Raw genomic sequence first — 56,219 nt, 5'->3', positions numbered from 1 at the left:
TTCTTAATCACATATATTTTGCTGCACAATAGATTTTTTCTGCCTCAGTTTCTAGCTGAGCCAGCTTTTCTTAGTCTCAACTCCAGATGTAGACCTCCTGCATCCTAATGTTTGGGGTGAGTTGCAAAATATAGCGACGGACTTCATTAGCAAATATGGTAGTTTTGTAAAGGGGATTATTTTTGACGATCGCTTGGGAATTCCCAAGGCTGCAGAGCAAGAAGTTGCCAATTTGCATCGCTCAACAATCACCGCTGACAAAGATTCCAACGATAAAAGCTGGATTAAAAGAGCATTAACTAACAATCTTGCTAATCTCAAAAAAGCACTTCCTAGTACCAGATTTAGCATTTCAGCTAATCTACTTCGTTATGCGCTGAACGATCAAAATCAAGATGTTCTCAACTGGTTGAAATCTGGGATAATTAATGGTGAATACAACTTACAGCTTTACAAAAATGGCGGTCAGTACAATGACTTTGTTAAAAACTATCAGGAGCATATGGCAGAATTAGTGGATAAAGGCATAACACCAAATCGTTTATCTATCAGTATTGGCTATATAGCGAATGGAGTAAATCTAAGCAGGGATCAGATTCGTCAGCAAGTTGGGTACCTCACAAATACCAGCAAACAACCCCCTAACACAAAACCTCTTAGCCCATCGCAGATCCTAGGCTTTGACTATCGAACAATTGCAAATATTCCCAAATCCTAGGCTTTGACTATCGAACAATTGCAGACATTACAGCAGATTCCACGTTTATGAAGTACACCCGTCAAGCGATCGATCGCCGTAGGGAAACGGCTGAGCCTAAGTGCTCTATCTCTGCTATCTACCTCACTTACCTGGAATCTGCTCTAAGTAAAACTAATTGGTGGAATTATGATGCTAATCTTGAAACAAATTAGGTTTATACTTTACTTTAGTTTAGTTATTGTGTTCTTACTCATGACTCAAATCGCTATGTCTGAAAATCTCGAATCAGAAGTTGAGAAATTTGGTCTGATTGACAAAACTGGCAAATATGTGGTGGAACCTCAATTTGATTTTATTAGAAATTTTTCAGAAGGGTTAGCCTTAGTGCGACTTGACAATAAAGTAAAATACATCGATCAAACAGGTAAAGTGGTCATTGAACTTCAATTTGAGGGTGGTAGTAGCAATTTTTCAGAAGGGTTAGCTGTCGCCACACTCGAAAGTAATAACAAATCAGGTTATATAGACAAAACTGGCAAACTGGTCATACCACATGAATTTGATTACGCTACTAGATTTTCACAAGGAATAGCAATGGTTATGGTCGATAACAAATATGGTTACATTAACAAACAGGGAAGTTACGTAATTCCACCTCGCTTTGATTACGCTACTCAATTTTTAGAAGGAATAGCAGTTGTAGAAGTCGAACAAAAATATGGCTTAATTGACCAAACAGGTAACTATATCGTCGCACCTAGTTTTGACTACATTTATAATAGCGACAACCACGGAGGTATCAGCGATCCTGCTGAATTCAAAGACGGACTGATGCGAGTGGGTATGGGAGGTCAGCGTTGCCGTATGGGAGGTGTTACTGGTGGAAAGTGGGGGTATATTAATCAAATGGGAAAGGTTGTTATTCCTTTTAAGTTTGCCATAACTGGGGAATTTTATAATGGACGAGCAATGGTTTCTATGTCTAGTCTCGACTGTGAGGGTCGTAGTCCTATTAAATGGGGCTATATCAATTCGTCAGGTGAGTATATCACTCAGCTCCAATTCGATCGTGCTAACAATTTTTCCGAAGGGCTAGCGGCGGTCGAAATCGGTGGAAAATGGGGTTATATTGACTTGTCGGGAAACTTGGTTGTCCAGCCTCAGTTTAAGTCGGGTAAGGAATTTTCTGAAGGCTTAGCAGCTATCAGAAGTAGTGAAAATGGACTATACGGCTATATTGACAAAACAGGGAAGTTTGTAATTTCGCCTCAATTTTCGGGGGCGGAAAATTTTTCTGGTGGGTCGGCTGGCGTGGAAGTTAATGACAAACGAGGCTCGATCGACAAGACAGGGAAATATTTAATTGAACCTAAGTTTGATGCAATTAGTGAATTTTCGGAGGGGCTAGCGTTGGTAGGCCTTCATAAGAAATCGGGATATATTGACAAGACAGGAAAGGTAGTAATCGAGATAAAATTCGATATCGCTGCGCTTTTCGATCGAGGAATTGCGATAGTAGGGATGAAAAAAAGACCATGAACCAGAGTAGTTAGGGTAGAATTTCCTTTGAATCGATCGCCCGTTTTTAGGTAATTTTTGATGGCGGAATCTCGAACTTGTTTATCTTACGGGCGATCGACTCTTTTTAGATGAGGGGCGATCGTACTAAATACGAGCGATCAATTTATTCTATCTTGCGGGCGATCGACTCGATCGCAGATAGTTATTCTGTGATTTTTTAGTAGATAGTTCGAGTAACAACAGCAATCAAAAGTTACTTCGGGCGAGCGAGCGAGAAACTTTTTCTCAGAACTTTGTTCAACACGATAGCGAGTATAAGATAGATGCTTATACCACAACTACTACCGGGGATGAACAGACAATAACATCAACTCGATCCAACAGCAGCAATGACGGGACTAACAACGCTTCATCCAGTAGCAGCGATACGGTGCGCACCCGCAACGGGCAAACAGTTACAGTTTATAAGGATGGGCGCAAAGATGAAACACAAACGAGCAGTTATGAGAGATGGTGGAACGACAGCAATACGGTTAAGGGTGTAACTACTTCGACTTCAGGTAGTGAGACTTGGAGTTCGAGTTACAGGAGGACGGAGTTTAAAGGCGGTTACAGTTGGACGGAAACTGTGAGCGGTTACGACTCTGAATCGGTAACGAAAGGGGGTGTTTCGACGAGTAATGGCAGCAGTTGGAGTTGGACTCGCAGCGGGACAGTTTGGGATGATGGTCGCAATAATTGGAGTGAGAGTTGGTCGAAGTCTAGTTGGAAAGATGGCAAGTATGCGCCGGGTGAATCGGAGGTAACGAGGGGGTCATTTGACCCGAAAGGGACTGGGACGCAGAGGAATAATTTGCCCGAATTTGGGGAAGCGCCGCGGTTGAATAAGGCTCCGAAACAACAGGTGCCACCGGATTTGGTGAAGCCTCCGAAGCCGAGTGATGATATTTGGGCACCGACTTTTATTCTGATTAAAGAGCCTCAGTTTAAACAGGTTTTTGGTAGTAGTGGTTCTGATTCCCCTTCAGGTGAGAGTGGGAATGATGATTTAGCTAGTAATCCGTCTGGTGGTTCTGGGGGTGGTGGTTCTGCTGGCAAGTTACCTCCAAACAAACGCTCTGCACTAAGAGAAGTTATCCAACAATTGTTAAGGTTTTTTAGACCTCTTGGGATGTTTGTTGCGGGGGCAGTGTATCAGTATCTACGTAATATCGGAGATTCAACTAGATGGTTGTTCCAGGTATTCAACCCTTTGTGGAACGGACAGGAACAAGATGTGGAGCGAGGACTTAAAGAGCTTCCAGACTACAATTATTTTTGGTGGGGGCAACGATTAGGAGATGGGGCGGCAATTGTCACAGGAATTTTAGAAATCATAGCAGGTGGTGGTGCTGCCGCTGGAGGTGGATTTTTATGTATAGCAGGATTACCTTGCATCGGAGGTGCTCCAGCTATAGTAGCAGGTGTAGCTCTAGGACTACACGGAACAACTACGTTGGCGGCTGGTGTAAGAAATATAGCTGAGGAACTTGGAATTGTTTTTCAGAGCGCTACAGGCAATGGGGGGGGCAGTAGTGCATTGAATTGGGATAATTGGAAGAGTAGGCCCACATTCGGACATACATTTGACAGGCACGGTGAAGGCTCAAAAACTACAAATAGTCTTAGGGGAAGAGCTGCCAGTACGAAACAAACTCAAGGACAATGGTTAGATAATCAAAAGGTTGCTGCTTTTCTCCGAGATTTAAGAGCAAATATAGGCGACGCTCCAAAAATAATTGATATTCCTGAAGGTCTTGGACAACTAATATTACCAGACGGTACAATAGTACCTGCAACTCGTGCACAAATTGTGCCTATACCAGGTGGAGGATATAAAACTGCTTATCCAATTATGAACCCTTAGGAGGAAGATTATGTTTCTGATGTGCTTGGAAATAAACAGATTAAAATGGCGACAAGAGCAAGTTCTTGAAAAGCAGTGGGCAAGTGAAGATGAGTTCACTAGTGAGTACGATTTAAAACTTGAGGAAGTAGAGGATGTGAAAGAAATCTTTCCAGCGATTTGTGAAGAATTAGAAAAATCTAATTTAGTCAGATTTAGAGTAGAAGGTTTTGGTGAATTACCGTGGCCTGTTGATGTTTCAATAGATTTAATGACAGTAGTGGAGCAACTTTCTGATTTGTTAAAATTTGTAGAAGATTCTAATTCCAGTTCTTTCTGTTTGGATTTTTATGAACAAGGAATTGAAAGACGGCTAATTTTTAGTCATGTAGAAAAAGTTGTGAAGATAAATTGTCGGCCTCTTGTTATGGAAAGCAATAACATTGCTAGTAACTCAAAAGATTCGTGGGGACAATATATAGAAGAGGAACCCCTGACAGGGCAGAATCTAAAAAGTATGATTTGCAACCTAATTACAACATTTGTTTCAATCGCCCATGAGATATGCCCAACATTAACCAGTCATAAATGCTTTCAAGAATGGTGTAATGACAAATACATAGCGAATTGCTGGGTGCGATAGATTTTGATAACTGCGTTTTAATCCTTAGATCGTGCCTCCTGATTCCTATATAAATAGAATCGACTTTATGAGCGCTCGAACTTTTGTATACGCCTTCTGCAGGCGATCGACTTTGCGGGCGCTGGAACTTTTGTATACGGCTTCTTGCGCGCGATATCACAAACGGGCGATCGACTTTGCGGGCGCTGGAACTTTTGTATACGGCTTCTTGCGGGCGCTCTCACTTTTATACGCTGGACTTTACGGGCGCTCTCACTTTTTTACATTGGACTTTACGGACGATCGACTTTACGGGCGATCGACTTTGGGGGCGCTCTCACTTTTGTACAGGGGATTTTACGGGCGATCGATTCTGTGGGCGATCGAACTTGGCTTCTGATTTTTGTGTACTGTCGAGATGGGCGATCGACTTTACGGGCGAGCGACTAGGGCGGGCGATCGAATTATTATCGATATTTTCACCAGAAAGGACGATCGTACACAAGGTACAAATTCCTTTGAGTCGATCGCCCCGATCTCACAAGCGGGCGATCGAACTTTTGTGCGCGCCTTCGATCGGGCTCTCGATCGAAGGGGCGAGCGATCGTATCCTCTCATTTTTGTGTCACATCTTCAGGGGATATCAGCACGCACCCCTGCCTGGCGTGCGATCGACACGGCACTAATTCTTGGAGGAACACCGGAGCTTGCTCCAATCTAGGATACAACGAGGCAAGAAAACCCGCCCTAGCCTGTAAACTAGGGATAACAGAATACGCAGGAAAGATTTATGCCGTCAGAAAACCAAGACTTGCTCAAAACTCAAACACCTCACAGTCTCAAGTTGCCAGTTCCCTCAGACATTTTATTGAGCTTGGTCGCCTTACCTATGCTGGGCGGGTTGGTGGTGGCTAAAGCTGCTGCTGAGTTTGTTGCGTCGATCGGCGTTGAGAGCGAAGAAGTCTTTCGGGGTTCGCGCCTCCCCGTGCTCAACTTTCCTCAATCACAGGATTAGAAAGCCCAAGGAATGATGCAGCAGCTAGAAGTTAAATTTTGTGACCCCGCCCAAAAACGGATACGGTGCCACGTACTCCTGTCGGGGACAGAGAAAAATTTTCGACCCTAGTTCAACTTCCCAGATTCATCTTGGGAGTAAATCTCAAATTGTTCGACTTAGCGCGACTCCACTGACCCCTGGCCGAACGTCTCACGCCGATCGTCTAAAATCTAAAATCGCCAGTAAAGTGATATGAAAGCTTGACAATAGGTACAATCTGTGGTCTAAGAATTAATCTTTCCTTATACTTTGTACATAAGTGCCTTCTACTTTCTACGTTGCAAGAAGTTGTCTCAGATTTGACTGCAAACAAAAGTGTTTTAGGCGAAACTAAACCATACAATTTTCTTGACACCCGCAGCTATTGAGGAACAGCCCGATGAGTTCAGTCCTCCAGTCTTCAGAACAGGCTATTGATGCAACATCTATTTCCCCTTTTCCCGCTTACTCAAAATCAGACCTGTTTCTGCGAAATCGCCTCAAAGTTGTAGAGGACTTGTGGGAATCGGTGCTGCGACAGGAGTGCGGGCAGGAATTGGTAGATTTGCTCCAACAAATGCGATCGGTCAATTCCGCCGAGGGACAAGCCACTCACTTTCGCGAGTCGAATGTCGTACAGCTAATCGAAAAGCTCGACCTCAACGCCGCCATCCGCGCCGCTAGGGCTTTTGCACTGTATTTTCAGTTGATCAACATTGTCGAACAGCACTACGAACAGCGAGACCAACAGCTAGCTTACGCTAGCAGCAACGACGCTGGTGGGCGGATGTTTTCTAAGCTGCCAGGACAAGCAACGGATGCGCCCGATCGCCCCCGGCACAGGGAAGGCCCAAGCCCCGCCCAAATGGCTCCTCGCGGTGCAGACAGCAGCGAGACGATCGCCCGAGATGCCGGAACTTTTCACCAACTGTTCCCGATGCTGCTGCGCTTGAACGTGCCCAGCCAGCAAATCCAGCGCTTGATCGATCAGTTAGACATCCGCTTGGTATTTACAGCTCACCCGACGGAAATTGTCCGCCACACCATCCGCACCAAGCAGCGGCGGATGGCGAAGATTCTCCAACAGCTAGACCAAGTTGACGAAAAATTTCAGGCGATTGGGGCCGATTCTCAAAGCCCCTACCCAGTATCTTGCTGGGAAGCTGCGGCCCTGCAAGAGCAATTGATGGAAGAAATTCGTTTGTGGTGGCGCACTGACGAACTGCACCAGTTCAAGCCGACTGTTCTCGATGAGGTGGAGTACACTCTGCACTACTTCGAGGAAGTGCTGTTTGATGCTATTCCCGAACTCTACCACCGCCTCAAGCAAGCTCTGCACGCTTCTTATCCTTATCTGAAACCGCCGAGTTACAATTTTTGCAAGTTCGGTTCTTGGGTGGGATCGGACAGGGACGGCAACCCTTCTGTGACTCCTAAGGTAACTTGGCAAACGGCTTGCTATCAGCGGCACTTAGTGGTAGAGAAGTACATCTCCGCTGTGAAGCGGCTCAACGAGCTTTTGAGTCTGTCGCTGCACTGGAGCGACGTGCTCCCGGAATTGCTCGAATCTCTCGATCGCGACAAATCGGAATTCCCGGATGTTTACGAGCAGTGGGCGATTCGCTACCGCCAAGAACCTTATCGCCTGAAGCTGGCTTACGTACTCCAGCGGCTGGAAAATACGCGCGATCGTAATTGGCGGCTCTACAAAGGAGACGAATTGCAGCGGGAGCGCGAAGCTTTGTCAGAACATCCCGGAATGTCGGGGCTTTATCGATCGGGCGCTGAGTTTTTAGCCGAGTTGCAGCTCATCGAGCGCAATTTAGTGGAAACAGGTTTGAGCTGTCGGGACTTGGAAAATTTGGTCTGCCAAGTAGAAATTTACGGGTTTAATTTGGCTTACCTAGATATCCGCCAAGAGTCCACAGTACACTCCGACGCTTTGAGCGAAATTGCTGAATACTTGCAAATTTTGCCCAAGTCTTACAATCAAATGTCGGAATGCGATCGAATTATTTGGCTCGCCACAGAACTGCAAACTCGTCGCCCTTTAATTCCAGCAGAATTGCCCTTTTCTCCCAAAACTTGCGAGACGATCAATACATTCCGAATATTGCGGCAAATGCACCAGGAGTTTGGTCCGGAAATTTGCCAAACTTACGTCATCAGCATGAGCCATGATGTCAGCGATTTGCTGGCGGTTTTGTTGTTAGCAAAAGAAGCCGGACTTTACGATCCGGCGACAGGAATTAGCAGCATTCAAGTAGTTCCCCTGTTTGAAACTGTGGAAGATTTGAAAAAAGCGCCGGAAGTAATGCAGCAAATCTTTGATTTGCCGCTTTATCGAGCTTTGCTAACAGGAGGATACGCGCAGGAAATAGCGGAAAAAAGCGAAGAAAATATCCAATGTCCAATCGAAACTCTCAAATTGCAAGAGGTGATGCTGGGCTATTCCGACAGCAATAAAGATTCGGGTTTCCTCAGCAGCAATTGGGAAATACACAAAGCTCAAAAAGCTTTGCAAACGGTTGCGGAAAAATACAATGTAGAGTTGCGGATTTTTCACGGCCGAGGCGGTTCTGTAGGGCGCGGCGGCGGGCCTGCTTACAAGGCAATTTTGGCTCAGCCTGGAAAGAGTATTAGCGGGCGAATTAAGATTACCGAACAAGGCGAGGTTTTGGCTTCTAAATATTCTTTGCCGGAGTTGGCGCTTTACAATTTGGAAACGGTGGCGGCGGCGGTAATTCAAGCGAGTTTGCTGCACACTGGTTTTGACGGCATCGACCCTTGGAATGAGATTATGGAGGAGTTATCGGCGAGATCGCGATCGCACTACCGCCATTTAATCTACGAACAGCCGGATTTAGTCGATTTTTTCCACCAAGTTACCCCGATTCAAGAAATCAGCCAGTTGCAAATTAGTTCTCGTCCGGCCCGGCGCGGGGGCAAAAAAGATATCAGCGGTTTGCGAGCAATTCCGTGGGTGTTTAGCTGGACTCAAAGCCGCTTTTTGCTGCCTTCTTGGTACGGTGTCGGCACAGCTTTGCAAGAGTTTTTGCTGGAGGAACCGGAAGAACATATGAAACTTTTGCAGTATTTCTACTTGAAATGGCCGTTTTTTAGAATGGTAATTTCTAAGGTGGAAATGACTTTATCTAAGGTGGATTTGCAGATTGCAGAACACTACGTGCAGGAGTTAGCTTTGCCTGCTGATAAAGAGCGTTTTAAGGCTTTATTCGATCAAATTGCTGCCGAATTTCACTTGATTCGCGATTTGGTTTTAACTATTACCGGACACCAACGTTTGTTGGACGAAGATCCGGCATTGCAGCGTTCGGTGCAGTTGCGAAATGCGACGATTGTGCCTTTGGGTTTGTTGCAGGTTTCGCTGCTAAAACGCTTGCGGCAGCACGGTAGTAGCGGGATTCCGGGGGTGATTCACTCGCGTTACAGCAAGGGTGAATTGTTGCGGGGAGCTCTGCTGACGATTAATGGAATTGCTGCGGGGATGCGGAATACGGGCTAGGGAAATAGTTTTGAGTTTTGAATTAGTGGTAAGGTGCGCGGCCCGGCGCACCCTGCTACTGGTAGTTTCAGAATTCGCGCGATCGCCCCTTGTAGTCACAGCCATAGAAAACTGTTCGCTATCCTAGCTGAGATTTTTTTATGTCTAAACGCAAACAGTCTGAAGGTTGTCGCCCGATGCTGCGGCGCACTTTTTTATTTTTAACAGGCATAGCTTTCGCGCGGGTTGCGGCTGACTATTTTGCGATCGCCCAAAACCGAGAGAGTTTCTTGACTCTCGCAGGTCAATTGTGGCAAAAGTCACTCGCTTTTTTATCAAGTATACAATCAAATCAAACTCCTCAACCTCTCCCCAGCAATCCCATTGTAAAATCGGCAAAAACCAATCAACCTCTGCCGAGTAATCCTATTGTAAAAGCGCCAGAAAATTCTCCTGCTGTGCAGCCGTATCAACCTCAAATTATCAAACGTTCTGCTAAGCAAGCAAAACCTGTACAAGTCAGCAGCAAAAATGTAGCTGGCGCAAGTTTTTATCTGACAACTATTGACCTTGCAGACCCGGAAATTTATATCACAATTGGGTTAGCTAATAATGCAGATTTTGCAAATACTTCTAAAGTCACACGGGGTGATGAACCTTTTGAAAATATGGTGGCGCGTTACCGGGCTGCTGTTGTTGCTAACGGGACTTTTTTTGGTAAAGATGAGCAGAAATCTGTGCTGGGAAATATGGTGGCGGCGGGTAAGTTTCTCAAATACAGCCGATGGGAAAATTACGGCACGACTTTGGGGATTAAAGCGGGAAATGAATTGGAAATGGTGACGGCTAGAATCGAAGGTAAGCCGGATTGGAGCCAACATTGGTTTTCTCTGACTTGCGGGCCGAGATTGGTTAAAGGGGGGAAAGTTTGGCTGTCTCCTTTATCGGAAGGTTTTAAAGATTCTCATGTTTTGGGCGTGGGTTCGAGAACGGCGATCGGCTTTCCGGCTTCCAGAGATAAGTTATTTTTGGTGACTTTTCTTGATAGTTTGTCTTTGGAAGCAGAAGCTAAAGTTATGCAGAGGATCGGCTGTTTTGAAGCGATGAATTTGGACGGGGGCGCTTCGGTGGGTTTGGCTCATCAAGGGCAGATTTTATTGCCGCCGAGCCGGAATTTGACGAATGTGCTGGTGGTTTACGCTCGCGAATATCCAGCGCCGGCTCAGTTAAAGGAGTCCTGGGAACGCTTTCAAAAGGGATCTCGACCAACGCCGGACAAATCAGTGTTTTTTGATTGATCTAGCAGCAGGAAGTTCGGCTGCCGTTGCACGCGATCGGGATGTAACGGATGGAATAAAGAAGTCCGATGGAAGTCGGAATCGAGGGAGCATCCCGATTTTGGGTAGTGCTCCCGAGGGAAGGATGAAATCATTAGAGACAAGGCTATAACCAGTGCTGGGGATACGTCCTTTCTGCCGCTAAATTATTAAAGATGACTGCGCACAAGACCAAGATTATCGATCCCTCAAAAGCAGGTGTTAGCAAAAATTTCCAGTCGGGTTTGGTCATCATGACGACTAAGGCAACTGCTCCCGAAGGCGGATGTAGAGTTCTGGTAATCTGCATAATTCCGATCGCAGTAGAAACAGCCATTCCCATCGCCCAGGGAGAAGAACCGAGAAAATGCAGAATCATTAAACTGGTGAGAGCAGCTAAGAAATTTCCCCCAATGACATTCCGGGGTTGAGCCAAAGGGCTGTCAGGGACACCAAAGATCAGAACGCTTGTAGCGCCAAACGGAGCCATTAGTAAAGGAGAATTAGTTTTTACAGCAAGATAGGACGTTGCAGTAATTGCCAAAAAACTGCCAATCCAACTCCAAAAAATATGCCGAGGATGAGGTCTGTCTATTGGGCAGGTCAATGGACACGAGCGCCATCTCCCAAAGGTTTTAAACCAATAACTTTCCCATTTCAGTCGAATTTTTTTACTGTCAATCATAAATTAGGTTACTTGATAACCAGGCTTCTTAAATTGTCGGAACTAGCCTCCGGTAAAGTTAAGATATCATAACAATTGGTCAAAAAGTAGTTAAAGGCACAGATTTTTTACTTCTATGCCACTCAAGCTGCCGCTAACCACTCGGTTGGAAGCGACTAGCAAGTTTGGTCGGTTTTGCAACAGACGTTATCGGCAGTCGCACAACTTCACCGTTACCCGTCAGAGTTATTGATGAGGGTAAAGCCAGAGGTTATTTGTAAGGTGCGATGCCCAGTAAGCATGAATTGAAAGATCGCACTCACACTTTGGATAAGTCTGTGGTTCAGAATGCGATCGCCGTTTTCTGGTTGGTGCGATCGTCTCGATCGCACTCTGATATAATTACGAACTCAATCTTCGCTACGGAGAGTTTTCCCACTCGGCGGTAAGCTTGCGGAAATTGTACTGGGATACACCCGGGTGACAAGTAACACAACTGCTGATAGTTGCGGGTTGTGACATTTTGACTTTGGGGTGCAGTGCTTTGAAATAGCGAGAACTGGCGACTCGGTAAGCGAGTTCTTCGTCTTTTGCTTGGGGACGAGAAAAAGTTTGCAGGTAGTTCCACACTAGCAGGCGGGGCGGGTCTACTAGCAGTTTGATGGTTTGTCCGTAGTGTTGGGAATCTTGCAGCAATCTGCGCCAAGTTTCTGTAGGCAATACTTGCGGCGGTAAACCGATGTGACAGGTGGCGCAGTTTTCTAGGTACAGTTGCTGTCCGAGTTGGTAGCGTTCGGGAATGCGATCGACCGTACCAGTATCCTCGATCGAAGACACCTGAGCAAGTCGCGCGGGAGTGCCAGAGTAGGCAGTCTGAGCTGCAACCCATCCGCCGCAGGTACAGCAGATAATTATCAACACTAGCAACGTTGAGTAAAGCCCCCGCAAGCCTACTCTGCGACGTTTGCGGGGTTTTTCGTGTTTCATAATTCTGAATTTATTTTTGGTTAAATCACGGGTATACTCATGCCTTCGCGGGCTAAGCAGCTATTGGCGAACGCTGCCTGCACCTCTGCTTCTGTACGATCGAGAAAATTGTCGTCGTGACCCGGATCGTGGTGAAACATCACGATTTTTTTGACTCCAGCAGCTTTTGCTATTTCTACTCCTGCTTGCCAAGTCGAGTGTCCCCAGCCGACTTTCGGGGTTTTGAAGTTGTAATACTCTTCGTTGGTGTAGTTGGCGTCGTAAATCAGCACGTCGGCGTTGCGAGCTAGGTGTAACACGTTGTCGTCCAGGCGATCGGGAAAATGTTCTGTATCGGTGCAGTAGACGGCTGTGTGTCCCTCCCAGGTGACTCGGTATCCGATCGCCGTATTAGGATGGTTTAGCAGTGCCGTTTCTATTTTCACATCGTCGAGTTCGAGAATATCCCCAGGCGTCAAATCGTTGAATTTGAGGTCTGACTGCATCACCTGGATAGGGACGGGAAAATTGGGGTGCAGCATTTGGTCGGCAAGACGCTGTTTGATTGTAGTGCCGTTGGGGGCGATCGCACCGTAAATGTGAAAGCAGTTCCCCGGGATAAAAGCGGGAGTAAAAAACGGAAACCCTTGAATGTGATCCCAGTGAGTGTGACTGAAAAACATATGGGCTTCCACGGGCATTTGCCGCAGCAGGTTGAGACCCAGAACTCGCAGGCCCGTACCGCCGTCAAAAATCAGGCGTTTTTTACCCAAGCGCATTTCTACGCAAGAGGTGTTCCCTCCGTAGCGTATTGTTTTGGTGCCGGGGGTGGCGATGCTGCCCCGCACGCCCCAAAACTGAACGACAAACTCGGTCAAAGGACTATTTTCCATAGTTGCTTTGCGATCAGAAGGCTGTGGATTTGCGGGGGAGTGTTCGGAATTAGGCATTTTTTTTAGGTTTATGCGCAGGAATTTTGGGGTTGAGATTTTAGTTTTTAGTTTTTAGTTTTTTGATTTTACAGTCCAGGACGCAAAAACCAGGTTTCTTCACCTAATTTGGTCATATACGATCGAGCGCGACAACGATCTATCTACCGGGTTTTTTTTTCGAGTGCGTCCAGGAGTGTTTTAGACTTGAGAGAGCATTCTCTCCACGCTGTTTGCGGTTGAAGATTTTCTGCGTTCGGAGCAATCCGTTTAGATTAAGATAGCGTTGATTTGAGGCGATCGCAGTAAATTTTCCAGTTAAATTTCTTTAAAGGTAGAAGCCAGTCCTCAGAAGACAGAATTTGGTCTCTACTGGCTCAAATAATATTTTTTTCAACCTTACGCCGGAGTGCCTTCTAAGCTCTACCTGCCTGTGACTGAGCATTCAGGAGTGATTTAACGCTCCCGGGCGATCGACTCCTCGACTGGATTCCTAGACGTGCAGCGGTCGCATTAAGTTCGGCCTGCTGATTTTTTTGTCTGGTTGCAGTCGAGAAGTGCTGGCTAGGACGTGTTTTTTTGCTTTTAAAATCAGATTCAGATGCTCCTGGCATCCCCCTCCGGGGATGCAAGAATGCTCTTGTCCTCCCCCTGATTAAGGGGGGCTAGGGGGGATCTCCGGGGAAATAAAACACGCCCTGGGGGTTTATTTGCGATCGGCTGCGATGCACTTTTCGACTAAGGGCATGACTTGATCGACATCTTGCCAACCCAGAATTTCCGTGACTTTTTTCTCCAAATTTTTGTAGGTTCTAAAAAATTCGGCTATTTCGTCCAAGCGGTGGGGGGCTACGTCTTTGAGGGACTTATAGTGAGCATAGCGGGGGTCTTTGTCGGGAACGCAAAGCAGTTTTTCGTCCCTGTCGCCTCCGTCGATCATTTCCAGCATTCCGATCGGACGGGCTGCGATGATGCACCCTGGAAATGTCGGCTCATCCATCATCACCATGCCGTCGAGGGGGTCGCCATCATCGGCTAAGGTATTGGGTATGAAGCCGTAGTCGCACGGATATTGGACTGAGGAAGAAAGCACCCGATCGAGAGCAAAGGCTTGCAAGTCTTTATCAAATTCGTACTTGTTTTTGCTACCGGCGGTAATTTCGATCAGGACGTTGAGCAGTCCTGGTTTCGGCTGTGCCGGAATTAGCGATAAGTCCACAACAATATCTCCAAGTTAACAGATGATTGGGATGAGTGCTACTTGCCAAATCCCTTTGATAGCATTTTACGGGCGATCGGGGCCGACGGTTGCATGAGATTGACCGAAAGCGGACGAGTGCGATCGGCGTTGCACAATTTGAGGATGAGGCTTGTGGGGTGTCCCACCTGCTGTGAAAATACACCGGAGGGTCGGGACGCCCATCCCACAGCTTGAGGGCGCAAGGCTTTGTTTGGGCGATCGGGATATACAGCATTTTTCAAGTTTCAGGAGTGTACCTCACATATCTGAAAAATGCTGTATTTTCAGAATCATTTATTCTTTTTACTTTCTGTTTGGGTTATTGTAATTTTTAATCCCAACTACTGGCTTAGTTCACTTGCTAACCACTTACTTTCTGTTTGGGTTATTGTAATTTTTAATCCCAACCACTGGCTTAGTTCACTTGCTAACCACTTTATTTCTGATTCACTTAGTCCCTGCTTCACCCCCAGTCGATATTTTTTGTCTGCTTGAATAATCACCTCAGAAACATTGTCTCCAATTTTTTCAATTTCCAACTGCCTAATGTGCAGCCTGGGATCTGGCTGGAAATGATTCCATCTCAGCCCCAGCAGATGGCTGCTATAGGATATTTGTTGGCGATCGATTACCAGATGCAATTCCCGAAATAGTGCAAAGATCGATATTACTCCAGCCGCTACTAAAAAACTTCCTGATATCATCCTCAAAACCAATGGATTTATCGGAATATCGTAATAATTAATCCACAATACCATACTCGCAGGAACCGCACCCGAAAGTATGGAAACCAAATCAAAAGCGAATCCATGCGGCGGAATTACAATCTCTATCAACTCCGAATTTTTTGTTAATTTAATATCGCTGCCTCGCGGCTGCACGGGCATAATACTTTTGGGTATCTCGCGGGGATTTGCGAGGGAGTTCCATGCTTCCCCAGCCGAAGATAACCGTTTTTCCAAACTCGGTTCGGTCATCCACTCCAGCCAATCAATTAAATTAGGATTTAGTTGCGTTACCCGATCTGCAAATTGAATTTTTAAATCCTGCTGCGACAGTTCAGTGGGATGCAAACCCGTTACCAAATAAATTAAAGTTGCGCCTAAACCGTAGAGGTCAGAAGCCGGAACCGAGCGCCCGCCAAATTGTTCCGGTGCCATATATCCGTAAGTTCCGACTACTGTAATTGTGCCGCCAAATTTTGCCGCTTGGTTCTGCACCGAACCGAAATCAACTAAATAAACTTGTCCCACCGAGTGGGCAGATCTGCTGTGCAGTAAAATATTGCTGGGTTTAATATCGCGGTGAATGACCGACGGATTTTGCTCGTGCAAATAAATCAAAATTTCTAACAGAAATTTAGTTAATTCTTGCACCTCGCTTTCGCTAAAAGTACGTCCCGAGTGCAAATGCTCTTCCAAAGTTTTACCTTCTACATAAGTCTGTACCAGGGCAAATCCTTTGCTGTCTGGTTCGTCAATTTCCAGGTAGTCGAGGTAGCGAGGAATTGCTGGGTGATCGAGTGCTTTTAAAGTTTCCGCTTCCCGTTCAAATAGCTTGAGGTCTTGCCATTCAAAATCGCGGCCGAGGAATAGCTGTTTGATGACAACTAATTCTTGAGTTTGTAAGTCACGAGCCAGCAGCGTTTGGCGACCAGTTTGTTTTCCCAGTTGTCGGTGCACTTCATAGCGTTCTGCTAATATTTGGCTGGTCATGTTTTTTTACATTAATTTTAATTTAAGGTTATCGTCGGAGTCCATAAACCTGGTTGTTTAGCGAGTCTGGCGGTGGCAACGCGTCTTTTCGTAAAAACCAGGTTTCTAGGAGTCTGAGTGCGTCCCGGACTGTAAAATGTAGATTACAGTCCGCTTTCTATTTGATACCACCGGGCAATAGACTTGCTACTTGCCCCCATTGACAGTCCTGCAATCAGCGACGGTGCAAGCAGCAAGATAATATCCATATTAATATTGTGGAAGATCAGCGAAACATCCATTATCACCTCTATAATCGCATTCACGATAAAAAAGAAGACGATGCTTGTCGAGGTACAGAGTACGATACTAATTGCAGTTAAAACCTGTCGGTGAAGTTTGGGATTAGTTAGGGGAAAAAACCACAAGCGCGTGACGATTCCTACGATTATTCCGTTCCCCAACCCCAGCAGCAAGCCGAGAAAAAGACCGATCAATCCTCCGACAATTGTCCCCAGTACCGGAATAACAAAGGTGCTGTAAATTGCTGCACAAGCTCCTACAGCTAGGGTTCCCATCAAAGTGCTGAGCCCGATCGCATTCTCGAACAAGCTAAAGGTATTCACGGTTTTTCCCTGTCTCAATGGCAGGGAATATTTATTTATTTCCTGTGGTTTTTCTAAAACTTCTTTTGCTATTTGGACTGAGGCGGGACGGCGATCTAAACTGGGATGCGTCATCCACTTCAGCCAGTTGGTAAAATCGGGACTTAGTTGGGTGATTTGCTCGAATTCGATCTGCAAATCTTGTTGCGGTAAATCGGCAGGATGCTGCTTGGTAATTAAGGCGATTAATGTTGCTCCTAAGCTGTACAAATCGGAAGCGGGAACCGCCCTCCCGCCAAATTGTTCGGGTGGCATATAGCCATAGGTTCCGACAACGGTGACTGTTTTTCCCTGTTGCGTGGCTAGGGTTTGAACTGCACCGAAATCGACTAGGTAGACTTCGCCGACGCTGTTACCCGATCGATTTTTGAGTAAAATATTGCTGGGTTTAATGTCGCGGTGAATCACCGGGGGCTGTCGCTGGTGCAGGTATGCGAGGATGTCTAATAATGCTGTTGCTAATTGTTTGACTTCGCTTTCGCTGAAGGTGCGGCCGTTTGAGAGATATTCTTGTAGGGATTTGGCTTCGATGTAAGTCTGAACTAGGGCGAATCCTTTGCGGTTGGGGGTGTCGATTTCAAAGGAGTCTAGATATCGGGGAATTGCGACATGGGATAGGGATTTTAAGGTTTCGACTTCTCGCTGGAACAGTTTTAAGTCTTCCCAGTTAAAGTCGCTGCTGAATGACAGGAGTTTGACTACTACTTGCTGTTGCGTTTTTAAGTCGCGGGCGAGTAAAGTTTGCCTTCCTGCTTGCTTGCCGAGCCGCCGATCGCACTGATAGCGATCGGCTAATATTTCTCCTGACAAATCGCCGATGTTTTGTCCGCTCATGTTCTTTTGCCCTAGAACCGATTAAACCTAGTGTAGTTGACAAAAATACAATTGTCTCTACTTATTTAAGAGATTTATCATGGGGCGGGGGCGGGTTTAGGAGATTATTGGTTTTAGGCGGAGATTGTTGGTAAAACTCGCCTCTACCGATCGGAGATGATTGTTTTTTTGCACTGACCTACTTAACGCGATCGCGCACAATGAAGACGCGGCTGATTTAAGCTTGAATTTAACTTTGAATTTGCTTGTAAATTGACTGCACTACATCTAGCAGTGTTAAGACTTGCTGCCATTCAGGAGCGTCTGGTTTGTAGCTTTTGGCGCGCTGAGTTTTTAAACTTTGGTGCAAAAGGTTCAGCAGAGAATCAGGAGACTGCAAGGAGCTCTCATCTTCATCTGTTGGGCTGTAGGCTGCATTTTCTTCTATGGTTTCTTTGATGCTTTGTGCCTTATCTGCGAGACTCAAAGCTCTGCCGGACAGGTTTTCCGGCATTTGGGGCCGTTCCGACAAAGACTCGCCGGTCAGTTCTTCGAGCAGGTGACGGACTTGAGCCACCCATTCTAGATCGTTTACCGAAAAGGAATCGGATTTAAATGCTTGTCCCTGTGGTCTTTGCTGAATGCTTTGTAGTTTCTGGATCAGGGGAAGAGACTTTAGAGTGATGTTTTCGGGGATTCTGGGGATATCTGACAGCGAACTGCGAGCAATCTCTAGCAATAGTTGGTAAACCTGATCTACCGACTCAATATCTCCCGATTGCGAATTCCAATTATTCATAACTGATGCTAGTAGTTTTCTATATCTAAGACTAGAACGTTGACTATCTGATGAAAGCAAGCTGCTTTTAGGAGTCGCCAACGCTATTAAAGCTTACGCGGGCGGGGTCAATAACCCGGTTTCTGAGCGGATGTTTCGTCGCCTTTCCCCAAGATTTTTTTCATAAACTGGGTAATGCGAGAGCAACTCCTAACTGTGTTTCAAGCTCTTCTCATGGTAGAAGTGCTTTGTTTGTTGCCACTGGTAGCGCCAAACGCGGGCATCGGGCGAAAGCAAGTTAGCGAGTTCAAGTCGGGTTATCTAACAATGATACCTGTTGGAGCAATTTTAAATAAGCTCCAACAGGATATTAAGGTTAATTGGCGGTCGGGTGGGAGCCGCACCCCCGATCGCGATCGCCCCCGCCGGCAACCTTGGCGTCGCGAGCATTTGCTGTGGGCCGCTGCTATTTTTCTGTGAGATTCCACACACCGTCCCAGTTGAGTACGTCTGAAGGCCGGTGCTGAAATAACTTACAGCGATCGACGTGCAATTTAGCTGCCTTGTTTTTCGGGTCAACTTCCAGAACGGCGTTAAATTCGCCTTCGGCGTCTTTAAAAGCTTGCTTGGCTTTTGGTTCTAAGGCTTTTTTAAACTCGTTCAGCAGTTTTTTGACCCGATCGAGTCCCAGATTTTCAAATTCGTCCTCTAACAATTCTGTAACTGTCTCTGCTGCCCGACTTTTAATTTTCGCCTGCAATAGCTGCCTGATTTCTGCGGGTTTCAGCCTCTTGATTTTGGGATTTGATGGTTCTGAGATGTCGGCTTCCAAAAGTTTTTTGACTTCGCCTTCTTGCAAGTATTTAATCTCGTCTGCTGATAGCGACTTGATTTTTGCTTGCAGCAGCATTTTGGCTTCGTCTTCCGAGAGGTTTTTGATTCCTTCCAATTTCAGCAGTTGAATTTCAGGCTGCAAAATCACGGTGAGTTTGTCTGCTTCGGACAAGTTTTTCGGGTCGTACTCTGAGAGTTTTTTCAGTTTATGTAACAGGTTCTTGAGTTCGTGTTCCAACTGTTGCTCGACATTGTAATTCGACAGTTTCTTAATCTCTGCCTCCGGCATTTCGGCGACCTCATTTAAGATGTTTTTCACCTCGCTTTCTGAGAGTTTTTGGCTGACTGGAGTTTTGTAATATTCGCGCCCCTTGGTGTAATGTTCTACAATTTTTTGCTGTGTTTCGGTTAGTGACTTGCCCACTGGCGAGTATCCCTCGCGGATGCCGACGAGTTCGTAAACGATCACGGGTTCGCTTTTGCCTTTGACGGTAATAAAATCGAGTTCCCGCACGTACAGTCGATCTTTGTAGTCTCTGTATGTGTTGTCGCTGATGATCAAGTCGGTGCCGTACTGCTTGCTGGCCCCTTCTAAGCGAGAGGCTAGATTTACACCGTCTCCTATAGAAGTCAGTTCCATGCGTTTGCTCGATCCGATGTTGCCGCTGACAACTTCGTCGGAATGGATGCCCATGCCAATGCCGATCGGCAATTCCCCATGTGACATACGCTCTCGATTAAACTGGGCCAGTTTTTCCCGCATTTTCACTGCCGTTTGCATTGCACACCAAGCATGATCCTCTAGGGGCGCTGGAGAGCCAAAAACTGCCATCAAAGCGTCGCCGATGTATTTGTCGAGAGTCCCTCCGTACTCGAATACGACATCTACCATCACTTCAAAATATTTGTTGAGCATCACTACCACTTCTTCGGCTTGCAATTTTTCCGTAAGTGTGGTATAGCTGCGAATGTCTGAGAACAGCACCGAAACGTTTTTGCGCTTGCCGCCCAATCCATGATCCCCTGAAGCTAACAGCGCTTCGGCTACTTCGGGGGTCATGTAACGGTACATCAAGTTTTTGATTTGCTTGGCGTCGCTGATATCTTCCATGACGACTAACGCGCCGTTGACCTTGCTGGAGTCGGTAGCGTCGGTCATTGAGTTAATCGAGAGATTGATACTCTGCGATTTTGCTTCAGAGGAGAGCAAAACTTGATCGGGGTAATACTGCTGGCGGTCGTTATCGTCTTCGGGAGACAAAGACGCATCGAACCATTTGGCAAAATCGCCTTTTTCTAACTTAATCAAATCCCGCACAGATTGACCTTCGGCTAATTCGGCATCGCTGACACCCAGTAATTTTTTGGCACTGGGATTGGTCGCTACTATATTGCCTTTTTTATCTGTAGAAATCACGCCGTTAGTCAGGGCGTGCAGCATATCTTTTTGTCTTTGTTCTTGCTGTTTGACTTCTGCAAACAGTTTGGCGTTTTGCAGGGCGACTCCTGCTTGGATGTTAAACGCCTTCATAAATTCCATGTCGCTTCGATTGAAACTCGCTTTCCACTGATCGGGGGCGTGCGGCCAATCTTCCGGGTTGTAGGGGGGGAATTCTCCTTGTCGTTTTTTATTCATTAATTGGGTGACGCCAATCAATTTGTGGTCGGCGTTAAATACTGGCATACACAGCATACTGCAAGTGCGGTAGCCAGTTTGTTTGTCTGTTTTTTTGGCATTTTCGGCGCGGGGGTCATCGTACACGTCAAAGGGAATCAGCAGCGGTTCGCCAGATTGGGCAACAATACCTGCAAAACCCGCTGTTCTGGGCATACGAAATTCTTGAAGTTGACCTGCGATCGGGATTTTTGTCCACAGTTGATTTCTATCTTCGTCGAGCAGCCACAGGGTGCTGCGATCGGCGTTCATGAGTTCTTCTGCCTGATCCATCACCCTTTTTAGGGTATCTTCTAAGTCTAAACTGCTCTGAGAAAGAGCGGTGACGGCATTCATCAGCGCCGTGGCGGCCCGTTGTCTTTGACTTGCTGCGTAGAAAGATTTAGAAGACTCTAGAATTAGGCGAATCGACGGGGCGAATTCTCGAAAAACTTGTTCGTCTTCTTGAGTAAAACCTACCGTATCAATCTGTGATTCTAAAGTACCATAATGTTCGTGGTTGGGCTTGAGTTTATTAATCAGTTGAACGACTGCTACTAACTCTCCTGTTTCTTCGTTGATCAGGGGCATCGCCAGCATTGTATAAGTGCGATATCCTGTTCTTTCGTCAGTTTTTTTGGCGTTAGCCGAGCGGGGGTCGTTATAAAAATCATAAGGAATGTTCACCACTTTTTTCTCTGTGGCTACTTCTCCCGCAATGCCCACATGGGCGGGAAATCGGAGCTCTAGGTTGTTGCCATTTTCGTCTTTAGCGACTCTGGCCCAGAGTTCATTTTTTTCGTCGTCTAATAAATATATCGTGCTGCGAGCGGCATTTAGCAATTCCCCGGTTTTGAGGGTAATCGACTGCAACATTTCGTTAAGGATGGCGTCAAATCCCTGGATGTCAAGGATATTGTCGAGCATTCCCAGCGTTTGATTGACAACCCTCAGTTTTTCCTCTACTTCCCTGGCGACTCCTTTAAAACTATCCTTGTTTAAGGGTGCGAGAAAACTGGAGAAGTTTCCTTGGCTTTTGACGATTTGATTATTACTAGAGGGATAATGAGAATGCTGTTCCTGATGATTTTCACTTACAGGAGTGACATCTATCACGTTTTCCATAGCTGACAGATTGGAAGATGCAGATTTCATAGACCTTTACAGAAGCTTAAGTGTAAGGGTTAGTCTCTAAGCTAGGATAGCGGGCAAGTTCATTAATCAGTGACCGATCGCACAAAACTCAAGTATGTGTGAAAGTATTTCCCAGTTTACAGAACTCCGGCCACAGGGCAAGGGCTATTCAGTTGGGATTGGTGGTGAACTTCTGGTGCGACGGTAACGCTGCTGTGGCATTGGTGCACTCTTTTTAGAGAATGCGAATCCTGTTTAAATAGTTTATTAACTGATTTTGACATTGTGCGTGCCTGGTTTAACTAGGTTCTGCTGGTCTTCGATCCGATCGCCTGCAGGAACGTGAATGCGTGCAGCAGGAAGGACTGCTGAAAGAGGGACGGCTTTGCGGGACTACGGGCAATTGTGACACCAGCAGTTGCTAGTGATGTGTGCCCTTCTCTACACAATTGTGTTTTTTAACTAGAATTTCTGTCAATTTTTCTGTTCTTAGCTTTCATCCCGCGACTAAAATGACGGGGCTTTCAGCTTTTTTTGTAAAATTTGCACGTTGATATTTTTAGTGTAACCTCCGGCTCTGAAAAAACTCCGCCTTTTGGCCCCCCGATCGGCTTGAGGGTATCGTCAGGGTTTAGCGGACTGAGTTTTGCGCAATCCGGCGGCTTCTACGAGCAGGGATTCGGCGAAGGCGATGGCTTCTGTTGCTGAGCGGCCGCTGGCGAGTTGGGCGAGTTCTTCCCGCCGCTGCTCGCTGTTGAGGGCGGCAACTCTGACTACTGTGCGTTCCAATGGTTCGGAATTAGCTGCAGGTTCGTCGATACTCGGTTCTGCTTCGATCGTCTGTTTGTTGACGCGAAAATGAAAATCAGCCATCGCAGCGACCAGCGGCTGGTGGGTGACGCAGAGAACTTGGTGTTTGTCGGAAAGTTGGTAGAGTTTTTTGGCAATCGCGCCGGCGACTCTCCCGGAGACTCCGGCGTCTATTTCGTCAAAAATCAGGGTACCGGCGCTTTCTATTTGGGAAAAACAAGCTTTGACGGCGAGCAGAAAGCGGCTCATTTCTCCCCCAGAGGCGATCGCGCCCAGGGGTTGCAGGGGTTCGCCCGGATTCGGGCTGAAACAAAAGGCGATTTGGTCGGCACCGCTAGCGGTTGGGGTAGAAGGCGAGATCTCGACTTGAAATTGCACTTTTTCCATTGCTAACGGCTTAAGTTCTCCTACGAGGTGCGTTTCTAGTTTCAGGGCTGCTTCGCGCCGCAGGGTAGTGAGGTGGCTGCAAGCGTCTTTTAATTGCTCTAAAGCGGTCTGATATGCGAGTTCTAAGGCTTCCATTGAGTCGCCTCCTTCTAAAAGTTCGTTTAGTTCGTTTTGAATGCTTTGGTAGTAGGCGATCGCTTCTTTGAGCGGCCCGTATTTGCGGCAAATTTGTTTGAGTTCGCGAATCCGATCTTCTACTTCTTCGAGTCTTTCGGGATCTGCTTCTAATTGTTCGCCGTAGCTGCTAATTTGCCGGCTGGCTTCTGTGGCTTGAGCTAAAGCATCGCTGACCATTTCTAGGATTGGTTGCAACTGCACATCGTAAACCGCCATGTCGCTTAAAATTACTTCGGCTTTGCTCAACAAGTCGGCGGCTGATGCGGTGTCGCCCTCGTTTTGGTACAGGGCTTGGTGGACTTGGTAACTCTGCTGCTGCAATTCGACTACGTGGCCCAGCCGGATTGATTCGTGTTCTAGCTGTTCGAGTTCGTCGGCGTCTTCGATATGGGCTTCGCCGAGTTCTCGGACTTGGTATTCTAACAAATCAAGTCTTTGCAGTCGCTGCTGTTCCGACTGACGCCTGCGTTTGAGGGCTGTTTTGGCATTGCTGGCTCCCAGCCACGCGGAGGCGATGATCGATCGCGCTTCAGCGAGCTTTTTGCCGCCGTATAAATCGAGCCATTCTCGCTGGAGGGTTTCTTGTCCGAGGTGGACGGTTTGGCCTTGGGCGGTAATTTCGACCAGCCGATCGCGCAATTGGTCCATTAACTGGCGGTTGACGAGAATTCCGTTCAAGCGCGAGCGACTGCGTAGAGTACCGCTTGATGCGTTAATTTCCCGGCTGCAAACGGCTAAATTTCCGTCTATGGGTTCGATTTCTTGCTCGCCCAGCCACACAGCCGCGGCTTTGTCCAATTCAAAAGTAGCTTCCAATATTGCCCGCGTTGCTCCGGTGCGAATCGATCGGCGATCGACTTTTCCGCCCAACACTGCATCGATCGCATCTAGGATAATCGATTTGCCGGCCCCGGTTTCCCCTGTAAATACGTTCAAACTCGGACCAAATTCTAGATCCAGGCAGTCAATTAAGGCAAAGTTTTCTATTCTGAGGTATAGCAACATGAGGAATTTGTAATTTGTAATTTGTAATTTGTAATTTGTAATTTGTAATTTGTAATTTGTAATTTGTAATTTATAGTTTGTAATTTGTAATTTGTAATTGGAGGCAGAGCCTGGAAAATTATTTGTAACAACTGTCAACTGTCAACTGACTTCTGCTATAGTTTCAACCATCCAAACAAATCTCCTACCGTCAGCCGCAATTCTGCTGCCCAATCTGGAACCGGCAACAATTCTTCTGGTTTTGCTAAAATTTCCGGTTGCTTTCCCGGGGGATAAATTAATATCGATCGCACCATCTGATCGATCGGCCAACCCATTTTAGTGCCGTTTTTCAGACAGTGTAAAATATTCCCAGTTACTTGAGTTTGACTCTGGCCTGGAGACAGAATTTCAATTGTCCAATCTGGGTAAGTTTCAAATACATTAGCAACATCCCCATTTTCATCAACTGGTATTCTTTCCCAAGTAAATACTGTGACATCTGGCACAATTGAGCGTCCGCCAAAAGTACACCGCAATTCGGGAAAAGCTAAGGCAATTTTCTGATTTTTAACTGCGACATTGATAGCTGGGACTAATTCACCTTGAATCCGGCTATGTTTTCCTTGTGGCATAGGTTTTTGGATGATTTGACCGTTGATATATTCGCTAGCTGGTTCTGTTTCTGGCAGTTTGAGAAACTCTGACAAAGTTAGTGTTTTTGTTTGTCTCTGTACCATTTTCTACTCCTTCTATTCAATAAAACCCAAGTGTTTTCTAGCAGCAACCGTTACCATTCTCCCGCGACTTGTCCGCTGCAAAAATCCGATTTGCATTAAATAAGGTTCGTATACATCCTCAATGGTTTGAGTGTCTTCTCCTGTGGAAGCTGCGAGAGTTTCTAAACCCACTGGACCGCCGTTAAAATTCTCAATCATTGCTGTCAAAATTCGCCGATCTGTCCAATCTAAACCTAGCGGATCGACGTTGAATAATTCCAGGGCGAGTGAGGCAACTTCGGCATCAATTGGCTTTAAATTTTTGACTTCGCTGTAGTCTCTAACTCGGCGCAGCAAGCGGTTAGCGATCCGGGGCGTTCCGCGAGCTCGGCGGGCAATTTCTGTGGCTCCTTCTGGGGTGATTTGAGTGTCGAGAACTTGGGCGGTTCTTTGGACAATTAGACTGAGTTCGTCTATTTCGTAGTAGCGCAATCTTTGGATCAAGCCGAAACGATCGCGCAATGGAGATGTCAGCGACCCGACTTTTGTGGTTGCTCCTACTAAGGTAAATGGTTTCAGGGGAATGCTGCGGATTTTAGCGCTTTTGCCTTGACCGATCGTAATATCTAAGCGGCAGTCTTCCATTGCCGGATAGAGGATTTCTTCTGTAACTTTAGATAAACGGTGAATTTCGTCTATAAACAGCACGTCGCCTGCTTTGAGGTTGATCAGCAATCCGACAATATCTCGCGGTTTTTCTAAAGCTGGGGCGGTGGTGATTTTGCATTCAACTTCCATTTCTGCTGCTAGAATTAGCGACATTGTGGTTTTTCCCAAGCCTGGAGGCCCGTAGAGTAACAGGTGATCCATAGGTTCGCCGCGAGATTTAGCTGCTGCAATTGCGATCGCCAAAACTTCTCTCAAGTCTTTTTGCCCGATGTATTCAGCTAAGCGCTGGGGTCGGATTTTGTCGTCTTGTTTGCTGTTTATTTCGTCGGGTAGTTCTTGCGATTCTAGCAAAGATTCCGCCTGGGGTTTGGCGGCTTTTTTGCGACGGGCCGGGGCTATGTCTTCGGGTAGATTTGGGTCGGGGGGCTGTTGTTTGGAGGAGATAATAGCCATATTTATTTGCGATCGGGCAGCGGGAAGTGTTTACAATTGTTAGCAGAATCTTTAAAATTATTGAGTTCGTTATGAGTATTCCATCTTCTTTATTAGCATCGGAAAGCATAACTTTTGAGGGGGCGATCGAGCTGACTCAATCTTTACTGTCGTTCATTGACGCAGATCGACTTTTACAGGCCGACATCGAGCAAGCTGTGGCTTTTCTGGTGAAAACACAGAACGGTGCTAGAGGGTTTTTTGTCACCTATCTAACGGACGATCGACAGGAGGCAGATCGCCCGTCACCCGGAGTAGTCGAGGCGCTGCGATCGGCTCCTGAGATCGTAGCAGAACTGCTGGTGAAAAATTTGGCGATGTCGGCGGCAATGGTCGTACATCATTCGCGCCAGCAAAAGGAGGAAATGGCGGCCGATTCTGCTAGAGTGCAGGAGCGATCGCGCAATTTAATTCAAATGCTGCAAATGCCAGCCTGTCAAACTATAGCGTCGCAAATGCTAGAAACTTTGCAGAATGCCAACGGCGAGTACGAGGAATTTTTCCGGCGGTGGGGCTACGACGACGAGCAAAAACTAGCGATCGGTTCGGCAGTTCGATCGGCGATCGGCTAAAATAACATCCTTCGCCAGAGTGACAGATGCTTGATCAAAGCGGCGGGGCTGTGGAATAATTGCGGTTTAGCAAAAGCTGCACAATTGTAGCTTGAGTTGATTTAGGTGTGAAGGTAGTGAACGAGGGCGAAAAAATTGCTGAGAACGGTGAAAGGAGTTGCCCAAAAAGCCCGAAGGGTGGGCGGCAGGCTGCCCGCAAGTAGCCAGCGCTGGGCGAAGCTGAATCTGCTGGCAACATTGGTGCGCCGGGACTTGGAAGCTCAATACAAAGGCTCGATTCTGGGCAATTTGTGGCCGCTGCTGAATCAGCTATCGCAATTAGTGATTTACACTTATGTATTTTCGATCGTCCTCAAGGTAAAGCTCAGCCTTGCAGGCTTCCCGGAAAACAGCGACATTACATTTGGAGTCTGGCTGTTTGCAGGTTTGTTGCCTTGGAGTGCCTTCACCAGCGGTTTGATCAAGTCGGGAGTATCGGTGGTGGGGCAGCCGAATTTAGTGAAAAAAGTGGTATTTCCCCTCGCTTTGCTACCGCTAGTGCCGATTTTTACAGCTTTTCTTGAAAGTTCTCTGGGTTTAGCAGCTTTGATTGTCATAGTAGCAGTGTCGTCGCAAAAGCTCAACGCTACTTTATGCTTGCTGCCGCTGGTTTGGGTTCCTCAGTTGCTGCTGACAGCGGGTTTGGGATATTTGACAGCGGGCTTGACTGTATTTTTGCGAGACATTCCTCAGACATTAGGTGTTATTCTAAATTTTTGGTTTTATTTGACGCCGATCGTCTACCCAGCATCAATCATCCCCCAAGAGTGGCGAGCGTTGATATTTTGGCTGAATCCAATGGCCGCCATCTCGGAGGTTTATCGAGACCTCATACTGCTTGGAGAAGTTAAGCATTGGGGCGAATGGGGTGTCGCCACGCTAATTTCTGCTGCTATATTTTGTGCAGGTTGGGCGGTTTACCGGCGTTTGCGTCCCGCTTTTGCTGACGTGCTGTAAATATGTGTGAGATCCAAAGTCAATTCTTCAATCTAAAATCCCAATCAAGGTGTTTGTAGTGAGGAATGCAAGTCCTCATAAAAATCAGAGGACGGTCGTACTCACTACCAACCTTTTTTTCCTTCTAGCGGACATAATATCAATCTAAAATCTAAAATCTAAAATCTAAAATCGGATGACACAAAATGTAATTTCATTAAAAAATGTTTCCAAATGCTTTAAGCGGTACGATCGTCCAGGAGACCGCTTAAAGGAAATTATTTACCCCAACAAAAAACTTGCTGACGAATTTTGGGCCCTGCACGACATCAATCTGGAAATTCCTCAAGGACAAACCCTGGGAGTTGTCGGTCGCAACGGTTCGGGAAAAAGCACTCTTTTGCAAATAATTGTGGGGACGCTGACGCCTACCGCAGGGAGCGTGGATGTTAAAGGGCGAGTCTCCGCTTTGTTGGAACTCGGAAGCGGGTTTAACCCGGACTTTACCGGGCGGCAAAATGTGTTTTTTAACGCTCAATTACTCGGATTCAATCAAAAAGAAACTGAAGAAAAATTTGACGATATAGCTGCTTTTGCTGATATTGGCGATTTCATTGAACAGCCAGTCAAGACTTATTCTAGCGGTATGTTTGTCAGGCTAGCTTTTGCCGTCGCGACTAGCGTCGAGCCAGATATTTTGGTGGTTGACGAGGCGCTTTCGGTGGGCGACGAAGCTTTTCAACGCAAGTGTTTTGCCCGCTTGCAAAGCATTCAGGAAGGTGGCGGAACGATTTTATTTGTTTCTCACGCTGCTACTTCTGTGGTACAACTTTGTACGTCGGCGATTTTAATGGATAGCGGTGAATTGCTGCTCGCTCACACCCCGAAGGTGGTAATTTCTAAGTATCAAAAGCTGATTTACGCCGATCCGGATCAGGTTCAGGGGTTGAAGTCAGATATTCGCACTCTGAACCAACTGACAAAACAGGAAAGTCAAGACAACATTCAGGATGCTAATTTAGAAAGCACAAAGAAGGAAGTTAAACCAGAACAAAATCTTTCCCAACCCAAGGAATATTACGATGAATTTTACGATCCGGGGATGATACCGTCGAATACGGTGAGGTATCCGTCTCGCGGAGCGGAAATTATCAACCCCCACATCGAAACGCTGAAGGGAAATGCGGTAAATCACTTGATCGGTCGTCAAGATTATATTTACACTTACTCTGTCACTTTCTCGCGGTCAACTTCCAAAGTTAGGTTTGGAATGTTGATTAAAACAATTAGCGGTTTTGAGTTGGCGGGTGCTTCTTTGAAGGCTTCTACTCAGTCAGTTCGGTATGTGGAAGCGGGAACGACAATTGTAGTGAAGTTTCAGTTTAAATGTTTGCTGAATCCGGGGGTTTATTTTCTGAATGCTGGGGTGGTGGGAACGGTTGATGGAGATTTAACTTATCTCGATCGCTGCGTTGATGTGGCGATGTTTAGAGTTCAGTCTTGTACTGAGTCCTGCGGTAACGGCATCGTTGACTTGCTGATCGAACCGTGTTTAACTGTGGTTAATGCTGATTCTCTGGTGAAAGAGCAGTCAACCGAGGTTATCTAAAATTCTGTAAAAACAATGAGCGATATCAATTTAGATTTAGTTGAAAATCCTGTAATCAAAGCATTTATTCAAGAGCGAGCTAAGTTTCCCGAAAAATTTAAACTGAATATCTGCGAAGACGATGAAATGTATTTGTTCAGCTTGAACAACGTCAAAGACGATCGCGATCGGGCTTTGGTGCGCTACTATTCGATCGGGCGTCGCATCTTGGATACGGTTAAACAAGTTGTGGAATGGCATTTTGGCAGTTTTGAAAATGTACCCTCTTTTCTAGATTTTGCCTGCGGTTACGGTCGATTTACCCGGTTTTTGATTCAGGAAATACCGCCGGAACGAATTTGGGTTTCTGATATTTATGCTAACGCGGTTAAGTTTCAAACTGAATACTTGGGCGTCAACGGTATTGTCTCAACGGGAAAACCAGAAAATTATTTAATTGACCGCAAGTTTGACTGCATTCTGGCTAATTCTTTTTTCAGCCACATGCCGGAAAGAACTTTTACAAGTTGGTTGCAAAACTTGTACGATTTGTTGACTCCTAACGGCATTTTGATGTTCAGCGTTCACGATGAGTGTTTGCGGGCTCCTGATATAGAAATGCCTGCTAACGGTATTTTGTTCAGCGCCAACAGCGAAAGTCTGTCTTTAGACAAGGAGGAATACGGCACAACTTATGTAACTGAAAAGTTTGTGAGAGAAAGTGTCGATCGAGTTAGCGGAGGCAAAGCTTTTGTTCACCGGATTAAAAAAGGCATATGCAGGTTTCAGGATTTGTATGTTGTCACAAATGAGCTCGTTAGAGATTTTTCGGAGTTGAAATTCAATCACCACCCGGAAGGATATATTGATGTCGCTGCTTTTACGAACAAGGAGAATTTGTATCTGGAAGGATGGGCGGCGGATGTGAACCTTGACGGTCGCATTGAGGATCTGCAAGTGCTGGTAAATGGCGAGGTTGTACAGAGGTGCGAGCCTTTTTACGATCGCCCGGATGTAGCTGGATATTTTGAAACTGATGTGGCTTTGCAGTCTGGTTGGAGCTGTTATTTACCAAAAAACACTGTAGGGCTGGAGGATGTGTTAACAGTCAAAACAATCAATAACTATGGTTGGGAAGGGATTTTGGAAACTTGCACTGTTAAATCGCTAATTAACCAAAGACAATCGCAGTCTTTATTGGGATCTACTCAGACAAAAATCAAATTACTTGAGACTCAGTTAGCATCGGCTAGGATAGAAGAGGAGCAAAATCAAAGCAAGTTAATGATTACTCACACAAAGTTGGAAGAATCTCAAACAAATTTGCAAGAAACTCAAAATCAATTAGTTTCAGCTCAAATGCAATTGGAGCAAACTCAAAATCAGTTAGTATCTGTGCAAACGCAGTTGGAGAAAACACAAAATCAGCTAATTAATCTCAAGCAAGAACTAGAGCAAGCGAAGTGTCGGGTTTTGGCAATGGAAACCAGCAAGTTTTGGAAGCTGAGAGCCACGTGGTTTAAAGTCAGGCGAAAGCTGGGCTTAGCGGGAGAGTAGCGAGTAAATTTGGTGTGAGAATTAGGGCGAGGGAGAGAAATTGTGAGTACAAATGACAGCAAACCGTCGGTTTTTATTGTTACCGGAATGCACCGTTCCGGTACGTCTTTAACAGCTTCTTTGTTTCAGAAAGTCGGGGTTGATATTGGCAAAAAGTTAGTGGGCCCGGCCGACGGAAATGTGAAAGGTCATTTCGAGAATGTTGATTTTGTGGAGTTTCACAAAAGTGTTTTGCGATCGCACGGTATTGATGAACTCGGATGTACGTTGGAAAAAACGATTCCGGTAGCAGCAGAATACGCGGAAATCGCCAAAAGGGCGATCGACCAAAATCAACAAACTCACAAACATTGGGGTTGGAAAGACCCGCGAACAGCCCTTTTTTGGGATTTTTGGCTGACTTTACTCCCCGAAGCTAATTTTATCTGTGTTTATCGATCGCCCTGGGAAGTAGTCGATTCCCTTTACCGCCGGGGAACCGATGTCAGCTTGCTGCAAAATCCTGAAATGGCAGTAAAAATGTGGATTCACTACAATCAAAAAGTTTTAGAACTTTACGAACGTTTCCCCCATCGCTGTCTCCTAGCCAACGTTTATCCCATCGGCAACACTCCTGAACTTTTCCTCGATCGAGTCAACGAAAAATTTAATGTTAACTTAGGTGCGATACCTGCCGATAATTTTGAAGAATCTTTATTAGTCAACGATATTGTTAACAGTCACAGACCAACTTTAATAGAAAAATATTTTCCAGAAGCATTAGAACTATATGAACTTTTGGAAACCCAAGCTGGCAATCTGAGCAGCGAATCGAAAGGTGCGATCGATCGAGTTATTAATTTCCCCGCATCTCCAGTCTGGCCATTTGAAGATTGGCTAAAAATCCGCTTGCTGGAAAAACAGCAAAAAACGAGCTCTTCCGAACTTAAACAGTGGCAAGAACAATTTCACCAGGCACAGGCGAAAGTGTTGGGATTAGAGACAGAATTAGGAGCAACTCAAGTACAGCTTGCAGGCAAAGAATCAAATTTTCAAGAAGCTTTAACAAAAGTCTTAAAATTAGAAACAGAATTAGGACAAACTCAGGTACAGCTTGCCGGCAAAGAATCGCAATTTCAAGAAGCTTTAACAAAAGTCTTAAAATTAGAAGCAGAATTAGGGCAAACTCAGGTCCAGCTTGCCGGCAAAGAATCGCAATTTCAAGAAGCGTTAGCGAAACTCCTGGGGTTAGAAACAGAATTAGGACAAACTCAGGTACAGCTTGCCGGCAAAGAATCACAATTTCAAACAGCTTTAGCGAAAGTATTAGAATTAGAAGCAGAATTAGGGCAAACTCAGGTACAATTTGAAGAGAATGAATTTATATTGCAGCAAAAGTTAGCTGAGTTACTTCAGTTAGAAACAGCACAAAGTCAAAATCAGGAAAGATTAAAGGATACTCAGGAAAAATTAGAACACTCCCGCCAAGAAAATGAAAATTTTCGGGCAGAACTTGCTCTAATCAAGTCTTCAATAGGGTGGCAAGTGAGAGGAAAGTTGTGGGAAGTTCAGCGCAAAATCCGCGACTTGTTCCCTAAATTTATTTTTTCGTTAGATCGACCCACTACTTGGCAAGTTTGTGATTCTAACCTGCTAATTGTGGGCTGGGTTTTTAACCAAAAAAGAGAGATTGCAGCAGTCCGCGCCAGAATTAAAGACCAGAGTTTTGCAGGCGTTTACGGCATAGATAGAAGTGATATAGCGCTACCACACTCTAATATTCCGGCTGCGAAGAAATCAGGTTTTACAATTCAATTGGAAGCGCCTGCCGGACGGCACGAAGTGCTACTGGAAGCGCAAGATGATCGAGGTAAATGGCATTTGTTGGCAGCTTATCCGTTGTTAGTTTCAACGATTCAAGCATCGTTAGATGTACCGGTGGTTTGGGAACAGCGTCAGGGTCAAATTTTGTTTGCAGGTTGGTGCTGCCACCACGATCGCAAAATTGCTAAATTAAGCTTGTTGTGCGGCGAGAATTCTGTAGAATGCGCCTACGGTTTACGGCGAAAAGATGTCGGCGAAGTGTTTCCCGACTGGGTTAACAGTTCGGAAAGTGGTTTTGAGGCCCTTGTCGATTTGCCGCCAGGGGAATGGCACGTTTCTCTGCAAGCTGAGTTAGAAACCGGGGAAATTTTGTCTTTTCAAGCGCCTAAAATATTGACAGTGCGGCGCTACCATATCTGGCAGCGAAGTGCAGATAAGTTTGAGGAGTTATCAAGGTTTACAGCCGCAATTCAGCAGCGGGCGAAGGAAAGAAAACAGCGTCTTGGTAGAATTTTGCCCCTGCCCTGGGAAATTGTGAAAGTGCTCCGCCAGTTGGGGAAGATTTACCGGCAGCAAAAACAGTTTAGTGCGCCGGGAGATTTACTGCCACCTGCGGGTTTTGTGGTGCCTCAACCCATTGATAGGTATGACGCTTGGCTGGAGGTGAATCAGTGGAACGATCGCGCGCGCGATTACTTGATTTCTCGGTTAAAATCCTGGCGGGAACCGCTGCCAAAAATTTCGGTAATAATGCCAGTTTACAACCCGCAGATAGATTTTTTAGAAAGTGCGATCTACAGCGTGATCGATCAAGTTTATCCAAACTGGGAACTCTGCATTGCCGACGATTGCAGCACCGATTTTACTGTGGCTGACACTTTGAAAAACTGGGTTCAAAAGGACGATCGTATCCGCATCACATTTCGTAGAGAAAACGGCAACATCAGCGCAGCAACCAACAGCGCCGCCGCCCTAGCAACAGGCGACATCATCCTGTTTTTAGACAACGACGACGAACTAACTCCCGACGCATTAGGCGAAGTCGCCCTATATTTTGCCGCGCATCCGGCCACCGATTTTCTCTACTCAGACGACGACAAAATCGACACCAAAGGTCGCCGCTTCGCCCCGCAATTCAAACCGGAATGGTCGCCGGAACTGCTGCTTTCCTATATGTATCTCGGTCATTTGTGCGCCGTGAGAAAACACATTTTTGAACAAATAGGCGGTTTGCGGCTGGGTTTTGAAGGCTCGCAAGATTACGATTTTGCCTTGAGAGCAACCGAAATTTCTCGCCACGTCGCGCACCTGCCGCTAGTGCTGTATCACTGGCGAACAGCACCCGGTTCTACAGCCATATCTGGGGCTGCGAAACCGGCCAGTTTTGCCGCAGGTCAAAAAGCTATTCAAGACGCACTAAACCGCCGAAAAATTAACGGCAATGTCGCTCAGCACGCATGGGCGATTAAAGAAAATTTGGGCATATTTGCCCAGGATTTCCCGGATAACGGCCCGTCAGTAACGGTAATTATTCCTACTAAAAATCAGCTCAAGTTGCTGAAAGCCTGTCTAGACTCTCTAGAAACTACAACATATAAAAATTATCAAGTTGCCGTCATAGACAACGAAAGCGACGATCCGAAAACTCTAGAATATTTAAAGGAATTAACTTGCCAAGTTTTGCAGATAAAAAATCCTGACGGCAAGTTTAGTTTTGCAGCAATTAACAACCGCGCTGCCGAACAAGTTGACAGCGAATATGTATTGTTTTTGAACAACGATACTGAAGTAATTAACCCGCGCTGGCTGAGTCAAATGGTGGGATACGCTCAAATCGCGGGCGTGGGTGCAGTTGGCGCGAGGCTTTTATATCCCGACGGCAGAATTCAGCACGCGGGCATAATTCACGGGCTGCATCACGGTTTGGCGGGTCACGCTTTTAAGCTGATGAACAAGGATAATCGAGGCTATCTTTCTCAAGCGATGGTAACGCGAAATTATTCTGCGGTAACAGCCGCTTGCACGATTACTCCGCGTCAATTGTTCTTAGAATTGGGCGGTTTTGATGAGGAAAATTTTGCTGTTGCTTACAATGATGCAGATTACGGATACCGACTGTTAGAACGGGGTTATCGGTGCGTATATTGTCCCGATGCGGAATTGTTGCACAAAGAGGGAACTTCTAGGGGTTTTACCGACAACCCTCAAGAAGTGGCGGCTTTTAGGCGTAAGTATGCGGGCAAAAATGACAGTTTTTACAGTCCGCACTTGTCTTTAGAAGATGAGTATTTTCATATTCAACCTCGACGGGTTTTTATGAAGGAAGAAGGAAGTTCGGCAACGGATTCTGTAACGGATGTAACGGATGAAAAGAAGAAGGAAGAACTAAAATGTGGTAATTTTGGTTCTTTGATATCAGTAAATAATTTTGTAAACCCTATCAGAGTTTTGATGTGCAGCAATTCGCTGGATTTCACGGGTGCGCCGCTGCATCAGTACGAAATCGCGGTGAAATTGGCGGCTGAGGGTGCGATCGAGCCGATCGTACTTTGCGTAACAGACGGGCCCCTGCGTCAAGCTTACGAACAGCAGGGAATTGAAGTAATTGTGCGCGACAATCCTCTCGAACACATCTACCAGCGCGATGCTTATGATGAAGCCATCCGCAGTTTTAGCACAGAAATTGCAAGTTTAAAAGTAGATGCAATTTATGCAAATACTTTAGAAAACTTTTTTGTAGTTGATGCGGCGCGGCTAATCGGAATTCCTGTGGTGTGGAACGTGCACGAAAGCGAACCTTGGCAAACTTATTTTAACAGATTTGGTTCGGAGATTGCGGCGAAAGCTTTAGAGTGTTTTCGCTTTCCTTACAAGGTAATTTTTGTGGCAGATGCAACGCGGGATAGGTATTTGCCTCTCAACAGCCACCACAATTTTACAGTGATTCACAACGGCTTAGATTTGAGCAAACTGGAAAATTCGGAGAACTCTGAATTAGCTAGAAAAACTTTAGGTGTTACAGCGGAAGATGTGGTAATTTTGCTGCTGGGAACGGTATGCGAACGCAAAGGCCAGCAGGATTTAGTTAAAGCACTTTCACTTTTGCCTGACAAATGGCACAATAAAATTAGGTGTTTCATTGTGGGCGATCGCCCGAGTATTTACAGCAATAAATTAGCCGAGTTGGTGGGGGAATTGCCGAAAGAGTTGCGGCAAAGGGTGACAGTAGTCCCGGAAACTGGGGAGACGGGAAAATATTACAAAGCTGCTGATATTTTTGTTTGCACTTCTCGCGTAGAAAGTTTTCCGAGAGTGATTTTGGAGGCGATGGCCTGCGATTTGCCAATTATTACAACGCCTGTTTTTGGGATAAAAGAACAAGTGCGGTCTGGAATTAATGGTTTGTTTTATACGCCAGATCGTCCGGAGGAATTAGCAGCATCATTGACTACTTTATTGGAGGATAAATCTTTGCGTCAGCGATTAGCAGAAAATGCTAAATATGTGTTAGAGTCGTTGAATACTTTTGCAGAAATGACTGAAGCTTATGGTCAAATTTTTAGAGAAGCTTATTTTACTCCTAAAAAGTAATCGTTCAAGATTTAATGGTAAGAAAGTATGGCGTAAAATTTCGAGGATCGGGGAAGAGAACACCTCAAATGAATTAACAGCTAAAATTTACTGGGAGACTAACCCAACAGCCGCCATTGGGAAGCAGGGTTACTGGTTGTCTAATCCGATTATTGAAAAAGCTATAAACCATCGGCTGTCAGGTGGTAAGACTCAAGGTTACTGGCTAACCTGGTTAATCAATAATTTTTTCAAAAAGCGACGGTTTGATAACCTTTTGTCTATTGGTTGTGGTGTGGGGAATCACGAAATTTTGATGGCTAAATTAGGATTCGTCAGTCAAATTGATGCCTTTGACTTTTCCGAAAAATCTTTAGAAATTGCTAGAAAAGATGCCGCCGCCGCAGGAGTAAATATTAATTTTTATCAAGATGATTTTAATTTATTTAGTATTGATGATAGTAAAAAATACGATATAGTTTTTTGCTCAGGTTCGCTGCATCACGTCAGAGAACTAGAACGATGTTTATCAATAGTTCGGAAATGTTTAAAACCAGATGGATATTTTATTGTCAATGAATACATAGGAGATTGCTACAATATATATAATCAAGCTCAAGTGGATTTGATTAATCGCATTTACAAATGTTTTCACTACACGCTAAGGTCGGGAACAACTAAAAAATTTTCGAGTCCAAGTATTGAGAAAGTATTTACGAGAGACCCTTCAGAAGCAGTCCGGTCAAAGCTGATACTTCCGTTTTTAGAATTCTACTTTGATGTGGAAGTCTTGAATCCAGCCGGTGGAGGGTTGCTTCACGAACTTTACCCTTTCTTAGCTCACGATCAACTTTCAGACGGAGAACCCAAGAGTGAAACAATAATAAAGTTATTGCTTGAGATTGAAACAATCTTAATGGAGCAGCCGGGAGGACTATCAAGCGACTTTTGTTTGTGTATTCTGAGACCTAAAAAAAAACAATGGAAATAATACCGCCTAAAATAGACTACGAAGGGGCTTGGGACAGCTACGCCCAAGAATGGAAAGATAATAATCCTGAACTCGCTTATTTGGGCGACGAATGGATAGGTAAAGCTGCCGGTGCCGCCAACTCCTTAGCCGAATACGAAGCGCTGATAGAACAGCAATTTATTGCACCGTATATCCAAAAAGAACATAGGGTTTTAGAAATTGGTATTGGCGGCGGAAAAACAGGTTCGCTGCTGCTGAAATATTGCGATCGACTAATTTGTGCCGACATTTCCAGTCAAATGCTGCAAGCGGCACGATCGCGCTTGGGAGACGATCGCGTTTCTTACGTCAAACTCGACGGCTTAACATTAGACGGCATAGCTCCTGGTTCAGCCGATGTCTGCTTTTGTTACGATACAATGGTACACGTAGAGCCTGTAGATATATTCAACTACCTGACTCGAATTCCAAAACTGCTGCGAGGCGATCGAATTTGCGTGTTTCACCACACAAATATTTTCAGCGAATTAGGGTGGCAAAAATTCGCCAGCGAGTGGGACAAAAACTTGCTAGGGCACAGAGACGGCACAGCATTTTCAGTTATGACTGATACAATTATGGAAAAATTTCTCAACCATTTAAACTATCAAATCATCCTGAAAAATACATCTTCAGTACCGCGAGATTGCGTCTGGATCTGCAAAGCACCAACCCCCAATTAATAAAACCAAAGCTTTTTAGCCGAATCAAAATATTTTATTCCAACTAACAACAGTCAACAGTCAACAGTCAACAGTCAACAGACAACAGTCAATGAAAGCATTATTTCTCCATCCCAACTTCCCCGCCCAATACCGCCACATTATCACGGCTTTAGGCGAAGATCCCAAAAATCAAATTGTTTTCGGCACTAAAAACGAGCGTCCCGAATGGAACATTCCCGGCGTTCGCAAAGCAGCATTTACACCCAGCCGCGAACCCCACGCCCAGACTCACCAATACGTCCGCCCTTTAGAAAGTGCCGTCATCTACGGACAAGCCGTATTTAGAATGGCAGAACAACTCAAAGCAGATGGTTTTGTCCCCGATATTATCTGCGGACATTCAGGTTGGGGACCGACATTGTTTGTCAAAGAAGCCTTTCCCAATACGCCTCTTTTGTGTTATTTCGAGTGGTTTTATCATGCGATTGGTTCCGACGCAGATTTCGATCCTGCGGAACCTTTAACAGTTGACGACATGGCAAGAATTAGAATCAAAAATGCGCCGATTCTGATCGATTTATATTCTTGCGATTGGGGTTTGTCGCCCACTTATTGGCAGCGATCGCAATTCCCGCCAGAATTACAAAAGAAATTGTCCGTCCTCCACGACGGCGTAGATACCGATTACTTCAAACCAAACCCCGGTGCTAAACTGGTTTTGCCTAACTTAGACTTGTCCGGCGTTGATGAAATTGTCACCTACGTATCGCGGGGAATGGAACCTTATCGGGGTTTTCCTGAATTCATTGAGTCGATCGCCTATGTACAAGAACGCCGCCCCAACTGTCACGTCGTAATCGTCGGTTCAGAAAGAGTTTGTTACGGTCGTTCTTTACCCAACGGCGAGTCTTACAAAGACTATATGCTCAAAAAAGTACCGCTAGATTTGTCGCGAGTTCACTTTGTCGGGCCGCTACCTTATGGATTGTATTTAAAAGTAATTCAAGCATCCGACGTACACGTTTATTTGACCAGACCTTTTGTACTATCTTGGTCAATGATTGAATCTCTATCAACGGGATGTTTAGTAATAGGTTCCGACACAGGGCCGGTCAGAGAAGTTATCCGCGACGGAGAAAACGGTTTGCTAGTCGATTACTTCTCGCCCAAACAAGTAGCCGATCGCATTGATGAAGTTTTAGACCATCCTACCCGCATGGCAGAAATTCGCGTCAAGGCCCGTCAAACAGCATTAGAACGATATAGTTTAGCTAAAATGCTGCCGCAACATTTACAACTGATCGAGCAGGTAGCAAATCGTTCCATGCCGCCCACAGTTGGTATGGAACCAGAACGGGAATTAGCAGCCTCTTTTGCAGTAAGAAGTTAACAATCAAGTTGGTCAGGACTCAAGCCCCTGTCACAAGCCCTCCTGTGCGACTACACCGCACAGGAAAACCCACCAACTAGACTATAAACATCGGAATATCTCGACGTTGTAGTTGCCAAATTAAATATTTTGACAGCAGTCCGTCCATCCCTTATAGGCTAGTCGCCAGCTACCTTCTAGACAAATAATTTAATCCTCTCAAATCACTTCTGCATCCTGTGTTGCTTGAGAACTTTAGCGGGACTGACAAAGGAAATGCCCTGAGAAGAAGAGGTACTAATCATGACAGCTTCAATGACAGGCTCATAAACCGTTTTCTGGGCAACCCACTCCACAATGAAGTTTGCACCTGAGCCTCCACTTGTATCATCTGCTGCAATGAAAAAGTCTGTGGAAGCAAGCGGCTTGAGTTCTACTGGACTCTTAATGTCCTGCCTAATCAATTTCCCATCAGTATCGTAGTAACGCACCGAAGTAATAATAATCGAAGTTGTCAGATCCGTATTGCGGATACTGAGGGTGGCTGACAAATTCATGACTTGATCCTGGCTATTGTAGTGATAAATATGTGAGTAAATAGGGACATATACGGTTTGTCCCATCACAACTTTTGTTTTATCTAACGTGACCGATCTCAGTGAGGTTTCACGTTTTGTATCAAGTTGTTGCCTTTGTGAGGTAGTTTGCTCAGAACAAGAGGTAATGACGATCGCGGCGATCGCCCAATAAGCCCAGAAATGCTGTTTCAGCTCCATCGACATCCATCCAAATACACCACATACATTGCAGTTACGCCTACAGCAGAGTGCACCTTCTCTCTCGTTTGAGGCGGCTTAGTGATAAGGTTTGAGCGGCAGTTCAATCTGAAACGTTGAGCCTTTGCCCACTTCACTCGTCACATGAATTTTTCCACCGTGGGCCTGGACAATTTGTTGGGCGATCGCTAACCCCAGTCCAAATCCACCACTATCGAGCGATCGCTCAGTGTCCACCCGATAGAAGCGATCGAAAATATAGGGCAAGTCGGATTCTGGAATGCCGATGCCCGTGTCGAGTACCTGAATGATTGCCCAGCCTGGATGGGAAATTAAGCGTAATTGTACCATTCCTCCAGCAGGCGTGTATTTACAGGCATTGTTGAGCAAGTTTTCGACTACCTGCCGTAGCAAATCAGGGTCAGCCCACAATTCGCTCCGTTGCTCAGAGGGTTTGTAGGTTAGTTTGAGGTTCTGAGATTGTGCAAGCGGAGCGAACTCGGTTGCTAAATTGCTCAGCAGATCGTTGAGATTGAGTAACTTGAGCGATTCAGGCACAAGCCGTCCTTGATGACGAGCTAACAGCAGCAAATTATTTACCAGCAGTCCCATTGATTTCGCACTGTCTACAATGTTTTCCAAGGGGGGGTGGTAGCGCGAGTCATCAATCGCAATCATTAACCCAAGCTGGGCATTGGTGAGGATGGCAGAGAGGGGCGATCGCAACTCATGGGAAGCATCGGCTGTGAACCGTTGAAGCTGCTGATAGGCTTGCCGAATCGGTTGCATGGCCAGCCCACTGAGAAACCAACCTGTGAGGGCAATTAAGCCCAGTGTTAGCGGGACAGCGAGAGTTAGCACAATCTGAAGCTCAGTGAGCCTGTTTTGAGTTTCTGTCAGGGGAGTTGCAACCTGAAGATAGCCAAGCACCCCGGTTCTGCCTTCGACTGGTAATGTCACCTGACGCAGCCAGATCCCTTTTCCCAAAAGTGGGTCAGTCGATCGAACAGTGAGATAACCAAAGGACGTATTTAACTGCTCTGGGGAAGGAGTCCCAAAAAAACGAACGAGCCGCCTTTGTGCGTTAAACCAGCGCACATAAATCAGATCTTCTGCAACGGGATGAGACCCACTGCCTAACAAGGGGACATGACTCAGATCGACCCGGTTCTGGTTTTGGCGAACTTCATAATACACGCTGGCAGCCATGACTCTAGTTTTGTCATAGAGCAGTCGGTCAAGCGCCTCTAGTTTATCTTTTACCTCAATCTGGTAAATCACCCCCGCAAACAGCACGAGAATGCTTCCCATTGAGAGGGTGAACCAACGAGCCAGATTGCGACGACTTTGATTGAACACGGCTTGCCTTTACGATCGTTACTTTTCAGGGGAAGTCAGGCGATAACCCATACCGTAAATGCTATCAATCCAATCTGCTGCTCCTACAGCCTGCAAGCGTTGGCGGAGTTTGCGAACTAGAACTGCGATCGCATTGCTCTCAGGTTCAGTCCCCCATTCCCACACGCCTTGTTCAATCTGATTCCGAGTCAAAACTTGCCGGGGATGACGCATAAAATACTCTAACAACTGAAACTCGCGACACGAGAGGGAAACGGTTGCACCTTGTCGCTCAACGGTAAGAGTATCCAGGTGGAGGTGCAGATCCTCAAGGCTGAGCGTATCTCCTTGCCAAAGGGGCGATCGCCGTCTTAATGCCCGCACTCGTGCCATGAATTCCAGCAAATCGATGGGTTTCACCAGGTAGTCATCTGCGCCTGCGTCCAACCCGGTCACTTTTTCAGGCGTGGTGTCTCTTGCCGTGATCATCAAAATCGGCGCTGTTTTCCCTGCAGATCGATATTGACGACAGAGATTTACCCCACTGATATGTGGCAACATCCAGTCCAGAATCAACAAATCATAATCTTTTTCTGATAACAGCCACTGCGCCGTCTCTCCATCTTTTACCCCATCTACGCTATGTCCTGCCTGAGACAGCACTGTTTGAAGCGGCATCAGTTGCTTTGGGTCGTCCTCCACAAGTAGGATTCTCATATATTTCTTTAATTGGGCTTATAACATTTATATGCTGATGGAATTTACCTATTTTAAGCATGAATCTAAAAATGCCAACACTTGCTTTTTTTCTATTTGCGGCTCTAGGAGAAATCTCTGGATGTTACGCTTTCTGGGCCTGGGTGAGACTTGAAAAGAGCATTTTATGGATTGTTCCAGGCATTTTAGCTTTAATCTGTTTTGCGCTTGCTTTAACTCAAGTCAATGCTTCAAATGCTGGAAGAGTATATGCTGCCTATGGAGGTATTTACATTCTTGGATCTCTGGTTTGGTTGTGGCTCATTGAAGGAGTTAAGCCAGATAAGTGGGACTTGCTTGGTGTTACAATTTCCCTGATTGGAACTGCTGTAATTTTGTTGAGCCCACATCGCTGAGCGGTATGATTATGGAACTGAAACATTTGAGGCATCGGCCTTGAGTATGATTTCAGCAGAGCGATCGCTCCACTAAAGTGCAAATATAGCAATCCTAAATCATTTGTGAATTTCTTACTCCCTCCCCGCGGGTTCGGGGAGGGTTGGGGTGGGGTAAAAAATGTATGTGGCAGGTTACTAAACGTTGGCTAAAAGCATCAGGCGCAGAGTTTTGGTTGCCATTGCCGTTTGTGGCGATCGCGTTTTGGGTTGGTTCGAGTTTCCTAATGGCTCAAGAATTACAACAACCCCAGATCGCAAAGAATAAACTTCAGGCAGATACCCAGCTTAAAGCAACGGTTTCTGTCAATATATTGCTCATCAACGCGGTGATTAACCGAAAACAAGGAACAACCCAGGTTGCGGTAGAAACAGCAGAACCCATTTTGAAGCGATTGGAATTAGAATTGCCAATGACTGACGCAACCCAGATAGAGGCAGCGATCGCGCAAGAACTGCAGTTATCACGTCAAAATGTTCGCCAGTTAGTCCGTTACGAGCTCGTTGAATAAGTTTATTGTTTCAATATTGCGATCGCATCCAGTCAAATAAGGTTGCCAAATCCATAGGTTTCCTGGCTGCGATCGCGCAGTTTTGTTAAGTGGCAAGAGCCTTTGGCGCTTGCCACTTCACTGTTAGGAACTACTGAGTGACGATTTCGTTAGTGATGGAAACATTCGCTGCAACTTGCCGAGCGATTTGTTCTGCCAATGCTTTTTGTTCGGCCGTTTGAACGCGCCCGGTTAACACAATCGCATTAGCTCGATCGTCTGCGTCCAAATCGAATTGCTTGAGGGTGGTATCCGAGTCCAAGGCATCTTCTACGCGATCGGCAATATCGTCAATGTTTTGATTTTCAGCCGTCTGTGCGGTCGTGGTTGCAGGCGCAGAAGCGGTTGGAGCATTCGTATTTTCAGTGGCAATTGTGGGAGCAGAAGTAGATGGAACAGTTGTCTGTGAAGTATTGGGGGGAGTGCAAGCACCTAAACCCAAAATTGCAACAGTGCTGACGCTGATTCCTTGCACCAAGAGCTTTAATAATTGCATATTCTTTGTCTGTTTTGTTTGTTTTGAAACGCAATTTTGCCGATAAACCTCAGCATGAAGTTTTTCATCATCTCAACTTAACAAGTGAATGTACAATCGTTCATCCATCAAAAGTAATGCTTTTTATAACCCTATTAAAAGGAAACACTCAATCAAATGCAGTGAACTAAGGTTGGCAAGTTCACAAGCTATCTCAATCCGTTCTCTGCCTAAGTAGACGGAGCAAATGTGATCGAAATGTGAGTAACAGAAATCAGTCGATCATTTTTTGCTCACATTCATCAATGACGCTAGAAACAAGACGAAACAACAGACAAGCACTTGGCTTGACAAGAAGCGTTATGACTGCAACGAATGTAGAAAAATTAGTAGAACACTCTTGGCATGACATCTCTGTCGAGAAAGTGGCTCGGCTTTTAGAGAGTGACCTGGAAATAGGGCTATCTTCCGATGTGGCAGCAGAGCGGCGCGAGATCCTCGGCCCCAATCAACTAACGGCTCAGAAGCAGCAAAGTGCCTGGTTGCGATTTTTTCAGCAACTGAATCAGCCGCTAATCTACATTTTATTAGCCTCTGGCATAGTAACAGCATTTCTGAAAGAGTGGATTGATTCAGGGGTAATTTTTGGGGTGGCTCTGACGAACGCCACCATTGGTTTCGTTCAAGAATCAAAGGCAGAAAATGCGATCGCCGCTTTAGCAAAATCTGTTGCAACTGAGGCAACGATTCTGCGCCACGGTCAAAAGCAAGTGGTTTCATCCAGCGAACTGGTTCCTGGCGATCTCGTCTTGCTGTCTTCTGGGGATAAAGTGTCTGCGGATCTGCGACTGATCGAAGTCCGTGACTTACAGGTCGATGAGTCAGCCTTAACGGGAGAATCTGTCCCGGTTGAGAAGGAATCCCAGGCGCTAGAGGCAGACGCTGCACTGGCCGATCGCACGAACATGGCGTATACCGGAAGCCTGGTAACGTTTGGACAGGGACGCGGACTGGTGGTCAGCATTGGCGAGATGACCGAGACCGGACACATTTCCCAACTGATGCAGCAAAGCACCACGTTAGAAACCCCGCTGAGTCGCAAAATTGACAAATTTAGCAAAACCTTGCTGTACGTCATTTTAGGTTTGGCTGCCTTCACCTTTGCAGCAGGCATTGCCCAGAGATTTTCTTGGGTTGAGGTGTTCAAGGCATCTGTGGCGCTTGCCGTCAGCGCAATTCCTGAAGGCTTACCCGCGATTTTAACGGTGACACTGGCGATCGGGGTTTCCCGGATGGCAAACCAACACGCCATTATTCGCAAACTTCCGGCAATTGAGACGCTGGGCAGCACCACGGTGATTTGTTCCGACAAAACCGGAACCTTGACAGAGAATCAAATGACTGTTCAAGAGATCGATGCCGGTGGAAAGCGATATCGGGTTAGCGGTGGAGGATATGCACCAGACGGGAAAATTTCTGTAAACGGACACTCCGTTGACCTGGCGAACGCACCTGCTTTATATGAATGCCTGCAAGCAGGATTGTTGTGCAACGATTCTTATCTAGACGTGCAAGACGGGAACTGGACGGCGATCGGTAGTCCAACGGAAGGGGCGCTGGTTGCGGTAGCCCAAAAAGCGGGGTTAATTGCTGAGAAACTGGAGGAAGCGCTTTGCCGACTCGATACACTGCCGTTTGAATCTCAGTTTCAATACATGGCAACCTTACATGACGATCGCCCACAACGGTTGATTTATGTCAAGGGTTCAATTGAGGCAATTCTCAAGCGCTGTCGCCTGATGCTCGATGAAGAGGGAGAGGCGATCGCCATCAACCCAGCGCCGATCGAGCAAACCGTGGAGAGGATGGCAAAAAAAGGGTTACGAGTTCTGGCACTTGCCAAGAAAGTTGTACCCGCTTCTCAATCTTCAATAGAGCATTCTGATATTGAGCAAGGGTTAACTTTTCTGGGTCTGCAAGGCATGATCGACCCGCCTCGCCCCGAAGCGATTCAAGCGATTCAAGCCTGTCGGTCTGCGGGAATTCAGGTCAAGATGATTACCGGCGACCATGCCAAAACAGCAGCAGCGATCGCGCACCAAATGGGACTAAATCAAACCCAAGATGCTCCCGTTTTTACCGGTCAAGAACTCGCTCAACTGAATCAGCAGCAATTAGCCAATGCTGTCGAACAAAGCTGCGTGTTTGCTCGTGTCGCGCCAGAACAAAAGCTGCGCATTGTCGAAGCACTTCAGTCTAAGGGCGAGATTGTGGCGATGACTGGAGATGGGGTTAATGATGCTCCCGCCCTGAAGCAAGCTGATATTGGGGTAGCGATGGGCATCACGGGCACTGAAGTGACAAAAGAAGCCGCAGATATGATTCTGACGGATGACAACTTTGCTTCGATCGAGAAAGCAGTTGAGGAAGGGCGCACGGTTTATAAGAATCTGCTGCGGGCGATCGCCTTCATCCTGCCCGTGAATGGTGGAGAGTCCATGACCATCTTGATTGCCGTACTTTTGGCAACCCCGCTACCCATTTTGCCAGTACAAATTCTCTGGCTGAATATGGTCAGTTCAGTTGCGTTGAGCTTACCGTTGGCATTTGAGCCGCCCTCTCCCGATGTCATGCAACAGCCGCCTCGACCTGCTAATGAACCGCTTCTGTCTCGCAGGCTGACCGCTCGGATTCTGACAGTTTCGGTATTTAACTGGATTGCAATCTTTGGGATGTTTGAATGGATCGTCCAAACCACAGGCAATGAAGCTCTAGCCCGGACGATGGCAATTCAAGCATTGGTTGCGGCAGAAGCTTTTTACCTGTTAAGTATCAGTCGCTTCGTTCCGGCGATCGCCGCCAAACTGCGCGGTAAAGATGAATCCGTTGGCTACGCGGTAGCGATCGGCATTGGGGCTATTTTCATTCTCCAATTCCTGTTTAGCCAATTGGGCATTATGAATCAGTTATTCGACACAGAAGCTTTGAACCTAATCCAAGGCTTAATTTGTATCGGATTCGGACTTCCAATGATTCTTTTGTCAGCTTTGCTAAAGCGTTTTGCACCTCTGAACTAAGTCTTTTTTGTGATGCAACCATTGCAAGCGACTTTACACACTATTTACCAATTTTGTAGCGTTGAATATTGAATATTTCTCATGACTTACCAAAATCTCAAACGTGCTAGCGGCTTATTTACTAATCATCGAAACGTAAAGCAGGCGCTAGTTGAGCTAAAAAGCAGGGGCTTCCCCATGCACAAGATTTCAGTGATTGCTAAACCTTCTGACAATGATGATTTGGACTCTCTGGGCGTGCAGCAAATTTTAATGACAAGAGCAGCAGGCGCACAAGTAGGCGCGATCTTAGGCAGCATACGACTAGGTGCACTAGCCTTAATTGTTGGACTCAGCAGCCTGCTAATTCCCGGTATTGGTCAGGCAGTAGCGGTGGAAAGCATTTTAGCAACTTTCTTTGGAAGTGGGATTGCTGCAACTGCTGGCGGTCTATATGGCGCACTTCAAGGATGGTTGGTGCCAGAAGAACAAGCAAGAATGTACAATGACAGATTTAACCAGGGAGATTATTTGCTCGTCATAGAGGCAATAGAAAATGAGATCGTGATTGCTGAACCTGTCCTTAAACGTTGGGAGATTCTGACGTGGCGTGTCTGTGATGCTACCTAAATTCAAGGTCAGAGAGGACGATTACCTGCGAGGAATTTAGTACCGCGAATCAGAATGTCCAAAACCACTCAAAAATTTGACGGTCGATGATTTTGGGCGATCGCTCTCCTACTCCTGACATACGGATCGACAACTTCCAGTACCCGCCGATTCGGCAAGCGCGATCGGGGGGGCAATGCTTCAGAAGAGACAGTTAAAAAAATATTAAAAACCCGCACGATTAAGAGCAATTAGCATCCTGTAAGGGTTGGGAAATCATCCAGATCTACCAAAAAAATTGCACTCTAAAAACGATCCGATCGCCCAACCAACCCAGAAATCCTGTTTCAGCTTCACCGGCATTCATCCAAATACACCACATAAATTGCAGTTACGCCTACAACAGAGTGAACCGTTTCCTGTAGACTAAAACCGTAGTTAATCTGTCAATTTCTTTGAGGAAAACGAGTTTATGACAGGAGTATCGGTGATCGAGTCGATTGTAGCGCAAGCACCTCCCTTGGGCAGCAATCCTGCTACAAATAGCCAAACGGCAGGAGTCATTCCTGAATTGGTCATCATCTTGATCATTCTGCTGCTGATTGCAACTGTTGTGGCACTCGTAACCCAACGGTTGCGAATTCCCTATGTGACGGGCTTAGTATTAGCAGGTCTGCCCATTACGGAGGTCTTGTCGCGTCGAATTGGTTTAGACCCCTCTTTAGTATTAAATCTTTTCCTACCAATTCTGATTTTTGAAGCCTCGATCAATACTGATATCAGCCGTCTCCGCAGCACCTTTAAGCCGATCGCCCTGCTGGCGGGTCCAGGCTCTATCTTTTCTTCAGGAATTATCGCTGTTCTGGTTAAATTTGGGCTGGGGCTAGACTGGATTCCTGCGTTGCTGATCGGAGTCATTCTGGCAAACACTGATACAGTCTCGATGATCGCGGTTTTTAAAGAGATCCGCGTGCCTTCTCGATTGTCCACCATTGTTGAGGGAGAAACTCTGTTTAACGATGCGGCTGCTCTAATTTCATTTAATTTGGTTTTGGTCATTTATGCGACAGGCTCTCTCACCGCTATACAAGGCGTGAAGGAACTGCTCGTGGTTGCCTTAGGTGGGGCACTGGTCGGGGGTGTTTTAGGTTACTTGAGCGTGCCGATATTTGTTCGCTTAAACGATCCGTTGAGTAGCCTTTTGCTAACCGTCGCTCTCGCATTGGGAACATTCCAAATCGGACAATTTTTAGGCGTATCGGGCGCGGTGGCGGTGGTCATCGCCGGACTTGTTTTTGGCAACCTTGGGCTGCCTCGCAGTTCGTCTGCCTCGGATCGGATTACCTTGCTGAGTTTCTGGGAATACGCTGGTTTTGGCGTCAATACGTTTATTTTCCTGCTGATTGGAATTGAAATTAACCCGCTGACGCTGTGGAGAATTTTGCCATCCATTTTATTCGTCATTCTGGCTTATCAACTGGGACGGATTCTCTCGGTCTATTTGTTATTAGCGGGGCTGCGTTGGTTCGATCGCCCCATTCCCCTACGCTGGCAGCACATTTTGGTTTTAGGGAATATTAAAGGGTCTCTCTCAATGGCCTTAGCTGTTGCGATTCCCTTGACCCTACCAGGACGGGATAACATCATTGCCCTGGTGTTCGGTGCAGTTTTATTTTCCCTGGTCGGACAGGGATTAAGTTTACCGTGGATTGTAAAACGACTAAAAATTAGCCGTGTTTCTGATGTAATGCAGGAAGCTGGGCAGTTACAGATTCAGTTGATCGCTTCCAAAGCGGCTCAAGATGAGCTAGATAGTTTGCTGAAATCTGGCGTGTTACCGAAGGCAGTTTACGAAGAGTTGTGGGCATCATATCAAGCACGGGTAGCACACTCTGAGCGAGTGCTGCGCGATCTCTACAATAAACATCGGGCCGGGCAAGTACAGGGCGATCGCAGCGGGTTAGATACGATTCGACGGCGATTGCTTCTAGCAGAAAAAGGAGCAGTTAGCGATGCCCTCCGCAAGCGAATTGTTCCAGAGGATCTGGTTGAGCCTTACATCAAAGATTTGGATGAGAAACTTCTAAGGTTGGCAGATGACTAGCGCGAATGCCGAGGTAATCAATCATCTGGTGAACTAGCTCTGGACGAGTAACGACTAGGATGGTAGAGCCTGATTCAAGAACAGTATTGCCGTTCGGAATCTCCAGATTGGCGCAGGCATGGCATTGATAACCAATAATCAGCGAACCTGTGGGAAAGCGGGGGTCTTGAGCAATTTGAGCAACGGTGTGACCTGCCACCTTGCAATCGCCTGGAACTGGCAGCTTTAGTACCTCGACTTGCCCGTGTTCAAAGTGCATCATCGACTCGATTTGGGGGTATTCAATCGCATTCGCCATTGATGCAACTGCCAAATCAATAGTGCTGATGATGTGACTGGCTCCGGCAAGTCGATAGGCTTCCAGGAATTCGCGATCGCGCATTCGCACCACAATATGGGAAATGCCATAGCTCCTGGATAGGGTGATCAGCGCTAAATTCAGTGCATCATCGCTGAGTGCTGCAACGACTGCGTTTGCTTGTTTAATTCCCGCTTCCAGAAGAACCGTTGTACTCACCGCACTGCCTTCAAATGCCATCACTCCGATTTTTTCACGAGCAAAGCGACACGCAAGCGGGTCGGCATCGATGATTGCAACCGTATGACCGAGTTTTAATAGCTGCTGGGCTAAACCCAGCCCCATCATTCCTGCTCCACCAATTAATATGTACATGACTATTTGTCACCCCAAAAATGAACTTTAAAGATCGATCGCTGTGAGTGAGATTGTGTTGACTTTCTATCAGTTTAATCGGCTTGTGAGGTGGCTTCTACCGGGCTTACTTATTACCTGTTCGACAGTTAATTTAATCAGCTTTTGGGGTAGGCATTGCTAGCCCGCCCCTCAAGGGATGTTCCTTAGTTAGGTGCCTAGCGAGAACCCTACATAATCTTAGGCACTTTAAAAAACTCCCCATCGCGATCGGGAGATCCCTCCAAAATACTTTCTCGCTTAGGAAAAGGTTGCAAATCGTCCGATCGCATCACATTACTAACATCGATCGCCCGCGTTGTCGGCTGCACCTTACTCGTATCTAGTTCGCTCAACTGCTCGAAATAATCCAAAATACCGTTGAGTTGACCAGTAAACTGCTCTTCTTCTTCCGGCGTTAATTCCAATCTCGCTAAATTCGCTACTTTCCGAACTTCTTCTCTGTCAATCATAAAAATCGGGAATGGGGGATGGGGAATGGGGAATGGGGAATGGGGAATTGGTTATTAGAAACAATAACAAACAACAAACATATAACCAATAACTAATGCCCCATTCCCCATTCCCATCATAGTTAAAAATATACATCAATCTGCGATCGGCCTGTCGTCTTCAGCCAATTTTGCACCTCAATGTAATTGTTCGGGGCCAAACGAATAGCCTCTTTCCAATAATCCGCTGCTTTATCAAACAGCCCTTCCGCCCCTTCTATATTGCCCGCTTCCTTTTCCTTTTCGCCTTGATAGTGATAAATCACAGCAATATTATTCAGCGCTTGCGGCATTCTAGGATTGAGTTCCAGGGCCTCGCTGTAATACTCCAAAGCTTTATCGTGTTCGCCGTTGCTAGTATGGATCAGCCCCATATTGTACAAAACATAACTGCGATCGTAAGGATCTTCCTCCAACTTCAGCGCTTCATGATAATTGTCGAGCGCTTCAGCATATTCGCCATCTGCTTGAGCTGACATACCATCCCGGTAATAAGCAAAAGCTTCCTTCGCCTGCTTTTTCGCCGGCATCATCTTCAGGATGATATCAGCCATTACCGTGAAACTTTTGTCAATAAAGTTATCGTTGCGTTGAGTTCTGGGCATATGCGATTCTTTGGTTAGCGGCTAATCAGAAAAATTAGCCTGTAAAGTTTTCCTATTAATAATTGCGCAACTGTTTTAGTTTGCAGTTGTGTTGAGGGCGCTAAAAAGCATACTCGATCGCAAGTGCGAACCTTAAAAGACGCCCTTGGGTTTAACACCCGCGCAAGCTCTATCTATTTTATATAAGTCTTGCAAGACTTGCAAAAAAACTAGATTTCTTTAACATATCTCTGGCACTCTACACAAAACTTACAAAAACCCGCGCCGAAGGGAAAAGTTCTGCTTTAGAGTGCAGGGGCGATCCTGTTCGAGGGCTTTCCTTCGGCTCGCTTCGCTAACGCCAACGGGGGACGATCGCGCACCGCACCCTACTAACTTTACTCACAATCCCCCGCTGTTGCCCTTTTGGCAAACCAGCAAAAGCAAATGCCGAGGAGAAATTCGATCGCAAAGTTTTATTAAGCTCTCCGGGTTTAGCCAACACTTAAAAGTTATTCGGCAAAACACTAGCAATATTTTGCCCCAAAGTCAAGGGCAGCAAAAAAAAAATCAGAAAGCCGGACACCAAAACCAGCTCGAATTCCCGCAATATATAATAAAAATAACCGGGTAATTTTCACAGAGAGAAACCTATGGCTCCGAATCCCACCATTATGCAAGCCGTCGAACAACTTGGCTACCGCGTTACGGTTGGAGACGTGGCGGCAAAAGCTGGATTAGATGTCAATTTTGCCCAACGAGAACTGTTAACCCTCGCCTCCGAAGCAGGCGGCAACCTGCAAGTAGCAGAATCCGGCGACATTGCCTACCTATTTCCCAAAAACTTTCGAGATATTTTGCGAAACAAATTCTTGCGCTTGCAGTTGCAGGAATGGTGGCAAAAAATCTGGCGAGTTTTATTTTACCTGATTCGGATATCTTTTGGCATAGTGCTGGTAGCTTCTATCCTCTTAATTTTTGTTGCGATCACGCTTTTACTCTCCAGCAGCAGCGACAATGACGGGGGAGGAGAGAGTGGCGGCAGCGACAGAGGCGGTGGTTTTTTCTTTTTTCCCTACTTCTGGAACGACTTACTCTGGATATTTTACTGGAACCATGACGAACCTTACTACCAGCAGCGATCGCGCTTAACTGACCAAAAACCCGAGATGAGTTTTCTGGAAGCAGTTTTCTCATTTCTATTTGGAGATGGCAATCCGAATAAAAATCTAGAAGAGCGTAAATGGAGCGATATTGCCACTGCAATTCGCAACAATCGAGGCGCAGTCGCCGCCGAACAAATTGCCCCGTATCTCGACAATCTCGGACAAGGATACACCCGAGAATACGAAGAATATATGCTACCGGCTCTCGCCCGTTTTGACGGCCGGCCCGAAGTCAGTCCCGAAGGGCAAATAGTCTACCATTTCCCGCAATTGCAAACCACAGCCACCGAGAGAAATTCTGAACCAGTAGCAGCTTATTTGCGAGAAATTATGTGGCGTTTCAGCAACGCCAGTTCAGGACAAATCATGCTCGCAGCAGGGTTAGGAGCCGTCAATCTGGTCGGTGCGTTAGTTTTAGGAAACTTATTAGCTAAAAGTGCGATCGCCGGTGGATTTATCGGTTTCGTCAGCGCTATTTATCCAATGCTCCTGATTTACGGCGTCGGATTTCTCGCAATTCCTTTAATTCGCTACTTCTGGATTCAGTGGAAAAATAGCCGGATAGAAGCCCGCAATCAAGAGCGTCAGCAGCGAGCTATGTTATTAAACGAACCCGATGCCAACTTGCTCCAAAAACTTGCCTACGCTCGGGAATTTGCAGCAGAGAACGTTCTGACTGGAGAAGACTTAGCTTATACAACAGAAACCGAATTAACCCAACAAGAACTAGAACAGTCAGCAAAAATAGATGCCGAATGGCAGCGGAGGATCGACCGATTTTAGATTTGAGATTTGAGATTTTAGATTTAGCAGTTTTGAGCCACAATCTAAAATCGTCACTCCTGGACTCATCAAGACCCAAAAAATCGGTTTTTTTGACCGGAGCTAAGGGCTGGAACGAAGTATTTTTGTCTCTAAAACCCGGTTTCTGCGTAAGTGGCGATCGTAAATCTTAACTCCGACGAACGTTTGTAGTGAGGACTGAAATTCTCATAATTTTCTGAGAACTTTACTCCTGACTGCAAACCTGTTTGATGGGAGTCGATCGCTGGGACAGGATATAACAGTCAAATTTTTGGCGCGTGAGACTCTTTCGTATTCCTGGTTTTTTTAACAACCTTAGGGCGTTTAAAAATTAAACTATTTTGGTCGTACTTCGAGTCGTGGCTCAGAGTCACAAGTTCCCACCCATCCTCCCCCAACTGATTGACAAATAGATGTAGCGAGCCTTGTTTCCAATCTCGCTGTTCTTCACCGTTTACATATAAACTAATCAGCTTGTTTCCAAAAGGATACATATTCGCATCGACAAATAAATACTCCCACTTTTGCATAGCAATCCTTAATGTAGTTAGTCATCAGTCATTAGTCATTAGTCATGCCCAATTCCCAATTCCCAATCCCCAATTCCCTGTATTCACGACACGGAAGTCACGGGTACAAGAATAGCTGTTTTTCTCTTCTTCCTTCCCCCTTCCCCCTTCTTCCTTATTGCTTATTCCTGATTCCTGATTCTTTCTTTCTTGCCCATTCCCAGCAGTTACTGCACTGCAATTCTAGCCAAAGCAGTACCCCGGTAATAGTGCAACAAAATCTGCTGGTAGCCGTATCCCTGCCTGGCCAAATTGTAGGCCCCCCACTGACTCATTCCCACAGCGTGACCGAAACCTTTGCCAGCAACTTGAAAACCGGTAGGAGCTTGGCCCCTGTTCCTTGCGATCGCACTGCCCCCGTACTGAGGAATCACAGTAAAGCGGGTACTCCTCAAATTTAGAACCCGGCGTAAATCTGCGCCACTCATGACCCTAGAACCTCCATCTCCGATTACTTTCATCCTCAAAACGCTGCCGTAAGCGGTAGTGCGTTCTGGCTTCATCGAGATCACATTGCCCACGCCAGAAATCTTGCTGCTGATTTGAGCCCGGGAAAAATTTTCTTTCCACTGGTAAACGGGCGCTCCTTGGTCGAAGTCAGGAACAGCACGCAGGTAAGGCAGGGGTTCCGTCCAAACATCCTCGACATTTTCAGTATGTCCCCCAGACGCAGAGTGGAAAACGGCTAAAATAATCTGACCGTTGTAGGCAAGAACTTGACCTGCGGTTGCATCGACTGCGGAATAAGTGCCAGAAGATTCTGTTTGCAGTCCTTTGTAAACCTGCGAAGACTGAGTATTGTCCACGTCGTAAAGCTCGGTTTCGCTTTTGAGGCGCTGGTGGATAGCGTAGGAACGGGCGGCGACAGCTTGGGCTTTCAAAGCTTCAATAGGCCAATTGCCACTCATTTCGGCACCGAGAACACTGTAGAGATATTGTTCGATATCGACGTAGTTGACGGCAGTCAAGCCTCCTTTTTCGGGAACTAGAAGCGTGCGTCCCCGATACCAGCGATCGCCAATCCAAACATAACCGTTCCCCGTCGGCTCGATCCAAACTTGGTTGGCCGCCCAGCGACCAATTGCCACTGTTCCCGATCGAAATTGAGCTGACTGAGAACTGTTTGCCGGCAGTTCGCCCAAATTGCGCCCGCTACCGTCGCGGATTGCAGCTTTGGTAGAACTGCCGACTTTTAACTGACTTGCCCCGTCTTGTACGGCTACTCGCAAGATCAGCGCTGCCTGGGCTGGGGCTACCATTACCAGCCAAAACAATAGCGAAATCCAAAAGTAGCGTTTTTTTAATGTCGAAAGAACGGAAGCAAAAAATACTCCTGACTGCATTTGAAAATTTTCCTTTTATGCTGTATATGTTTGACAAGTTTTAAGGGGAAGCTGGGGTTCGGGAAAAAGGAAGAGGAACGAAAGAAAGAAAACGTTAGAATTGGGTTTGGCACTCTGTGCCGTTGTCGAAAATGATTTTAGCAACTAGATGTTCGCAGGAACAGCGATTTATCCCGGTTCCTGGCTGCGACTATTTCCTGTATGTCGGATTTGCCGCACTCTGGATATATGTAACATATTTTTAAAGACTTAATTGAGGTGATTTGACTCTTGCAGATTACATTTCTCGGAACTAGCTCCGGCGTCCCCACGCGATCGCGCAACGTTTCCAGCATCGCCCTCCGCTTGCCCCAGCGAGCGGAACTCTGGCTGTTTGACTGCGGCGAAGGAACTCAGCACCAGTTTCTCCGCAGCGATCTCAAAGTCAGCCAACTAAGCCGCATTTTCATTACTCACCTGCACGGCGACCATATTTTCGGCTTAATGGGTTTGCTGGCTAGCTGCGGTTTGGCGGGGAATGTCAAGCGCATCGATCTTTACGGGCCTCCGGGACTTGAAGAATATTTGCAAGCTGGCGTTCGCTATTCTCAAACTCATTTTTCTTATCCGGTTAAGGTACACAAAATTCACGAGGGAGTCATCTATGAAGATGACGAATATATTGTTAGCTGCGGCCCTTTGAAGCACCGAGTTACTGCTTTTGGTTATCGAGTAACTGAGAAAGACCGTCCGGGACATTTTGATGTAGAAAAAGCTAAGGCTGTGGGTATTCCTTCCGGGCCACTTTACGGTCAATTAAAACAAGGAAAGACGGTAAAGTTAGAGGACGGGCGACAGTTTAAAGGTACTGATTTTTGCGGCCCGGATCAAATCGGGCGCAAGTTTGTGTATTGTACGGACACGGTTTTTTGTGACGGGGCCGTGGAATTGGCGAAGGATGCCGATTTGTTGGTGCATGAAGCTACTTTTGCTCATCAAGATGCTCAAATGGCCTTCGATCGCCTGCATTCAACTTCGACAATGGCGGCTCAAGTGGCTTTGACGGCTGGGGTAAAACAGTTAATTATGACGCATTTTAGCCCGCGTTACGCTCCGGGGAATGCGATCGTCCTGGATGATTTGCTCAAGGAAGCGCAGGCTATTTTTCCGAATACGAAAATGGCCTATGACTTTTTGACTTACGAA

The 56,219-nt window shown here is 46.2% G+C and carries 48 protein-coding genes (1 of these 48 only partly in view); 27 read left to right on the top strand and 21 right to left on the bottom strand.

Translation table 11 applies throughout. The annotated features are described in order from the left end of the window. Positions 1-55: 55 nt before the first annotated feature. The 10 genes from QUB30_RS09270 to QUB30_RS09225 all read left to right on the top strand — a co-directional run bounded on the left by QUB30_RS09270 (position 56) and on the right by QUB30_RS09225 (position 10,567). Positions 56-718 (top strand): family 10 glycosylhydrolase, encoded by a 663-nt coding sequence (locus QUB30_RS09270; RefSeq protein WP_333332209.1) that lies wholly within the window; start codon positions 56-58, stop codon positions 716-718. A gap of 47 nt (positions 719-765) precedes the next feature. Beyond that, a complete protein-coding gene (locus QUB30_RS09265) occupies positions 766-912 on the top strand; it encodes a hypothetical protein (RefSeq protein WP_333332195.1) in 147 nt (48 codons plus the stop codon). A gap of 55 nt (positions 913-967) precedes the next feature. Next, positions 968-2,239, top strand: a complete 1,272-nt coding sequence (locus tag QUB30_RS09260) for a WG repeat-containing protein (RefSeq protein WP_333332192.1) — start codon at positions 968-970, stop codon at positions 2,237-2,239. A gap of 412 nt (positions 2,240-2,651) precedes the next feature. Continuing rightward, a complete protein-coding gene (locus tag QUB30_RS09255; RefSeq protein WP_333332189.1) occupies positions 2,652-4,127 on the top strand; it encodes a hypothetical protein in 1,476 nt (491 codons plus the stop codon). 10 nt (positions 4,128-4,137) lie between these two features. Then, a complete protein-coding gene (locus QUB30_RS09250; protein ID WP_333332186.1) occupies positions 4,138-4,749 on the top strand; it encodes a hypothetical protein in 612 nt (203 codons plus the stop codon). 67 nt (positions 4,750-4,816) lie between these two features. Continuing rightward, positions 4,817-5,128: a hypothetical protein gene (locus tag QUB30_RS09245; RefSeq protein WP_333332183.1), complete on the top strand. Its 312-nt coding sequence runs from the start codon at positions 4,817-4,819 to the stop codon at positions 5,126-5,128. Further along, entirely contained in the window at positions 5,118-5,414 is a 297-nt protein-coding gene (locus QUB30_RS09240) for a hypothetical protein (protein WP_333332180.1), read from the top strand. The genes QUB30_RS09245 and QUB30_RS09240 overlap by 11 nt, the downstream gene beginning before the upstream one ends. A gap of 104 nt (positions 5,415-5,518) precedes the next feature. Beyond that, positions 5,519-5,743: a hypothetical protein gene (locus QUB30_RS09235; RefSeq protein ID WP_333332177.1), complete on the top strand. Its 225-nt coding sequence runs from the start codon at positions 5,519-5,521 to the stop codon at positions 5,741-5,743. 421 nt (positions 5,744-6,164) lie between these two features. Then, positions 6,165-9,290 carry a phosphoenolpyruvate carboxylase gene (ppc, locus tag QUB30_RS09230; RefSeq protein ID WP_333332174.1) on the top strand — a complete coding sequence of 1,042 codons (3,126 nt, stop codon included), beginning with the start codon at positions 6,165-6,167 and terminating at the stop codon, positions 9,288-9,290. Between the two features lie 140 nt (positions 9,291-9,430). Continuing rightward, on the top strand, positions 9,431-10,567 hold the full coding sequence (locus QUB30_RS09225; RefSeq protein WP_333332169.1) for a phosphodiester glycosidase family protein: 1,137 nt from the start codon (positions 9,431-9,433) through the stop codon (positions 10,565-10,567). A 145-nt stretch (positions 10,568-10,712) separates the two neighbouring features. On the opposite strand, the gene QUB30_RS09220 is transcribed toward QUB30_RS09225, so the two are convergent. Then, complete coding sequence (locus tag QUB30_RS09220; protein WP_445300474.1) at positions 10,713-11,270, bottom strand: HPP family protein; 558 nt, start codon at positions 11,268-11,270, stop codon at positions 10,713-10,715. A gap of 266 nt (positions 11,271-11,536) precedes the next feature. Between QUB30_RS09220 and QUB30_RS09215 the strand changes: the two genes are divergently transcribed. After that, positions 11,537-11,698: a hypothetical protein gene (locus QUB30_RS09215; protein WP_333332166.1), complete on the top strand. Its 162-nt coding sequence runs from the start codon at positions 11,537-11,539 to the stop codon at positions 11,696-11,698. On the opposite strand, the gene QUB30_RS09210 is transcribed toward QUB30_RS09215, so the two are convergent. The 7 genes from QUB30_RS09210 to QUB30_RS09180 all read right to left on the bottom strand — a co-directional run bounded on the left by QUB30_RS09210 (position 11,670) and on the right by QUB30_RS09180 (position 18,355). Then, positions 11,670-12,236 (bottom strand): diheme cytochrome C, encoded by a 567-nt coding sequence (locus QUB30_RS09210; RefSeq protein ID WP_333332163.1) that lies wholly within the window; start codon positions 12,234-12,236, stop codon positions 11,670-11,672. The two genes, QUB30_RS09215 and QUB30_RS09210, sit on opposite strands and share 29 nt — an antisense overlap. 20 nt (positions 12,237-12,256) lie before the next feature. Continuing rightward, complete coding sequence (locus QUB30_RS09205) at positions 12,257-13,165, bottom strand: MBL fold metallo-hydrolase (protein ID WP_333332160.1); 909 nt, start codon at positions 13,163-13,165, stop codon at positions 12,257-12,259. A gap of 685 nt (positions 13,166-13,850) precedes the next feature. Continuing rightward, positions 13,851-14,363 (bottom strand): inorganic diphosphatase, encoded by a 513-nt coding sequence (locus QUB30_RS09200; protein WP_006634582.1) that lies wholly within the window; start codon positions 14,361-14,363, stop codon positions 13,851-13,853. Positions 14,364-14,401: 38 nt separating this feature from the next. Beyond that, entirely contained in the window at positions 14,402-14,626 is a 225-nt protein-coding gene (locus tag QUB30_RS09195) for a hypothetical protein (RefSeq protein WP_333332158.1), read from the bottom strand. A 99-nt stretch (positions 14,627-14,725) separates the two neighbouring features. Then, entirely contained in the window at positions 14,726-16,099 is a 1,374-nt protein-coding gene (locus QUB30_RS09190; RefSeq protein ID WP_333332155.1) for a serine/threonine-protein kinase, read from the bottom strand. Positions 16,100-16,242: 143 nt separating this feature from the next. Further along, the gene (locus QUB30_RS09185) at positions 16,243-17,577 is read right to left on the bottom strand and encodes a serine/threonine-protein kinase (protein WP_333332152.1); all 1,335 of its coding nucleotides are present in this window, start codon (positions 17,575-17,577) and stop codon (positions 16,243-16,245) included. 229 nt (positions 17,578-17,806) lie between these two features. After that, on the bottom strand, positions 17,807-18,355 hold the full coding sequence (locus QUB30_RS09180; RefSeq protein ID WP_333332149.1) for an inorganic pyrophosphatase: 549 nt from the start codon (positions 18,353-18,355) through the stop codon (positions 17,807-17,809). A gap of 174 nt (positions 18,356-18,529) precedes the next feature. Between QUB30_RS09180 and QUB30_RS09175 the strand changes: the two genes are divergently transcribed. Then, complete coding sequence (locus tag QUB30_RS09175) at positions 18,530-18,814, top strand: hypothetical protein (RefSeq protein WP_333332145.1); 285 nt, start codon at positions 18,530-18,532, stop codon at positions 18,812-18,814. Here the strand turns inward: QUB30_RS09175 and QUB30_RS09170 are convergent. The 4 genes from QUB30_RS09170 to ruvB form a co-directional block, all read right to left on the bottom strand. After that, positions 18,801-21,977: a GAF domain-containing protein gene (locus tag QUB30_RS09170; protein ID WP_333332142.1), complete on the bottom strand. Its 3,177-nt coding sequence runs from the start codon at positions 21,975-21,977 to the stop codon at positions 18,801-18,803. The genes QUB30_RS09175 and QUB30_RS09170 overlap by 14 nt on opposite strands. A gap of 603 nt (positions 21,978-22,580) precedes the next feature. Next, complete coding sequence (recN, locus tag QUB30_RS09165) at positions 22,581-24,335, bottom strand: DNA repair protein RecN (RefSeq protein ID WP_333332138.1); 1,755 nt, start codon at positions 24,333-24,335, stop codon at positions 22,581-22,583. Positions 24,336-24,490: 155 nt separating this feature from the next. Beyond that, positions 24,491-25,054 (bottom strand): Uma2 family endonuclease, encoded by a 564-nt coding sequence (locus QUB30_RS09160; RefSeq protein WP_333332135.1) that lies wholly within the window; start codon positions 25,052-25,054, stop codon positions 24,491-24,493. A gap of 12 nt (positions 25,055-25,066) precedes the next feature. After that, positions 25,067-26,155, bottom strand: a complete 1,089-nt coding sequence (gene ruvB / locus QUB30_RS09155; protein WP_333170058.1) for a Holliday junction branch migration DNA helicase RuvB — start codon at positions 26,153-26,155, stop codon at positions 25,067-25,069. Between the two features lie 71 nt (positions 26,156-26,226). Between ruvB and QUB30_RS09150 the strand changes: the two genes are divergently transcribed. From QUB30_RS09150 to QUB30_RS09115, 8 genes are all read left to right on the top strand, one after another. Beyond that, positions 26,227-26,766 carry a hypothetical protein gene (locus QUB30_RS09150; RefSeq protein ID WP_333332132.1) on the top strand — a complete coding sequence of 180 codons (540 nt, stop codon included), beginning with the start codon at positions 26,227-26,229 and terminating at the stop codon, positions 26,764-26,766. A 147-nt stretch (positions 26,767-26,913) separates the two neighbouring features. Further along, positions 26,914-27,762 (top strand): ABC transporter permease, encoded by an 849-nt coding sequence (locus QUB30_RS09145; protein WP_445300475.1) that lies wholly within the window; start codon positions 26,914-26,916, stop codon positions 27,760-27,762. 175 nt (positions 27,763-27,937) lie between these two features. Next, on the top strand, positions 27,938-29,350 hold the full coding sequence (locus QUB30_RS09140; protein WP_333332129.1) for an ABC transporter ATP-binding protein: 1,413 nt from the start codon (positions 27,938-27,940) through the stop codon (positions 29,348-29,350). 15 nt (positions 29,351-29,365) lie between these two features. Then, positions 29,366-30,886: a methyltransferase gene (locus QUB30_RS09135; protein WP_333332126.1), complete on the top strand. Its 1,521-nt coding sequence runs from the start codon at positions 29,366-29,368 to the stop codon at positions 30,884-30,886. A 42-nt stretch (positions 30,887-30,928) separates the two neighbouring features. After that, positions 30,929-36,280, top strand: a complete 5,352-nt coding sequence (locus tag QUB30_RS09130; protein ID WP_333332123.1) for a glycosyltransferase — start codon at positions 30,929-30,931, stop codon at positions 36,278-36,280. After that, on the top strand, positions 36,237-37,250 hold the full coding sequence (locus QUB30_RS09125; protein ID WP_333332120.1) for a class I SAM-dependent methyltransferase: 1,014 nt from the start codon (positions 36,237-36,239) through the stop codon (positions 37,248-37,250). Before QUB30_RS09130 ends, QUB30_RS09125 begins: the two co-directional genes overlap by 44 nt. Further along, positions 37,241-37,954 (top strand): class I SAM-dependent methyltransferase, encoded by a 714-nt coding sequence (locus tag QUB30_RS09120; protein ID WP_333332117.1) that lies wholly within the window; start codon positions 37,241-37,243, stop codon positions 37,952-37,954. The genes QUB30_RS09125 and QUB30_RS09120 overlap by 10 nt, the downstream gene beginning before the upstream one ends. A 91-nt stretch (positions 37,955-38,045) precedes the next feature. Beyond that, the gene (locus QUB30_RS09115) at positions 38,046-39,326 is read left to right on the top strand and encodes a glycosyltransferase family 4 protein (protein WP_333332114.1); all 1,281 of its coding nucleotides are present in this window, start codon (positions 38,046-38,048) and stop codon (positions 39,324-39,326) included. A 203-nt stretch (positions 39,327-39,529) separates the two neighbouring features. Here QUB30_RS09115 and QUB30_RS09110 read toward each other — a convergent pair whose 3' ends face one another. From QUB30_RS09110 to rppA, 3 genes are all read right to left on the bottom strand, one after another. Next, positions 39,530-40,087, bottom strand: a complete 558-nt coding sequence (locus tag QUB30_RS09110) for a DUF3124 domain-containing protein (RefSeq protein ID WP_333332112.1) — start codon at positions 40,085-40,087, stop codon at positions 39,530-39,532. 72 nt (positions 40,088-40,159) lie between these two features. Further along, complete coding sequence (locus QUB30_RS09105; protein ID WP_333332109.1) at positions 40,160-41,440, bottom strand: HAMP domain-containing sensor histidine kinase; 1,281 nt, start codon at positions 41,438-41,440, stop codon at positions 40,160-40,162. Positions 41,441-41,458: 18 nt separating this feature from the next. Further along, the gene (gene rppA, locus QUB30_RS09100) at positions 41,459-42,136 is read right to left on the bottom strand and encodes a two-component system response regulator RppA (protein WP_333332106.1); all 678 of its coding nucleotides are present in this window, start codon (positions 42,134-42,136) and stop codon (positions 41,459-41,461) included. 59 nt (positions 42,137-42,195) lie between these two features. On the opposite strand from rppA, the gene QUB30_RS09095 reads away from it, so the two are divergent. Both QUB30_RS09095 and QUB30_RS09090 read left to right on the top strand, forming a co-directional pair. Further along, positions 42,196-42,531: a YnfA family protein gene (locus QUB30_RS09095; protein WP_333332103.1), complete on the top strand. Its 336-nt coding sequence runs from the start codon at positions 42,196-42,198 to the stop codon at positions 42,529-42,531. A 164-nt stretch (positions 42,532-42,695) separates the two neighbouring features. Further along, on the top strand, positions 42,696-43,082 hold the full coding sequence (locus tag QUB30_RS09090; RefSeq protein WP_333332101.1) for a hypothetical protein: 387 nt from the start codon (positions 42,696-42,698) through the stop codon (positions 43,080-43,082). A gap of 130 nt (positions 43,083-43,212) precedes the next feature. Here QUB30_RS09090 and QUB30_RS09085 read toward each other — a convergent pair whose 3' ends face one another. Beyond that, a complete protein-coding gene (locus tag QUB30_RS09085; RefSeq protein WP_333332098.1) occupies positions 43,213-43,617 on the bottom strand; it encodes a BON domain-containing protein in 405 nt (134 codons plus the stop codon). A 341-nt stretch (positions 43,618-43,958) separates the two neighbouring features. Here QUB30_RS09085 and QUB30_RS09080 point away from each other — a divergent pair, with 341 nt between their 5' ends. The 3 genes from QUB30_RS09080 (at position 43,959) to QUB30_RS09070 (ending at position 49,365) form a co-directional block, all read left to right on the top strand. Then, positions 43,959-46,673, top strand: coding sequence for a cation-transporting P-type ATPase (locus tag QUB30_RS09080; protein WP_333332095.1), 2,715 nt, complete (start codon positions 43,959-43,961; stop codon positions 46,671-46,673). Positions 46,674-46,754: 81 nt separating this feature from the next. After that, complete coding sequence (locus QUB30_RS09075) at positions 46,755-47,282, top strand: hypothetical protein (RefSeq protein ID WP_333332092.1); 528 nt, start codon at positions 46,755-46,757, stop codon at positions 47,280-47,282. Between the two features lie 451 nt (positions 47,283-47,733). Next, entirely contained in the window at positions 47,734-49,365 is a 1,632-nt protein-coding gene (locus QUB30_RS09070; protein ID WP_333332089.1) for a sodium:proton antiporter, read from the top strand. Here the strand turns inward: QUB30_RS09070 and QUB30_RS09065 are convergent. The 3 genes from QUB30_RS09065 to QUB30_RS09055 form a co-directional block, all read right to left on the bottom strand. After that, positions 49,322-50,038, bottom strand: coding sequence for a TrkA family potassium uptake protein (locus tag QUB30_RS09065; RefSeq protein WP_333332086.1), 717 nt, complete (start codon positions 50,036-50,038; stop codon positions 49,322-49,324). The two genes, QUB30_RS09070 and QUB30_RS09065, sit on opposite strands and share 44 nt — an antisense overlap. Positions 50,039-50,247: 209 nt before the next feature. After that, the gene (gatC, locus tag QUB30_RS09060) at positions 50,248-50,529 is read right to left on the bottom strand and encodes an Asp-tRNA(Asn)/Glu-tRNA(Gln) amidotransferase subunit GatC (protein ID WP_015174407.1); all 282 of its coding nucleotides are present in this window, start codon (positions 50,527-50,529) and stop codon (positions 50,248-50,250) included. Positions 50,530-50,651: 122 nt separating this feature from the next. Then, on the bottom strand, positions 50,652-51,173 hold the full coding sequence (locus QUB30_RS09055) for a photosystem I assembly protein Ycf3 (protein WP_333332081.1): 522 nt from the start codon (positions 51,171-51,173) through the stop codon (positions 50,652-50,654). Positions 51,174-51,805: 632 nt separating this feature from the next. On the opposite strand from QUB30_RS09055, the gene QUB30_RS09050 reads away from it, so the two are divergent. Continuing rightward, positions 51,806-53,101, top strand: coding sequence for a hypothetical protein (locus tag QUB30_RS09050; protein ID WP_333332078.1), 1,296 nt, complete (start codon positions 51,806-51,808; stop codon positions 53,099-53,101). A 284-nt stretch (positions 53,102-53,385) separates the two neighbouring features. On the opposite strand, the gene QUB30_RS09045 is transcribed toward QUB30_RS09050, so the two are convergent. Together QUB30_RS09045 and QUB30_RS09040 are read right to left on the bottom strand one after the other, a co-directional pair. Beyond that, a complete protein-coding gene (locus QUB30_RS09045; protein ID WP_333332075.1) occupies positions 53,386-53,652 on the bottom strand; it encodes a hypothetical protein in 267 nt (88 codons plus the stop codon). 206 nt (positions 53,653-53,858) lie between these two features. Continuing rightward, positions 53,859-55,034: a SpoIID/LytB domain-containing protein gene (locus tag QUB30_RS09040; protein WP_333332072.1), complete on the bottom strand. Its 1,176-nt coding sequence runs from the start codon at positions 55,032-55,034 to the stop codon at positions 53,859-53,861. A 270-nt stretch (positions 55,035-55,304) separates the two neighbouring features. On the opposite strand from QUB30_RS09040, the gene QUB30_RS09035 reads away from it, so the two are divergent. Then, positions 55,305-56,219, top strand: the 5' portion of a protein-coding gene (locus tag QUB30_RS09035; RefSeq protein ID WP_333332069.1) for a ribonuclease Z. 18 nt of this gene lie beyond the right edge of the window; 915 of the gene's 933 nt are visible here — the first part of the coding sequence; it begins with the start codon at positions 55,305-55,307; the stop codon falls past the right edge of the window.

Source organism: Microcoleus sp. BROC3, from assembly GCF_036702515.1.
In the GTDB taxonomy this organism is placed as follows: domain Bacteria; phylum Cyanobacteriota; class Cyanobacteriia; order Cyanobacteriales; family Microcoleaceae; genus Microcoleus.
This window is presented reverse-complemented; position numbering and strand designations above follow the sequence as displayed.

Coding starts and splice junctions, on each gene's coding strand:
- QUB30_RS09265 (WP_333332195.1), top strand. CDS start 766: ATGAAGTACACCCGTCAAGCGATCGATCGCCGTAGGGAAACGGCTGAG.
- QUB30_RS09260 (WP_333332192.1), top strand. CDS start 968: ATGTCTGAAAATCTCGAATCAGAAGTTGAGAAATTTGGTCTGATTGAC.
- QUB30_RS09250 (WP_333332186.1), top strand. CDS start 4,138: ATGTTTCTGATGTGCTTGGAAATAAACAGATTAAAATGGCGACAAGAG.
- QUB30_RS09245 (WP_333332183.1), top strand. CDS start 4,817: ATGAGCGCTCGAACTTTTGTATACGCCTTCTGCAGGCGATCGACTTTG.
- QUB30_RS09235 (WP_333332177.1), top strand. CDS start 5,519: ATGCCGTCAGAAAACCAAGACTTGCTCAAAACTCAAACACCTCACAGT.
- ppc (WP_333332174.1), top strand. CDS start 6,165: ATGAGTTCAGTCCTCCAGTCTTCAGAACAGGCTATTGATGCAACATCT.
- QUB30_RS09225 (WP_333332169.1), top strand. CDS start 9,431: ATGTCTAAACGCAAACAGTCTGAAGGTTGTCGCCCGATGCTGCGGCGC.
- QUB30_RS09220 (WP_445300474.1), bottom strand. CDS start 11,270: ATGATTGACAGTAAAAAAATTCGACTGAAATGGGAAAGTTATTGGTTT.
- QUB30_RS09215 (WP_333332166.1), top strand. CDS start 11,537: ATGCCCAGTAAGCATGAATTGAAAGATCGCACTCACACTTTGGATAAG.
- QUB30_RS09210 (WP_333332163.1), bottom strand. CDS start 12,236: ATGAAACACGAAAAACCCCGCAAACGTCGCAGAGTAGGCTTGCGGGGG.
- QUB30_RS09205 (WP_333332160.1), bottom strand. CDS start 13,165: ATGCCTAATTCCGAACACTCCCCCGCAAATCCACAGCCTTCTGATCGC.
- QUB30_RS09190 (WP_333332155.1), bottom strand. CDS start 16,099: ATGACCAGCCAAATATTAGCAGAACGCTATGAAGTGCACCGACAACTG.
- QUB30_RS09185 (WP_333332152.1), bottom strand. CDS start 17,577: ATGAGCGGACAAAACATCGGCGATTTGTCAGGAGAAATATTAGCCGAT.
- QUB30_RS09180 (WP_333332149.1), bottom strand. CDS start 18,355: ATGAATAATTGGAATTCGCAATCGGGAGATATTGAGTCGGTAGATCAG.
- QUB30_RS09175 (WP_333332145.1), top strand. CDS start 18,530: ATGCGAGAGCAACTCCTAACTGTGTTTCAAGCTCTTCTCATGGTAGAA.
- QUB30_RS09170 (WP_333332142.1), bottom strand. CDS start 21,977: ATGAAATCTGCATCTTCCAATCTGTCAGCTATGGAAAACGTGATAGAT.
- recN (WP_333332138.1), bottom strand. CDS start 24,335: ATGTTGCTATACCTCAGAATAGAAAACTTTGCCTTAATTGACTGCCTG.
- QUB30_RS09160 (WP_333332135.1), bottom strand. CDS start 25,054: ATGGTACAGAGACAAACAAAAACACTAACTTTGTCAGAGTTTCTCAAA.
- ruvB (WP_333170058.1), bottom strand. CDS start 26,155: ATGGCTATTATCTCCTCCAAACAACAGCCCCCCGACCCAAATCTACCC.
- QUB30_RS09150 (WP_333332132.1), top strand. CDS start 26,227: ATGAGTATTCCATCTTCTTTATTAGCATCGGAAAGCATAACTTTTGAG.
- QUB30_RS09140 (WP_333332129.1), top strand. CDS start 27,938: ATGACACAAAATGTAATTTCATTAAAAAATGTTTCCAAATGCTTTAAG.
- QUB30_RS09135 (WP_333332126.1), top strand. CDS start 29,366: ATGAGCGATATCAATTTAGATTTAGTTGAAAATCCTGTAATCAAAGCA.
- QUB30_RS09125 (WP_333332120.1), top strand. CDS start 36,237: ATGGTCAAATTTTTAGAGAAGCTTATTTTACTCCTAAAAAGTAATCGT.
- QUB30_RS09120 (WP_333332117.1), top strand. CDS start 37,241: ATGGAAATAATACCGCCTAAAATAGACTACGAAGGGGCTTGGGACAGC.
- QUB30_RS09115 (WP_333332114.1), top strand. CDS start 38,046: ATGAAAGCATTATTTCTCCATCCCAACTTCCCCGCCCAATACCGCCAC.
- QUB30_RS09110 (WP_333332112.1), bottom strand. CDS start 40,087: ATGTCGATGGAGCTGAAACAGCATTTCTGGGCTTATTGGGCGATCGCC.
- rppA (WP_333332106.1), bottom strand. CDS start 42,136: ATGAGAATCCTACTTGTGGAGGACGACCCAAAGCAACTGATGCCGCTT.
- QUB30_RS09095 (WP_333332103.1), top strand. CDS start 42,196: ATGAATCTAAAAATGCCAACACTTGCTTTTTTTCTATTTGCGGCTCTA.
- QUB30_RS09090 (WP_333332101.1), top strand. CDS start 42,696: ATGTGGCAGGTTACTAAACGTTGGCTAAAAGCATCAGGCGCAGAGTTT.
- QUB30_RS09085 (WP_333332098.1), bottom strand. CDS start 43,617: ATGCAATTATTAAAGCTCTTGGTGCAAGGAATCAGCGTCAGCACTGTT.
- QUB30_RS09080 (WP_333332095.1), top strand. CDS start 43,959: ATGACTGCAACGAATGTAGAAAAATTAGTAGAACACTCTTGGCATGAC.
- QUB30_RS09075 (WP_333332092.1), top strand. CDS start 46,755: ATGACTTACCAAAATCTCAAACGTGCTAGCGGCTTATTTACTAATCAT.
- QUB30_RS09070 (WP_333332089.1), top strand. CDS start 47,734: ATGACAGGAGTATCGGTGATCGAGTCGATTGTAGCGCAAGCACCTCCC.
- QUB30_RS09065 (WP_333332086.1), bottom strand. CDS start 50,038: ATGTACATATTAATTGGTGGAGCAGGAATGATGGGGCTGGGTTTAGCC.
- gatC (WP_015174407.1), bottom strand. CDS start 50,529: ATGATTGACAGAGAAGAAGTTCGGAAAGTAGCGAATTTAGCGAGATTG.
- QUB30_RS09055 (WP_333332081.1), bottom strand. CDS start 51,173: ATGCCCAGAACTCAACGCAACGATAACTTTATTGACAAAAGTTTCACG.
- QUB30_RS09050 (WP_333332078.1), top strand. CDS start 51,806: ATGGCTCCGAATCCCACCATTATGCAAGCCGTCGAACAACTTGGCTAC.
- QUB30_RS09045 (WP_333332075.1), bottom strand. CDS start 53,652: ATGCAAAAGTGGGAGTATTTATTTGTCGATGCGAATATGTATCCTTTT.
- QUB30_RS09040 (WP_333332072.1), bottom strand. CDS start 55,034: ATGCAGTCAGGAGTATTTTTTGCTTCCGTTCTTTCGACATTAAAAAAA.